The organism is Amazonocrinis nigriterrae CENA67, assembly GCF_016056305.1.
Lineage (GTDB): Bacteria > Cyanobacteriota > Cyanobacteriia > Cyanobacteriales > Nostocaceae > Amazonocrinis > Amazonocrinis nigriterrae.
The window spans coordinates 1-45,273 of sequence record NZ_JAECZC010000043.1 but is presented as its reverse complement, the minus strand read 5'-3'; the positions used below and the strand labels follow the sequence as shown (position 1 = coordinate 45,273).

The following is a 45,273-nucleotide window of genomic DNA, read 5'->3' as shown; positions in this document are numbered from 1 at the left end:
GGTGCGGGGGTGCAGGGGTGCGGGGGTGCAGGGTTGAAGGGGTGCGATCGCACCTTGCCATGATGCTCTGAATTTTCCTCTAAGAAAAAGTGTAGGGTCACTTTACAAAATCTTCACCCTACAATTGGTATTTTCACCATACAATCCGGCAGACTATACGCTCGACAATAAGCTTAATAACTGGCATACAACACGCAGACTATGACAGACAATATGGAAAGCGATAGTGTGAATCTGACAGATAACACACCAGACATAACACTAGAGTTGGCAGACGACAGACAAAATATTGATAATTTTTCAAAAATTTCCATATTAGATTTAATGGAAAAATATAATATTGGACGCGATCCACTATACAAGCGGATGAATTATTTAAGGATTAAAACTTATAAAATATCTGGTAAAGCTCATCTAGATGCCGGACAGGTAGCTGAGATGGACGCACTACATAATCACATCAAAGCTACTGGACGTATGGAAGGCTACCCAGTGCCAGAGCCGTCCGGGCCAAAGGATGAACAGCCAGAAACTACAACTTTGACAGTGGCAGAAACTCAACAGATAGATACTATTCCACCTCAGCAAGTAAATTACACTTCTCAGACGGTGCGACCATCCACACCAATTGATGATGTAGATGGACTTATCACTAATGCACAAGGTAAAGCTACAGCTGTAATTGTTGCCGAAAATACGATTGCTCGGCATTACATTGATAACCCGCACTTATTACCAGAACACTTAAAAGCTAAGATTGCAGAATCCGCTAAGGCTCCAGCCATTGACCCTTTAGGATACGCGAACTCATTAATAGCCGCCGCAATGGGTTCTATAAACGCAGCCTGAAATTTTTGTTAATGGTGGCAACTGGCGCTCTGACTGCGATCGCTGGACTTAACCCCTTTTCAATAGCAGCATTAGGGATTAGTGCAGCGCTCTCACTTATACCTAAATTTTCACGTCACTTGCTACAAGCCGGGAAACCCGTCCAACGCAGTGACTCCTCTAAGAACGAGACTGCAACAACTGAACCAGACATAACCACACCTGGAGACTTCAAAATCTACAGGCAAGCCGAGTTAAGCCGGACGGCAGCATCATTACTAGCTAATGGTGCAATTTTAATTGCTGGTGAAGATGGAAGTGGTAAATCTGTACTAGCCAACGCAGTATTTGAGAAGCTACAAGATGATGGTTTCGCAGTGGCATTTATCGAGCCGGCGACACCAAAACAAATGTTGCTAGAAATAGCACATCAATTTGATGTTGCTACTGAAAATCTAGAGGGTAAATCCCTCACAATAGACAAGCTAAAACGGGCGATCGCAACTTTCTTAGAGGAAAACACAGCCTTTCTCGTCCTCGATGATGCCCATAGCTGTGATGCCAAATTCCGAATGTGGCTAAAACAACTGCGCCGGGTTGGTGTACCAATGCTGTTACTGGCAACAGACCCCCCGCGCACCGACATCTTTATAAATATCCCGCGCATCGAATTAAAACCCCTACCGGAGTACGCGATTAGGGAAATCATGATACAGGCAGCGATAGAACGGGGAATTGAACTCAAACCCTCGGAATTATCCAAGCTTCAAGAACGCGCTGGGGGAAATCCGATGTTGGCAACACGGGCAGTAGACGAGGAATACTTGGGGCTAGAGGTCGAGTCAGGCGACCACCGTCGCTACTTTGACATCACTCCACTAATACTACTAGTGGGTATCGCTTTCGTGATTATGAGATTTATAGGACTTGGAACTAGCGATCAAGCCCTGTACATCTTCGGCGGGATTGCCGCCGCTATCTTCCTTGGACTTTCCCGCTTGCTGTATAATCTGCCACGCGAAAGCCAGAGGATACGGTAATGCTGGGAATATCTCACCTACTGATTAGTGGCACTGCTACCAGCCTATTGCTCGGAACTGCTAGCCCGACGATTATCGCGGTGGGTGCGATCGCAGGCTTGTTACCTGATATAGATGTGTCAACTTCTCCGGCTGGTCGTGTGCTGCCTTGGGTAAGTGCGTTTTTTGAAAGCAGAATGCCACATAGGAGCTGTACACACAGTTTAGTGGCCAGTGGAGTTGTCGCAGCTGTCGGATATGCGGTGGCCTTGTTCAACCCCCAATTAATTAACTTAGTCCACGCCCTCAGCATCGGCTATTTCTTTGGCTGGTTTGCTGACGTGTTTACTCGTGGCGGTGTTGAGATGTTCTGGCCCTCCCCGGTGCGTTGTGTTTGTCCTGGCAACCGGGATTTAAGGTTGAGAACAGGGAGTAATGCTGAGTATTTTGTGTTGATTATTTTAATTGCGATCGCTCTCGCGGTCTTCAACATCAATAACAGTGGTGGCCTGTTTACCCAGTTCAACAGGTTAATCGCTTCCCCGTCCGGCGTACAGCACATTTACAACGAGTCTGGCAGCACGCACTTGATTAAAGCCAACATTAAGGGAGTTCGGACAAGCGATCGCTCTAAGGTGCTTGACCAATACCTTATAATCCAAGCTCAAGGAACTGGCTTTTTAGTACAAGCAGACGACGGCAGAATTTACAAAGCTTCCACTGAGCCGGACGCACAGATTTTCTTAGAGGAAATTACCGCAGATATTGATAGGCCTGCCATTACCAACATCGAAAGTATTTTCTTAGAGGATGAACCAATTGGGGCGGCACTGGAGAAGTTTAATCGCAGCGGGGCAATGTCATTTGTCAGTGGTCAGTTGTCAGTTGACAGCTTGGACGGTGTGACACTGCCGCGTGACCCTTATCAGTTCCCTTACATCAAAGCAACTGACAGTACTGTTACTCTGGAAGCTGCACCGCTTAAAGTCGTGGAAACTAGCCTGGGTGAAGAGTTCGCTACAGGCCAGTTGCAAATAAGAGTTATCAACACCAGTAGTCAGTAACCCAATCCCCAATCCTCACTCCCCTTTTTTTAATCCCCAACTCCTAAATCCCCACTCCCTACTCCCTACTCCCTACTCCTAACCTATGCCCAAACCATTACCACAGCAAACTCTCAAACCTAACCAATCTAAGAAATCTAGTGCAGAATCAGCAACAGACGGTATTTTGCTGGGGGATAAGGTCTGGTGGAATCCTACCAAATTACCTAATGGCCACGTTGCCATAATTGGCGCTAGTGGTTCTGGTAAAACCCAGACAATAAAGGCTTTAGCTTATGAAATAACTCGCTTTATATCCAGTGTACGCTGCATATTGATTGACTTTCATGGCGATCAAGAGCTTCCCGGCGAGGTTTATTATCCCCTCAACATGGAATCGCCATTTGGTATCAATCCCTTAGTAGTTGACCTCGACACCAAAGGCGGAGGGCCGAGTTTGCAGTGTATAGCAGTTGCAGCCATACTTAAAAAAGCCCTCACAATGGGCGTAAACCAAGAAGGCTTGATAATTAACATCCTGACCAGCTGTTACAAGCAGCGTGGCATTATTCAAGATGACCCTGCAACCTGGAGGCGCGAACCTCCCACCTTTGCCGATGTGCGGCAGGAGATAGAAAGCAGGATTGAGAGTGGCTGCAAGGAATCACAGAAACTCGCTCTCAAGCTGGCTGCAATGTTTGAATATGGCATTTTTACCAAGCCGCAGCCGTCGCTAGATGCTGGACAGATTATTAGGTTTGATTTATCGGCATTAGGTAAAGTGCCAGGGTTAGGTGCGATCGCAGCAGAGGCAATTATCAAGCAAGTTATGGATTCTCACAGAATCCTTGGTGAAATTGAGGGGAAAATTCCTAGAAGTTACATATTCATTGATGAATCCAAGGAAGCTAAAGATTCAAAATCATTAAACTTGGTATTTGCTGACGGCAGAAAATATGGATTGTGTGCTGCTGTAGGTTCTCAAAAAAGAAAGGATATGAGTGACGATGTAATTATGAACAGCGCTACAAAAATACTTTTAGCAGTTGACCAAACTGAGGTAAAAAGAACAGCTAAAGACTTTAGGTTTGCCGAAGGCTTGGTTAGTCAATTGCAACCATTAGAAGCTTTAGTGAGAATGGGAACCAACGGGCAACGCTGTAAAATCAAACCTTTTTATGAGCGAGTTGATTAAACCCTAGCACCACTTGTTTTTAAGGTGTAGGGGGTAAAGCCATCTGCCATGCTATTTCAAACTGCTCAACATAAAAGTTAAACCACTCTAAGTCCTGACTGCGTGTGATTTTGATAATAGGCCGCATTGTGTCTGGAACACGTAATGTGGACAGCCGCATAATGATTTGCCCGGACGATAAATGAGGATCAAAAATATACATTACATGAGGTGCTAAATAATCAATAACTTTAATTTCTAATTTGCCTACCTTACTTGAAATTGCAATACTATCAAGTCGTCTAATATTTCTTAATAAATCATTGTTCAGATCACTTTCACTCACATCTTTTGCTCGAAATGCAGCCATTTTTAACGCATTACTTGACGGCTGGACAAGCAGAAACTTAGCTTCTAAACCAGAGGCAAGACCAAATTCTAAATATTGCTGTAGCAGAGGTATATGTGTAGTAAACGTGGTTCCCCAAAAATAAGCTTGTTTTGATTGTCGTAATAATTGAATAATTTCAGATATATCATCACCATTTGTCATTAATTGACTGGCAGATAATGACTGATTAATTTCCAGTTTTGATAAGGCTATTTGTATTTGCTCGTTTTGATTTCGCGTAACTAACAGGTGGCTTAAAAGAAGAGCTAGTACTGTAAGAATAGCAGCAGATACAATACTTTGGTTAGCAATTCCAATGACTCCAAATATTGCAACTACTAAAGAAAGTGGTGCAGTAATATAAATATCCAGATTTTGACCACTTCGGATATCTTGCCATACGTGTCTTAGAAGTCGCATAAGCTTATTATTTATCTCAAGTTGTAACCAATTCTATACGTGTTTTGCCTTCAGCCACTTTAAAAATGATTAATTTTGCTAAATTTTATACTTTATATGCAAAGTCAAATTTTCTAGTGATTGTGGGAACTATAGGAGAACGGATTAAATTAAGCCTTTTTATGAATGCATTTAGTAGAAATAACCTGATTACTTATTGCTGCGTGGGTATAATTGGACTATTAACTTTAGTCAAATACTCCCCTTCCAATCAGGCTGCAAATGCTACTAAAAATACTACAAATACTACTGTAGAAAATTTATCTAATGAAGATGAGGACGGATTAAGTGATAATTCTGCGATCGCTATTCTCCAAGAAAATCGTCCTCTAAGAATGACCTTATCCGTTGATAGTCCGTCATTTCTTAAGGTAAAAGTCGGTCAGGAAATCAAACAGGGTGACATCATTTCTGATAATTCTTTGGAGCGTACACGCCTAGAGAAGCAGAAATCATCGGTTGTACTTCAAATTGACAATCTCAAAAACAAAACTATTCCCGAACCCTTCAAACCCAAGGAATCATTAGGACTCAAGCCGTTACCACCGCCTATTTTCTCAGAGGAAACGGCGGCTATTTCTCAATCTAAACTGCGATTAAATCAAGCTATTGCTTTACTTGAAGCACGTACACCACTACTGCAAAGTGACAATCCAGAGCGACGAGCTGAGGCTGAAAAGGCTGAAGCTGGTTTACAGATTGCCTCTCAGAAGGTCGAAGAACAAGAGCAGATGATTCAGTCGATGAAGGATATGAAATTGCAAAGTGAAATCCTTCAGCATGAAGAGGCTAAACTTAAACAACTCCGGTCTGAGATGGACGGGGCAAGCTCCGCGCTTGACCAAGCAAAAGCCAAACTTAATGCTTCTGCTATTCTTCAACAGCAGGAATTACAACAGCTTCAGGTAAATGTGAGGTTAGCACAGTCTGATTTGGAGGTTGCAGAGTCGCGGTTAACCGCCGCTCAGAACCGCCGTCAACTTACTGATTATGATGCTAATTTGAACGAGGCGAGACAGCAGCAGCAGGAAAATCAGACACAACAAGAATACTCACGCCAACAGCAACAATATGCCCAAGCTGTTAGAGACAGAGATTATCAGTTAGCACAACTTAATATTTCATTAACTACTATTGATGACAAACTCGCACAAATACCGTTGGTGCGTAGCCCTCGTAATGGTTACATTAAGCGGATTAAGCCTTGGGTTGGTGTCAATGGACGTTATACAACGACTGTTACTATTAGTGCTTTTGTTCCTTCCTCTAAGAATGGGGGAAGCGATCGCTCAACAATCTCCAATCCCAGTAGCACCAGCCAAAACTCCAACACTCCCGCCGCAACCACCAACCGGGGAAGATGAACAAACACCGGACGAGACAACCCAGGAAGAGGAGCAGCCACAAGAGGATTTATCGCCTGAAGAAGCGCAGCAGGCAGATCAAGATGCAGACTCGCAGCTACCCAAGCCTGAACAGAATCCCTTCAATAAACCAAGCATTGATGCAATTCTGCAACGGGAATTTAACGATGATATGTGGCGGCTGCTGCGCGGGGGGTTGCCATGCCTCGAAACGTCGGCGGTGTGCCTTTCTCAGCTACAGGAGAAAGCTATTTCTCAAAGTCCTTTACTTAAAGAAATTGATGCCAGAATTGCTGAGGCTAATCAGCGAATTGAAGAAGCAAAAATAAGAAATAAAAAATCGATTAGACTTTCGATTTTTTCACCGGGATTACAATATTTATTAGGCCCTGCACCGACGGCGGGGCAAGCTCAAAAAGGGAATGGATTTCTTAGCAACATAGCTGCTATTTTCCGTGGTGATACTGGTATAATAAACGGATTATTAAATGTAATAGGAGTGCCATTATTTCAAAGCACTCAAGGCGGCAATGCTGACGCACAAAATAGAGCAATTCAAATTTCAGATATTCAAGTAAAAATCGCTGAATTACAGAGAAATAGGGCGGAACTTGCTGATAAAATTAGGGAAAAAGTTGCTCAGTCTCTTATTGCTTTTGATGAAGCAAGAACTGAGTATCAAGTTGCTCAGATTGTAACTAGTAGAGCAGTTGACCAGTTTAAAGTATTTGAATTGCGCTACGTTCGTGGCAATTCAGACACCGAAACTTATCTTTTAAGACAGAGCGCTTTAGACAATCAAAAAGCCCAGGCTTATAGAGCTTGGGCTAAAATGCGAAGGTCACTATTTGAAATTAAGTTATTGGTTTTAACAATAAAAGATGCAGAGCTTTAAATACAATTTGGGATTTTAATTATTCCGTAGGAAATTATATTATTATAATCGTCTTCCCCATTCTCGTAAGCTACCAGCCATACTGATTCACCATCAGTAGAAGACAGTTTTGTTAAGTCTATATTTTCGAGTACTGTTTTTCCTTCAGAATCAGTAGTTTGCTCCCTAAAATTTGTATATTTTGATTTACGATGCTCTTGATCACTAAATTCATACATCGTATTGGGTTTAAGTCCAACTACTAATATATTATTTCCTCCATTTAGTCTACAAGCTTTTCCATATGGAGGCATCGGTTTTGTTGGCGTAGATGGTGGCGCAGGTGGTGTAGGTGTTTGCTGAGATCCCTCGCCATTACCAGAGTATCCTATCCATCTGGTAGACTCATCTATTATTAAAGCTTTTTCATCAAATCCAACAGAATTTTGCTTCTTCCACTCATCAGCCGAAACAGGTGAAATTTCAGGCTGTGGAGGATAAGAGGTATATAGCGTACCTCTTTTGCAAGCTATACCACCACCCCTTGTAGCTCCTGCAATTGGGAAAGCTTGATTATTTAAAATGATTGCTTTTGGCTCTGGATTATTTAATCTAAAAGAAACCATCCCGCATTGATTAGCCCTAATAGTTCTGGTAGGACTTTTAGTTAATAATCTAATAGTTTGAGCGCTACTTGTAGTTAAACCAGATATCCAAATAGTTCCTTTACTGTCTTTCCAAATTTCCCGTTCTGTTTTTACTTGACCAGGAATACATTTAATATCTTTTACCGGGATAGATGAACTATTTTCAAAACCATAAACTTTACCTGCTGCCTCATCTTTAATTTCAATGCGATCGCTTACTTTCACTGCACCAGTAGCAGCAACTCTCAAGATTCCACAACTATTAGAATTACCAGCACTGATTAATGGGTTTCCACCCAAATCGACGCTATAAGATTTACTAGGCTGTAAACCTCTAATACTAAAATATCCATCTGCACCAACATAAGCAGATTGGGCTAGTGCAACTGATGGAATAGCTGCAATAAATAATGTTAGTAGTAAAAGTTTTTTCATAATCTTATTTAATAAAAGCGATCGCTACTTTTTCTTCTAAGAATTGGGGAGCGATCGCATTACAACTAACAATTACCAAGAAGCCGGAACATAACCGTAGTAACTGCCATTAATGCTGCGGCAGTAAGGTGTATTTGTGGCATCAGGTAAAGATGCCAAAGTGTAGTTTGTTGCTCCTACAGAGAATGAGGAGGGCAAAGTACTAGATGATGTGGGCTTTAATAATCCAAAACCACAGCCGTTAATTGTTACAGTTCGAGTTGAGGGTGAAGGCAAGCTTATGGCCACAGCTGAGCCTGGAGTCTTGTTTACAATAACTACTTGTCCTGTGGGGGTTTTAAAATTCGAGCTTCGGGCCTCAGAAAATGAACCGTTTACGCAAGAAGGTAATGTCTGTGTTGAAAGACTCGCAGCATTAACAGCAGTGCCATCTACTTGTAATCCTGTGAAATCACCGCTGGATGGAGGGCTAATTCTTACCTCACCACAAGAGCCAGCTATTCTTGCCGTTGATTTGGAGGATGAGCCAAGATTTACTTGAATCTTGCTCCCAGCACTGCCGCTAAATACTACTACTGTATTGCCATTATCCGTAGCTCTGTATATAGTTGCACCATTGTAAGGAATGGCACTGGCTGGAGCGGAATTGATGATCGCACCTATACCTAAACTTAAAGCGAGAATAGATTTTGCTATTTTCATAACACCACTCAATATTGACAATCGATAACGCTGCACACATCTTAGAAAAAGCCTTGTTGATTTGATAATTGTTGAGAATAAGTAGAGAATTTTATGGAAATTAAATTAATTCACAAAACAAAAATTTATATTGCAATTTTACTAGGTGTAACTACTGGAATTTCAGGATGTGAAAAACTGTCTGCCAACAATTCAATCAACTCTACCGGACAATCAAAGGTGTCTGGTCAGACAACAGCACCGCCAATTGATTGGACTGTTACCAAGCCACCTTATGATGGAGATACTATTAATGTTTCTCGTAATGGTGAAAAGCTAAAAGTTCGCTTTGCCTGTGTTGATTCTCCTGAATTAAGGCAGCCAATGGGGAAAGAATCACGAGATTATTTGCGATCGCTAATCTTGTCTAGTAAAGGGAAAGTAGGGCTAGACATTATTAGCAGCGATCGCTATGGGCGCAAAGTAGCAGAAGTATGGATTGATACGCCAGAACGGGGTATTGAATTAGTTCAAGGTGTAATGGTGGTGACTGGCCATACTTACCCTTATGAACTATACAAAAAAGACTGTCGGCATTGGGAAGCTGTAACTGATGCTCAAAAATATGCACAATCTCAAAGGCTGGGTGTGTGGGGTGGAAATTATCAAAAGCCTTGGGATTACAGAAGAGAGCAGCGCCAGAATCGTTGATAAATCTAACTTTTTTCAGGTCAGCAGCGATCGCAGCCCTAAACACTCAATTTTTCCTCTAAGAAAATTTCTATATGCTGTGTACGCTGCATATAGGGTGATTAGGCGAGCGATCATCGCATCTGGTAAGCAGCTGCAACATGGTGACAGAAAATCTTGCTGTTAAGTGCTTTGTAAAATTGTGGCATTTCCTCACTGATACGGTTATGCCAGCACTTAAATTTCATACAGTTGCAAAACCAGCCTGTAAAACGTGAAAAGTGAACAAAGTACCTTTTATCGCTTTTCATACTCTTCACAAGCCAGCCAAAATCTAATTTTTCTGCTGGTAAAAATTCACCAATAGCCGCAGCAGTTTCACGCCAAAAGTTAGCCAAATCTTTGTAACTGATAATTCCTGCCTGTTTAACCCATATTCCCACTGCCCAGGCTTCACAGTGGAGGTCATGCACATTATATTTTTCCATCCACTTGGTTCTACCAAGCCGGATTAATAATTCTGCTATTAGCTGATTGCTGAAAACTTGGCTTTGTAATTGTCTTGAAACTTTCATAAAAATTACTTAATTAAAACTTAATTAAATAAATTAACCCTGGCTAATTTAGTCAGGGTTTAACTTTCTAATACTTTAAAAATCTTGGTTCTTTAGTGCATTTACTCTTTCTACCCATGCAATTGCCTTTTTACCGTTGTTGGGGGATAATTCATTAAATTCTTCTTGGATAGCGTCTATATCCCAGTCAGGTAACTGTTCAGAAGCCCATGTAATTGCATCCTCTTGTGATTTCCACAATTTCCAAGGTGGTGCAGGTTGAGGTTGTTGGGGTTGTCCAATCCAAGCTTTTAAGGTATCAGCAATTTCCTTGCCTGGGTTGAGAAAAGTTTTATCAGCTAGTTCTGGGCACCTGCTTTTACTAATAGTCAAAATGTGGTTGTAATCAAGTTCTCCAGCAATATCAAACTCATACTCAATCCCACTGCTTTGAATTGGGGCTGTTCCGATTTTCTTGGGTGATTGTTTGGTTTTCCCATCTTTGGCGGTGTACTCTTCCATGATCCACTCTGTCTTACTTCTCATGGTTGCAATGATGTGAGATGAACTGCCTATCATTGCATCAATAAGCTTACGCTCTAGCGGTCTGACGTTTTTCCATCCGTCGAATCGTCCTCCAGCTAGGTCAAGTTCGGAAAACCAAGCGTGAGATAGCGAGTCAATGATGATTACCTGATAACCTGCTGATTCTGCTGCTTTGATGGCCTCAATGTATTTGGCTGGGTGGTGGTCGTTGAGTTCACAGGTGTCAAATGTAAATCGGTCAGCATATCTACTAGCGCTGCCGCGTTCCGAGTCGATGAGGGCGATGTTGTCACCCAAATGTTGAGCAATTGCTAAGGCTGAGAAAGTTTTACCACTGCCTGATGCACCACTGAGGGCAAGGCGGATTTTAATTTGAGATTTAGTTGCTGGCTTAAACATAATTTTCATTGCCCCAGTTGCTATGACTGAGGCGCTAATTAATGAACTACAGCAGGGTGTTTAAATCGGTAGCGTTCAAAGCTTTGTAGTAACTGCGAATTGCTTCGGCATCCTTACCAGTGAAAAAAAGCGAATCTGGTATTGTGCCACAGTTACCACTTGTGTAATCAATGTGATTGGGTGCTAAAAAGTGGATTCTTACGCCGTCGATTTGTCGATAATCAATATCAGTTTTCTTGGCGTTGAGGTTGACGTAAGCAATGGCGTTTTCGTTGATGATGTAATTGCCAATTTTCAACATGATTTTTCATTACCCCAGCTGCAATGGCTGGGGTGCTACTGGTTTTAGAAGTGGTTAAAGCTTGGAGTTTCTGGAGTGAAGCCGATTTCTAGCTGATAGTCGCGGTCATAGTAGCCAAGCAGATACCACTGGTTATCTAGATACTGCGGCGGCAGGTATGCACTTCGGTCAGCTTCACCCATCTCAAACCAGTAAGCAATTGTGCAATCTCGCTGTTCTCGCAGCGCTGCAATTTCGCGGTCAATGTCTGCAATGTTGTTGTACATTAAGTTAGCCTCATGTTGTTTTTGGGGTAACTGCCGCTTGCTCTTGGCCGGGTTGGGCGGCAGTTTTTAGTCTTTAAGTAGTGAGGGTCTAACCACCTACCCACAGGGGCTAAGAAGATTACGAATCAATTAGCCTACGTGCTGTGTTTAGCTGTTGGCCAATGCTGTCAAGTTTGGCTTTAATTTCTGCGTCTGCTTCTGGCGTTGCATTCTCAATGGTCGCCATATATTGAAAGAGTACTTGTAACTCTGCGTTTACTCTTTGTGAATGATGCCAAATCTGAGCATAGTCCCATGCTGGATCAGGTATTGGGTAGTCAGCATTAAGTAAATCGTTGTTGTTCATAAAGTTTCCTATTTGATATGATTAATTAGCCGTTAGGCGTCGGGGAAAATATCTTTGGTCGGATATCTGTCCCCGATTACGTCCTCTCTTATGGCTGTGGGCTGGCGGCCAGATTTTTACCAGTCAATCAACTCTGTGTCACGTTCAGGCTCAGGGTCAGATTGCCATGAGTATTTTTTCTGTTCTCTCATAGCTGCTTCTGCACGTTCCAGCCAACAGTATTCATATTGTTGTAAAGTTGTAGCACCCAAATATTGCCAAGCAGCGAAGATGTGTTTGTCTGGTATCTGCCCTTGAGCTTGGTAATGCAGCATTAAATATTTAGTTGCTACTGGGTCTTGTGCAAAAGCTTTTTCTAATCCTGAGTATGCGTGGCAAGTGCATTCTACTTCATGTTTATAAAGCTTAATTTCATAAAAATCGCCTGTGTTACCTCTTGCGATTAAATCATCCCAGTTATCCCCCGGCTGCAACTTGTAAGGGTCTGCTTTTTGCCAAGAGCGACTGATTAAAACTTCTACAAAATCAGCCTTTGAAATAAATCTAGATATTCCACGAATTTTAATAATTTCGCCACGTTTTGTAATTTTGTTGGGAATGTGAAGATAAACAAAGTTTCTATATACATCAATAGTTGCGTAATCAATCCCGTCTTTAATTTGTTCTGTTGTCCATCCCCAGGCTTGAAGCAAAGCTTTAGTATTCTCCAACGAGTAGATATGGCGAAGTGCATAATCTTCGCTGTTATTCTCGTGTAATAAGGATTTATGGAAAGTGGAATAAGTATAGTTGCTACGGGTGTGAGCTTTGGCTGAGAATTTTTGCGCTGGCATTGGTCGGATACCTTTAAAAATCCATGTTAACATGGTAACACGAAAACATCCATGTTAACAAGGTGTTATTATAAAAATGCAAACTTTTTTAGGAAGATGAAAAAAGACAGACCTTACGAGATTCAACAAGGTGAGGGCGGTTTATTTGTCTCGGCTGGGGATGAGCCGATAGATAGTCCTGTTGTAGGGCTAAGAATGACTAAATCTATGTACAGCAAAGTTGAAGCTTTGGCTGGCAGAAAGAAAGCTGATTGGATTAGACAAGCGATCGCAGAGAAACTAGAGAGAGATGCTGAATAAAAGATGGCCAAAAATGCCACTCTCCCTAAGCCAGCCCGACGACCCAGACACAGCAAAAAAGAAACTGCTGCGGCAACGCGGCGGTTACTCATGCTGGCCTGGGTCGTCGCCTAGTGGCATTTTTGGCCATCTAAGAATTGATTACAGAGAAAGCGATCGCTCTGATTAAAGGTGCGATCGCTAACTAACTAAACACAGTAGTAATTGCTGTATGGCTTGGGTGTATTTTGCGTTGTAAATTCCCAAATCTTTCGCCTGGGTCTGAACGACCAGCTTACATGAATTGGTCTATCTGTGCCGTAGTAGTAGATAGAATCGAAGTTTAGAGTTTTGAGATAACTAATCACTTTTCTGCTGTCAACACCAACAATTGCAAAGTCACAGGCAGCGCCCAGATGTTTGCAGTAATAATTACCTTTGGTGTTGCGCTCATGAGCCATATGCTGGTCAACTTTTACGCAAATACGAGACTTGTTACGGTTGAGAAACTTCAACAAGTCTTTACTACAAAAGCCATAAGTTAGCTTGAAGTTCTCACAGCCAAATTTGTGAATAACTGGTGTAATGATTAATTGTGTTAAGGTTTCCAGCGATCGCAGGCTTTCAGGGTTCTCAGGATATGGATTGATGAGGCCAGAGTATTTAATGTAAGTGTCAGAGCAAGTGCAGAGTTCTTGGATCATGATTTTCTTAGAGGAATGAAGGGAGAAAGCGATCGCCTGCTATGTGCGATCGCAAACAAATTAATCAGCTACCACCAAAAAACTCTATCTTTTCCCTCAAACTGATTTGAGTCAATGGCTTTTTTTATCCATGCCAAAGCTTGAGTCGCATTTGGGAAATGCCGCATCTTTTTTACAGATAAGCCTAGTGAGCGAATTACAATGTAATCTCCTGCGAGCGTCGGTTTGATGATAATTTGCCTATCTTTGTAAGTCGTTTCATATCTCATAGTTGGATGCTTTTTAAGATTCTTAGAGGATGAAGAGAGAGCGATCGCTTGTGTTGCGATCGCGTTACCACAAATTAAAACGGAATATCTTTACAGTCTTCAGCTGTGCTGCAAGCTGGTTTTTTTGTGTAGAAAGATACGCCGTAGCTTTTAATAGTTTTGATAGCTAGTCTCGTACCTTCCAATATCCAATCGTTTGGATCTTCGCTTTCGCCGCTAAATTGAAAGTCGTCTAAGTAAGCGCCCTGACGTTCAATCAAAACAAAACAAGTGTTGTTTTCTTCAGGGTTTGGTAAATCTATTGTAATTAGATGATTGAGGTAGTTTAGTGTGGCTTGCATTTTTTTATAGAGGATGAAGATAGAGCGATCGCAACTAGGGCGATCGCAGATTTAACTAATTAAAACGGAACAGCGTAACGGTTGAAATAAGTTTGTAAATCAGCAGGATTAATTAATAACTCTGCACCTGCTGTAGTCTTACAAACTATTCTCAAAAACTGCTTACCATCAATAACTTGACATCTAGCACCTACGACTTCTACATAGTCGTTAACGCCAGGGATAAAGATTGAAGTTGGAAAAGTTTTGTCAGGTGTCATTGGTCGGATACCTTTTTATCTTTACTCCTTAATTATAACATAAATGTCCATGTTAACATGGTATAATTAAGAGGTAGGATAAAGTTTAATTAAAGATATGAAAATTGCAGATTTACTACAGAATTACAACACAATTGCTTTTACCGGCTCTCGCACAATGGTTGAAGGTCAGGCAGAAAAAATTGATTTTGTGTTGGCCAACTCTGCACCTGAAATATTAGTAGGAGATGCTAGAGGAATCGACCAATATATAAGGGAGAATTGCACCACAGCGACAGTTTTTAAAGTTTCTGACTATTGGAGTGGGAATATACAAAAAGCGGCGTTTGCAGTGCGATCGCAGGCAATGGTTAAGTCACTTTCCTCTAAGAATGGCTTACTAGTGGGTTTTCCGTCGTCACCTTGTCCCGAAGGTTTAAAAATTAGCAAAAATTCATTTAGTGGTTACGGTTCGGGAACGTGGGCCACCCTGGCTTATGCACTAGCTTTAAATGTTGATTGTCTACTCTGGCTGCCCGACAAGATGCAGCCACCGCAGCAGTGGGGATTGGTTGCTGCTGGTGACGGCTGGTGGTCTTCGGTGAGCCAGAGCGATCATGTGTCAAACAAATATCAACAGTTAAGTCTGTTCTAAATTTTTAAAAACTGTTGATTAATGACTGATGGATGATTATGTTTTTGAGTGCCGGCTGTCGCCGGCACGAACCGAGGGGCTAAGGGGCCCAGCACGAGACTGGGCAACCAATGGACACCGACCAAAACCAGGGACTATGTGACCCCTGGCACACCACCAATCTTTCCTTTACTCATACCCCGCCCACCAACTCTTTTTTTTCTTTCTCTCTCTCCTTATGCGAAAAAAATGAAGCCCAAGAAAAAGGTATTGCACACGGAGGAACGGAGTGTGCTAAAATACCTTTTTGCTTCATTTTTTTCGCGCTTTTTGGCTGCTGCTTCCGAGGCTTTTATCTTTTTATGAATTGATTAATGGCAGCAGACAAAAAGAATATAAAACTGCGAAGCATCTTTGTATATTTCAAAGATTAAAAGCGAAGCATCCTTTAGGTCACGAGTGTAACGAGCAGTGATGCAGGATATTGAATTGAATAGAAGCTGAAACCTTTGCTATTCCTTACCCCCAATGAGGTGAACCGACCGGACGGTGACCACTCAGCGATAGATTTTGACCTCATCATTAAGAAAATCTAACTTTTTAAAACCAAGAAATTCTGATAAAAAACTTTGCTCAATGCAGTGGAATTTCATAAGCGCGATCGCATTCCTTCTTTGCATAGCTGCGATCGCCCATTCCATATGCTCTGACCCTACGCCGCCGCGAATGTGCAAGCAGCGAACAGGCCCATTTTTACCAGGAAGACAGGCAGATTTAGCCAGTATGCGATAATATCGGATTCTACCTGGAAACTCGCCGCTGTCTACTTCATCCAGTCCTGCGCGTGGTTTAAAGTCGTTACAGTAGCCTTTGATAATTGCATCCATTGGAGGAACCCAGCCAAGGGATGCGATCGCTGATATTTCCTCTAAGATTTTCTCATGATGCATCGGTTGAAATTGCCGACCATCCCTTTTAACTAAAAATTTATCACTCGCCAGCTTAATAGCTTCAAATCCTAGCGTACACTCGATAAAAGCCTTTAGCTCTATATAACTATAGGACTTGCTAAAAGTTCCTTGTGCGGTATAGTTTCCTGCATCAAGTCCGCCGCCGCGCACATTAGCAGAAACAATTAGGTGCTTTTTTGCCAGGTTCCATGCCTTACGTAGTGATTCCCTTCTTTCTTCTATATCTGCAATGACATTCAGAACATAACCCATTGTTACTACATCAACAGGGGATGGGGGATTGGGGAAGTAGTAGGGGTCATAACCAGCTGAACAATAACCAGCAGCCAATAATTTTTCAACATCGCCACCGCGACCGCAGCCGTAATCCAGGTGTGTTTCACCCTTGTTCAACAACTGATGATTGAGCATGGCTTTCGCTGTGGCAGATAAATGATTTCTATGTGGGGCTGCTAAGTATGATTTATCACTCATTTACTTAGTTTGCCCAAAAAAGCATTATGAGCGATCGCCCCTCATTTTTCCTCTAAGAATTAGCTGTATATGCTGTGTACGCTGCATTCATGCTATTATTTAATAATAGTAATTGGCAAAACTATGGCAAATTATCGCGCTAAAACTGACCATCTGCCAAAGGTGAAGCCGAATTGGCAAAATTTACCAACTAAGCCTTTACGAGTTCCTGAGATATTCTTAGAGGAAATTGAGCGATACGCGCGATCGCTCGATTGTCAAACCAATTCACTTGAGTTTGTTATCTCTGCATTAAATAAACTTAGTCCAGATGAATTAAGCCAGTTAAAACTAGCAGTAACTTCTTTATGTGATGATGACAGCGATGTCTACGGCAACGTCGAAGACGAACATCCAGTTAGATATCCTGTGTACGCTGGAATGGAGTCTGAATTTTGGTCTGGGGAAGATTTCACTTATGATGATGAGCCACCACCAAAACGACAGCTAGAATTTGTCCTTAATTCGGTTAGGTCTTGGCAGCTAGAGGATGTTATTAAGCTTCAGTTAGAGTTACCTGCCATCATTGACGAGAAGAAAGAGGAAACAGCAGATCGCCGTCTTGAAAGGGCAATTTGTTATTTATCATCACAGTGCGATGGTGCTAGTTCTTTGGATAGTCAAGGCTTCAATAAACCTGATTCGGGCTTTGGTCACTGGCTGGCTGATCAGATTCACCAGCAAAGGCCACTGCTTCAAGCACACGCCTTGGCTGCATACAACATGATTAAAAAGTATAGTAAGCAGTTGAGCCGTGCTGGATTGTCGCTGCCTTTATGGGATGCGATCGCTCACCAATACCCTACAAATTCACCAGTAGTTATCATTGCTCAAGACGATGAAACTATCACTCCAGAGCGTAGAGTAGAAATTAAGGGCGATAAAATTGCAGTGTACGCTCCATACGATAGCAAGTTTAATTATAATTGCAAAACTATTGAAGGACATAAATTTGAGGGTGGTGATAAATCCTGGCGTTTTCCTCTAAGAAAAATTGAAGAGGTGATGTCTAAGCTCGTAAATAGTGATTTTCACCTTACACCAGAGGTTGAGGGAGCAGTAGCACTGGCACAGAAAGAGCGTGAGGAGGAAGAAGCAGCTAAGGAGGCTGAAGCACTGGCAGCAGCTGACGGGATAGTGAGATTAATTAAGGCTGCTGATTTAGATCAACCCTTGGCTAATGGCTGGTATCTGCGTGACTACCAAAAGAAGGGTGCCCAATGGCTGCTTGCACATCGTAAAGAGGGAATCTACACCGGGGGCATCCTTGCAGATCATATGGGATTAGGAAAATCTCTCACTGCATTGACGGCGGCGAAGGCTATGCAGCGTACACATGATAACTGTCCAGTTTTCGTAATTGCTCCTGTATCTGTAATGGACAACTGGGTACGCGAGGCAGAACGGGCAGAGGTAAAAATTGAGTGCTTTAGTTGGGCTAAACTCCCCAACCCACTTGATAATAAAAAGTATCTGCTGATTTGTGACGAGGCACATTACGCCCAAAATATTAAAAGTCAGCGTACTAAGAAAATGCTGGAGTTAGCACACCATGAGAATTGTCTAGCTTCATGGTTACTCACTGGTACGCCCATCAAGAACGGTAGGCCAGTTAACCTCTACCCGTTGTTAGTGGCAGTTAACCACCCGCTAGCAGCCGACAAGTGGGCTTACGAACGTCATTACTGCAACGCTGGACACAAATACATTGGGAAAAAAGCAGTTTGGGACAACACCGGGGCGGCTCATCTTGATGAACTGGCTCATAAAACCGAGGATGTGATTTTGCGCCGGACTAAAGACGAATGTTTAACTGAGCTTCCAGCTAAGACAAGACTATTTAAGGAAGCTGAACTAGAACCAAGTGCAGCAAAGCAGTATCAGGAAACAATACGTTCACTCGTGGATGATTACCGCCGCCGTGCAAAGCTGGGGCAGGTAGATGAGGATGCAGAAGCTTTGGTAACGCTCAACTTTTTACGGAAGGTAGGCAGTGAGTTTAAAGTTGAGGCAGCGATCGCTCTAGCCCAAGAACTTTTAGAACAAGGCCAACAAGTAATAATCTTCACTGAATTTGTAGAGTCCGCGAAGGCGATCGCTCTTAAACTTGATGGATTACTCCTGACCGGGGAGACTAAACCGACTGAACGGCAGCTGTTAATTGACCAGTTCCAATCAGGAGATAATAAGGTATTTGTTGGCACTATCAAAGCTGGTGGCGTTGGTTTAACGCTGACAGCTGCTAGTAACGTGATTATGGTTGATAGACCTTGGACTCCTGGCGATGCAGAACAGGCTGAGGACAGATGCCACAGGTTAGGTCAACAAAATGCTGTGTTTGCAACTTGGTTACAGTTAGGTCAAATTGATAAAGCAATTGACGATTTATTACTTCAAAAACAACAGCGAATTGAACTTGTGTTGAAGGGCAAACGCAAGACATTAAAAGGGATTAATTCACCTAAAGATTTAGCTAAAGAATTACTGACTATCCTCTAAGAAAATGTGCAATACTTTGTTTGCGATCGCACCCTACAAGCGATCGCCCCTCACTTTTCCTCTAAGAAGCGACCACCTCATTTTTAATCATTGTTTTTGTAATTTCAGATTGTATTATATTACTCATATTCTATTCCTCAATTTATTCTTTCTAAGCTATCTTCATCAAACTCAAAATCTCCATCCTCATCTACAAATACATAGACAGATAATTCCATATATTCAGGTTTAATAAAATCTAAATCCGCATCCTTTGGATAATCTGATTTAAAAATAGCACGAGCAAAAACTGTAAACTCGTACTCGTACTCATTATTCTCAAGTTTATTAATTGATTTAATTTCGACGTGAGTAACTCCTTGAAAAATGCAATTTAGAATATTATTATAGATATTGGTTACGGATTTTTCTACAAATTCTATAATCTCCTTATTTATATTTTGTTCAGTTGGTAAATTCATATTTTTTAATAATTGAATTTAATAGCTTTATTATTTCAATAATATCAGGTATTTAGTAAAGCTTTGACCTTGCGAACTGTGTTGACCGCCACGTCTGCTTTTTCAGCTGCCTGACGCAGCGATAATCCTTCATGAAGTGCTGCAATTATTCGTTGCGATGAGGGTTTTCCTAAAAACTCCTCTGGCGATTCAGAAACCGAGGGCCGCCCGACGTTTTGACCCCAGTTCTTAGCGCGTTCCATCCCCGTTTTAATTGCCTGCGATCGCCTTTCAGCCCGTTCATTATCTGCAATAAGTTGTTCAATTTGGCTGGGCTTTCCCTCTAGGATATCAACTTCAATTGGTGATAATCCCTTTGCTTGCATACGGCGTAAATCACGTAGTACAGCTTTAGCGTCTTCTGGGGTAAAAAAGTTGTAATATTCGGTCAAATTACCAATAATTGTGACGTTAAAAAATGAATATCGATGTTTAAAGTATTTCTCCACATTGCCACGATGAGGCCAAGTTCCTAATACTTTAATTGAAAAGTTTTCAAAGTGTGAGGCTAAATCATTTTTAATTTCAGCTACTCGTGTTTCAATATCACGGCGAGTTACGCCGATTTTATAGATAGTATTTCCTCCACTAGTATCAATCTGAAGGTAGTAGAGAGTATTAGATAAAATCTTACGAAATTCAGCTTGATAAATTTGTAAGTCTCGTAAGCACTCATTAAACGTAGGAGAATCATTAAGATAAGCAACTTGTACATTTTTCTCAAGTTCTTGCAGCCTTTCTATTAACAGTGGCTCTTGAACTTGGTTGAACAGCATCAGTGATAATGCACCAACTGGTATCTTACCCAGCTTTGTAAATTGATATTCACCACCATAGCGGTAAGGATTATGCTCTAGTAGCTTTTCTCTAATCAAAATACTCGGCACCTCTTTTACAGAAATACCTCTATCATTTACTCCGTAGCGTTCCCAGAGGTCTTTGAGTTGCTTAAGTTCCTTACCAGTCAGCCATATATTGAAATTGTCATACAGGGGCAGCGTAGGAAGTAGGCGATCGCTGCGGCTAACCTCCCGACAAGTTTCGTTAGTATGTGCAAAGTGATGTTCCTTGCGCTTGCCCTTCTTAGCAGTTAGCTCACCGTTACAGTAGGGGCATCTTAGCTGTGTCTTGCCACGCGGTACATCCTCAATTGAGACTAGGGTTTTATCTTGGTCAATCCCATACCGAAGCCACATTCTAGAGCATCCTTTTTTTGATACACCAGTTTAGAAGAATTTAGCCGCTCATGAACCCTCATAAAGATGATTTTACTGTATCAAAAAAAGGTTAGCCTGAAATGAATAATTATTAAGGGTGTAGGGGAGATGAGGGGGATGAGGATGATGGGGAGGAGCAGTAATCCAAAATCTCAAATCTAAAATTACTGACCACTGACTACTTCATCCTGGCACGAATCAGAGCATAGGGCATAAGGTACATGGCCGCCCCTCATCCTCTAAGAACGAGGGGATAGGGAGCAGGGGTGATGACTGACAACTGACAAATAATCTCCAACTCCGCGCCTCAGCACTCAGCACTAACTTAAGGAGCAGGGGAGATAAGGGAGAATAACTCCTACCTACTGACAATTGACAAATGACGAGGTGCGATCGCTCATCAGAGCATAGGGCATAAGGAGATGGGGATGAGACGAGGTGCGATCGCACAATCTAACTCTCAACTTTCCTCTAAGAATCGTCGGAGGAAATTTTTTTAGCTATAGCTTCCAATATTGTTGATATCTGCTCAGGGCTAGTCAGGTTCACTTGGTAGACATTGGTGGCGTGAAACTGACTGCTGCCTATTACCACTTGCAGGCTCGGATCGCCTAACAGATGCTTCAATAGCTTCGCTCTTTCCTCTGCATTCAGGCGATCGCACTTTTCCATTAGCTCTTTTAATAACTCTTCACTCTGGTTAATCACAACATTACATGGTTAAAAATGCTTCTACGAGCAATAATCATACTGCTACCTGCATACTGGCAGTATCAGTATTTCCTACAGGTATAGCCCCTGGTTGTAGTACCCATGCGGCCATTGCTTGTAATATTTCAGCTTTTTCTTTGGGCGATGCTGACTGAACTAGCTGTGTTACGCTAATTTCACCAACTCCCAGCCTAGTGAGGGCGGCAACTCTACAATCGTCCGGTAGTACGTTAAGAATTGAGAAGTAGTCACCGGCCTTGATATCTTGCTTGCCATTTACAAATCTGCTTAACACGCTGTTATCAATTCCAGCAGCAGCAGCTATTTGTTTGGCAGTCATACCCCCTTCAATAGCCTTGTTTACGGCATCTATTAATATTTGCTGGTGGTTTGCCATGTTATTGCAAAAATACAAATTATCAATTATTATTTGTAATATAACAAATTACTCAACTGGCCACAAGAGTAGTTTAACGCCTTAAACGCCTTGTCTGATGCACCAATAAAATAGTTCCCCAATCAGTGCGAATGATTGGGGACGGATTGTATTGTTTTACTTACTTCTATGATACCGAAACCTGAAAAAGATTCCAATGAAAAGCTGACCGGGAAATTTTATCCTTTACAAAATGCTGAGTGGGTAAAGGCTTGCAAGAATCTAACTCATACTCAGTTAAGCGTACTTTATTACCTGAGAAGCGCCGATCCTTACAGTAATGGAATGCGGGTTAAAGCTTCAAAAATAGCTGACGAGCTACAGATATCAAGGCAAGCAGTTTACAAAGCCATTGATGTACTTGAGGAAAAAAAATACATCGAGAAAGAAGACGTTGAATACAGTTTAAAGCTGCGATCGCGTGGTTGCCTATGTGACAGTTTAGAAAACCGTCTACAACTGTCAACTGACGGCGACAGTTGTAAACCTACGGCGACAGATGTAAACGTAGGGCGACAACTGTCAACTGACGGCGACAGTTGTAAACGCAGGGCGACAGTTGTAAACGCAGGGCGACAAACTGAGTCTGAAACGCTTGCACAGCAAGAGTCTCAGGACTCTAAGATTAATAAGACTTATAAAGACTTTACAGACTCTCTCTCAGAAGGGGAGAGAGAGGATTTTTTGAAATTTGGAGAAACAGCAGCCAAGGATTTACCCAAACCGCCGCGCCTCATCAAAAAGTGGATTGCTAAAAATTGGGAGGATTTAGCAGAGCAGTGGTTTAAATCAAAAGGCCAAGCTTCCCCGGTGCAAACTTCCAAATGGGAGAATGACCCGCGCACCCGTGACTGGCTAGCCATCATCGAGGAGACAGCCAACCCTTTAGAATTTGCGGCTGGTGATCGAGAAAAGCTTGATTTTATAAAGTGGGCTAAACAAACTAAACAATTTAGCTGGCTGAGGGAGGAAGAATCATGATAGAAGATTTTCCCCAGTTTGAAGCCCTGCCCGTCAGGCCAGAGGAGATAGGGGATAAGGAGATTTGGCAGCCTTCATGGAAATGTTTCTGTTGCCAGGATACAGGTAAAGTTCAGAATCACTTAGTCAAGCTGGTAATCCCAGATTATGACTATGACCGCGATCGCCTTCCAATTTGCCAATTATGCGGTGAGGGCGACAAACTTTACCACTTAACCGAGTTTGGTGTAATTGATACTCGATTTGAAACTTTACTGTGTAAAAAACTCGATACCTTAGCCCGTAAGGAGTGGAGTAAAGCGACACAAGAACAGTTTGCGATCGCTAAGAAGAAAGTGCAATTAGCAACTGATGAAACAGCTAAATCTCACAGTTTACGTAGGAGCGATCGCACCCACAACGATAACCGCGAAGTGCAGCAGCGTAAAGCAGAAATTGAAGCTATTTCTTCTCATAAATGGGAGCAAATGAGGGAAGAATATTTAGGAGTTGAAAATGATTAAAGAAGGTGATTATACGGCTAATGGGGCATTAGTTAAAAAACTGGCAAAGACCGCCTTTTTTGCAACTTGGGACAGTGGACATTCAGCATGGTATCCAATTGGAGATTTACCTTATGCAAGGATGCCGAAGTTTAGAGAGGGCGATCGCGTAAAAGTTACCAACCACAAGAAAAAATACTATTCAGATTGGGATTGGGGAATTATTAAAAATATTTCCTCGCTAGAAATTGATGTAAAGATGGGCGATCGCTTTATCATTGCTGTTGATATTGATGATATTCAGCAACAGAGTGAAGAAAAGCTGCCAAAAATAGAATTTGAGGTGGGTGAGATTTACTATCATGCGGCAAGCGAAAGAAAGGCAAAAATAATCAAAATCTATAAGTCAGCTAAAAAGGCTGATGTATTTTTTGAACGTGAGATAAAAAAGCAAAAAATATTACTCAGTGAATTAACATTCTTAGAGGAAAAGGAGGCGACAGAATGCAACTCAAACACGCCAGCTTCTTCGCAGGAATCGCTGGGTTTGAACTCGGAATCAAAGCAGCCGGAGTTAGTGACATTATCAAAACAGAACTCTTCATTGAAAATAACCCCGACGCCCAAGCAGTCCTTAAGTACCGTTTCCCAGGTGTCGCAATCCACAGCGACGTTACAAACTATATCCCCAAGCCTGGAGAATTTAGCCTATATACAATTGGCTTCCCCTGCACCGGAACCAGCGGCGCAGGAAACGGAACCGGACTCAGCCACCCAGAATCAAGCTTGTGGTTTGAAGCCCTGCGTTGCACCGCCGATGGTCGCCCCAGTTTTCTCGTCATTGAAAATCCTGAAGGGCTTATCCATAGAGGATTACGAGCAGTTCTTGGGGGACTCCGAATGGCAGGCTACTCTTGGGACGATCCGCAACTCATATCGGCGGCGGAAGTTGGCTCACCGCAAAGACGTAACAGACTCTTCATTGTTGGATACACCAACAACATACTGCAAAGGCTCAACGGGAAGCAGGCCAGCTGGTCAGACCAGGTTGGAACAGAAATTAAAACCATACTTAACCAAGGGGGACAAACTAAACCCAGCCGTACCAGGGTGGATGATGGGGTTCCCCGTTGGCTGGGTGGAAAAAGTATTGATGGATGGTGGCGAAACAATATCGATACAGCTCCCGTTTACCCAGGAGTACGTCACCACCTCGATAAGCGCCGGGAATGTAACGACCTCTACGCCCGTGCAGTCTGCCCCTTGCAAGCCGCAGTTGCAATTAAACGAGTCTGTTACCTCGCAGAACTCGCCGGACTTGTCTGCAAAACAGAAGTTTAAAGTTGTAACAGTGCGTCAGCCCCACGCCTCATTGATTGGGATTCATAAATGGTTTGAAACCAAGAACAAAAAAAACAATTACAGAGGCACAATACTGATTCATGCAGCTGTTCAGCATGAAGACACAGAACTTCATTACAATCAACTAGCTGATTTGTTGCCACCATTTGAAGAACTGGTATTTGGTGCAATAGTTGCAGTGGCAGAATTGACCGACTGCATCTTGATGACTGAAGAATTTATCAGTCAGCAGTCAGAGACAGAAATTAGGTGCGGATTGTGGAAGCCTGGGCGCTATGCCTGGAAGCTCGAAAATGTTCAAATTCTTTCTGAACCCATACCAGCTAGAGGGATGCTTGGGTTGTGGGATATTGAATTGCTAAGTAGTCAGTTGTCAGTTGTTAGTCAAGAGTCTCTAGTCTCGCTTAAGCAGTCAAATATTAAAATAGACCTTTATATCTGCGATCGCTCCTCAAACATTGGCATAATCAAAAGCTGTTGCTCAACCTACTTTGTTGTTGATTGGAAGACTGAAAAAAATAAATGGTACTTCTGGGAAAGAGACGAACTGTACATTGCTGAACTAGGGATCGCACCCCAACACCTAATAGACCAATTCTTAGAGGATAAAGCGGAAAGTGCGGTCTTGGGGTCTCCCCAAGTAGAGCAACTTTCCAAGACATCAGAATCACTTGTACTCTGCCCCAGCTGTGAATCGCAACATATCTATTTAAGTGGCGGCTGCGGTATGTGTGGGCTAGAGCCAGATATGCAGCGTACACAGCAATTACAGGGTGTACAGGTGGGCCAACGAGTCCGCATTCTAAAAACCAGAACCAAAAACCTTGAGGGATGGATAGGTCGTGAGGCCACTGTCACAGGTATTGATGAGAAAACCATCAGCGTAGCAGCTGGCGAGGGTAGGGAGAAAAAGCACCTTACCTTAAAACATGGATGGTATGAGGTAATACCCGAAAATTTCTTAGAGGAAAATCAAGAAGCTGTGGCCCCCACGCAGCAGTCCAAACCCAGTAAGCAAAAGGGCTGTTTGTATCGCTATTTGGAAAATAAAAAACTCAAGGATGGGACAATAGCCAGCTATCCTCGTGTAATTGGAGACAGAAAGTCTGATAATCCCCATCATTGGCGCTGGGGCTTCAACTGGGAGGAGAAGGTAGACGGCGAGTGGAAGGGGAGGAGTCTTGGCAGTATTCCTGTGGGGGCGATTCCTATGATTCAGTCAATGCAGAATGAGGGTGTACCACTTGAAGAAATCATTGGTTTTATTAGGAGGTCAAAAGCTAAGAAATCTTAATATTTTAGGGGTGTATTTATACCCCTAACTCTCATATAATATCCCCTATAAGGGAACGAAACAATGGACAAAGTAACAGCAGATAAACTAACTGAATTAGCACCAGCAATTCAGCAATTTTTAAACCTACATCCTGATGAACAAGCATGGCTCTATCCCTTATTGGGTAGGGCAGAAAAGAGAGCGATCGCAGTTCTCGAAGCCATACAGGGGCATTACATGAGCTATGAGGAGATAGCAGCCCAGACCAATAGTAACATCAGCACAGTTAAGCAAATTCTCAATGCTTTATCTAATGGAGGAATTAATTTTAATGTAAACAAAACTGGTAGATGGACAACCCCGAAAGGGGGACGAAACCGCAGGCTTACAAAAATAGAATGATGCGGAAATATGAAGTACGCAATTTTAATCAAGTTAGGTGGTGAGATAATCGCTGCTGATGAAGCTGATTATGATGATTACAAGGGTTTTTTAAAATGTCCTAATTGCAAAGAGCCAGTATTTTTAAGGAAATCTCACTTGAGAAATGAAATAGAAATTGGCTCATTTTTCGTTCATCACAAAGCTATGCCTGAAGTTTCTGCTTGTGAACTCAGAGTAGGCAGGTATTCAAAGCAGGATGTTGAAATTATTGCTGCAAAGGCGAAGGGGCAAAGGTTAGAGAAACTAAAAATATCTTTGTGGAAGTTTTTAAAAAACAACCTAACAATCAATCTAAAATCTTGGTCTACATCTGCATCAGATGTAAAAAGGATAAAATTTCTTGGTGAAGTTGTTGATTATGGAATGGAGATATTAGAAAATAATGTAAATTTTATCATTGACAACACTTTGCCTAGAGTTGAAACTTTATTTATAGAAAAAGACCCCAAAATAGCAATAATTCCTGAAATGCAGCCATTCTTTGATGCATTTTTGAAACAAAACAAAAGTAATTGGAGACTGCATTGTAAAATTACAAGGGAAGCTTTAGAGCTATTTTTATCTAGCCATTCTATGAAAGAAATCAGGTATAGGCTGTTATGTTGTCTATGCCACCCTAAAGCTCTAGAATCTGTACCAGAGTTGCTAGATTTAGATGCTGAAACTGTAGAGTGGCGGGAGAAATTTACAGCTTATTTAACATTGCAGGTAACTTTTGTATTTTTAACTGTTGATTGGATAAATATTTTTGAATAAAGTTAAATTAAAAGTGTTGTAATGCCGCCTATTTTTATGTTATTTATTAGTGAATAGGATAATAATATTAATTAATATTGAATGTATCCTGATAACTGGACAGAAATTGCTACTGAAATTAAACAGCAGGCGCAATGGTGCTGTGAAAAATGCGGTTTGCAGTGCGCTAAACCAGGAGAAAAATTAAAAAGCCGGGTCTATATGCTGCAAGTCCATCATTGGAATAGAAACCCTGCTGATAATCGGCGTGAGAATTTAATTGCTCTTTGTGGTGCGTGTCATCTTAATTATCACAGGGGCGGTAAATCTAATATTTCTCCTGGGCAATTATCTTTATTTGATTCTTAGAGGATAGGATGCGATCGCTTGAAAGTGGGGAGTTTTGCAAGAGCGATCGCCCTAATTCTTAGAGGAAAAGATAGCGATCGCCTGTAAATGATGGGCGATCGCAATTAAGTTTTATCTAAGTTTCATCATCTAACTCATCTAAAATCTTGTCGAGTCTGTCGTTAGTATCCTTGGCAAGCTGAACACATTGGACACTTGCAGCCATTCCACCAGCAGCCGTGACAGTTCCTTCTGTAACTTTTCCTGAAAGCAGAAGCCCAGCACCTACAAGACCAATGCAGGCAGACAATGCAGTTGCAATTAGTGCAAGGTTAAAGCTACGACGGGCCTGTCTCAAGCGTTCTTGAACAATGGTTAATTTCATTTTGGGTTTCCTCATAGGTTTTGCAAATAATTTAAATTTCATACTTTTAATGTGGAGCAAAACCCTTGAAATCCTGACTGCACAATGATTTTGTTGTAACCAATTTGTGATTGTTCTATGATTGTTCTATGCTCTAGTTGTGACTGTGTAAATAATCGCTTAAAAAAACTCTAGCCAACCTATGATAGACCCAAGCCTTGGCAGAAAAAAAAGGAAAATTACCATCATCGCCTCTTCAACAGGTGTTGAAATAGCAGAAAAAGCTTTGGTAAGGCTAGGATTTGATTCAATAAGCAACTTTGCAAAGTCTCAACTTTTAGCTCGCACTACAGTTACAAAATTTTTTAATTGTGAGCCTATTCAGCTTGATTCCTTTAAAAAGATATGTAAAGAACTAAAATTAAATTGGAGAGAAATTGCGGGAATACCAGAAAAAGAACAATCAGAGCAGTTACAAATAAATGATTGTAATAGTTCAGAGACTAATAAGGAGGTGGAGCCTGTGCAGACACTTCGCCGTCAAGTGACTGTAATAGATGAACAAAGTCAAACAATTATAGTTGCTATCGTATTAGAAGGTGATATAAATTCAGTTCCAAATCATAAAGTTCTTGAATCGATTTTACGAGAATATTCAGGAAAAACTATCAAAATTATTGATGTTAAAAAAGGCAGTATTAAATTATTTGTAGAGGGTTCTCAGGAGGATATCGAACGGCTTATATTTCTCATCGACTCAGGAGAACTAACAACAATTAGCGGTTTCCCTGTTCAAAATATTCAAGTTTTGAGCGAAAGTTTAGAAGATGATGAAAGTAACAAACTTGATGATAAATGGCGTTTAGTAAAGGAGATTGTTAGTCAGCCAGTTAAAGGTCGAAAGTTGAGCAGTGCCGACCTGAGCAATGCCGACCTGAGCAATGCCGACCTGAGCGGTGCTGACCTGAGCGATGCCGACCTGAGCGATGCCGACCTGAGCGATGCCAACCTGAGCGATGCCGACCTGAGCGATGCCAACCTGCGCGGTGCTGACCTGCGCGGTGCTGACCTGCGAGATGCCGACCTGCGCGGTGCATATATTAGTGAGGGGACACAGATAGATAGCAAATGGCGTTTAGTTTGGCAGATTGACCTGAGCGATGCTGACCTGAGCGGTGCTGACCTGAGCGGTGCTGACCTGAGCGGTGCTGACCTGAGTGGTGCTGACCTGAGCGGTGCTGACCTGAGCGGTGCTGACCTGAGTGGTGCTGACCTGCGCGATGCCGACCTGCGCGGTGCCAACCTGCGCGGTGCTGACCTGAGAGGTGCCGACCTGAGCGATGCCGACCTGAGTGGTGCTGACCTGAGTGGTGCCATCCTGATTGATGCCAACCTGAACCGTACCTACCTGATTTATACCAACCTGAGAGGTGCCGACCTGAGAGGTGCCGACCTGAGAGGTGCCGACCTGAGAGGTGCTGACCTGAGAGGTGCCGACCTGAGCGATGCCAAGCTGAGCAATGCCAAGCTGAGCAGTGCCAAGCTGAGCAGTGCCAAGCTGAGGTATGCCAACCTGATTGATGCCAACCTGATTGATGTCAACCTGAGCGATGCCGACCTGAGCAATGCCAACCTGAGCGATGCCGACCTGATTGATGCCGACCTGAGCAATGCCAACCTGAGCAATGCCACCCTGATTGATGCCGACCTGAGCAATGCCACCCTGATTGATGCCGACCTGAGCAATGCCAACCTGAGCCGTGCTATTGTTGCGAATGCCTTGTTTGGAGGAAGTATAGGTCTTACAAAGGATATGAGGCGTGACCTAGAGAGTCGAGGGGCAATTTTTGGCGATCGCCCCCCAGTTCCAGTTTCTTAGAGGAAAACATACCAAATCTTTACTTATAGTTCAGTGTCTTTTCTGCTACAACACTATGCATTGAAGCCTTAGAAAAGAAACAGAAACGTTACAAAGTTTTTGGTATGCCTTGTAAACCTCTAGTTCTTGGTGCTGCTTCGATTGTTATATTTGCCGGTTCTGCTGTTGCACAAACGAGTGGCAGCTTTGAACAAGCACTCTATCAAAGTCTTTATCCTGTAGCATCAAATGACAGTTTAATTTGCTATGCCGAAACAAATACCCCCAACACTTTTGATTTAACTCGTTTGTGTGGTTCTGTTTCCACACCACCCTCAAGTAATAGCAACTATGGCGGCGGTGCTAGCTACAACACATTTTCTGGCGGAAGTACCTCAACCGGAAGATGCAATACACCCAACGATATCGCTAGTGATGGTAGTCGTTGTGGTGGTCGGGCAGCTAGCGAAAGACCAGGGGGAAGAAAGTAATTGCTGCGATCGCTTCCTCTAAGAATGGACGAGGGGCGATCGCAAATATTGACTCGGCGGCTAACCTAGTGCTGTATGTTGTACAGTGACTTTTTATTTGTCGCTGTGCCAAATTACTGTTATTCAATAAGTTAAGCTAATCATTACTATTGACTCTACAAAATTCTTAGCACTTGATTAACTTTTGTAAAGCAGTGTAAATTACTATCACAGGCGAAAACAAACACGTCTGATACATACATAAATTAAACCGCAATCATAAAACCATGACCGCAACCATTCAACAGCGCCAAAGCGCCAACGTATGGGAGCAGTTCTGCAACTGGATCACCAGCACCAACAACCGCCTATACATCGGCTGGTTCGGCGTACTAATGATCCCCACCTTGCTAGCTGCAACCACCTGCTTCATCATCGCCTTCATCGCCGCACCTCCCGTAGACATCGACGGCATCCGCGAACCAGTAGCAGGTTCCTTACTGTACGGAAACAACATCATCTCCGGAGCAGTAGTACCTTCTTCCAACGCAATTGGCTTACACTTCTATCCAATTTGGGAAGCAGCCTCTTTGGATGAATGGCTGTACAACGGTGGCCCTTACCAACTGGTAATCTTCCACTTCTTGATCGGCGTATTCTGCTACCTAGGTCGTGAATGGGAACTATCTTACCGCTTAGGTATGCGTCCTTGGATCTGCCTAGCATTCTCAGCACCCGTAGCAGCAGCAACCGCAGTATTCTTGATTTACCCAATCGGACAAGGTTCCTTCTCTGATGGTATGCCCTTGGGTATCTCCGGAACCTTCAACTTCATGATCGTCTTCCAAGCAGAACACAACATATTGATGCACCCCTTCCACATGTTAGGAGTGGCTGGTGTATTCGGTGGAAGCTTGTTTTCTGCAATGCACGGTAGCTTGGTAACTTCTTCCTTAGTTCGTGAAACAACCGAAAACGAATCACAGAACTACGGTTACAAATTCGGTCAAGAAGAAGAAACCTACAACATCGTCGCAGCACACGGTTACTTCGGTCGCTTGATTTTCCAATACGCTTCCTTCAACAACAGCCGCAGCTTGCACTTCTTCTTAGCAGCTTGGCCTGTAATCGGCATCTGGTTCACCGCACTGGGTGTAAGCACAATGGCGTTCAACTTGAACGGCTTCAACTTCAACCAGTCTGTGATTGATTCTCAAGGTCGCGTCATCAACACCTGGGCTGATATCATCAACCGCGCTAACTTGGGTATGGAAGTAATGCACGAGCGTAACGCTCACAACTTCCCCTTAGACTTGGCTGCTGGTGATGTTGCTCCTGTTGCTCTAACTGCACCTGCTATCAACGGTTAATCTCTAAGTCACGTCGAATAAAACGAAAAGCGCTCTCTCAACGGGGGGCGCTTTTTAGTGTCGATGATTGGGGGTGCAGAGGCGATAGGAGGGAGGCGGTAAACTACTACTCTGCCAAGGGAACTTTGCGTTGTGGTCAGCAGAGGTGCAGAGGGGCAGAGGGGCAGAGGGGCAGAGGGGAAAGAACTTGTATAACCCTCTCCTCTGCTCCCCTGCTCCCCTGCTCCTCTGCCTGCCTCCACGTAGCATTTTTGGGTTGGTGAACTACTACGCCCCCCAGTTCCAGTTTCTTAGAGGAAACAAGCGATCGCAACTTTGATATATCAGGGGAGGGTGCGATCGCAATACCTCATGAACACTACCACTACACAGCAACTTGAATTAAGCTGGTATCGTCCTCAAGAATATCTATTTCAACTTGAGACAGTATTTTAGGCTGCATTTGTTGCAAGTCGTTCAACACAATCTCAGCATCATCAGTATTAAACTTATAGTACTCAGTTAAACTGCCAATGGGATAATTAAATTCTTGATAGCGGTGCTTAAAGTACTTCTCTACATTCCCTCGATGTACCCAGCTTCCAAGTACCTTAATTGCAACAGTTTGATAATGTACAAGTAAATCTCTTTCTACTTCTGCTACTCGCATAGTAACAGGTCTGGTGGTTACTCCTATTTTATACAAAATGCCTTTGCTGGTTTGGATTTCTAAAAAATATAATGTGCAAGATAAAATACGCTTGAGTTGAGCGCAGTAGAGTTTGAAATCAGCGCGCCTGTATGCTAAATCAGGAGCGTTTTTGTGATTAGCGTGTTGGAAAGCTAGCTCTAACTTTACCAGCTTTTTAAGTAATAGCGGCTCCTGTACATCGTTGAATTGCGACAAATCCAGCGCTCCTACAGGAATTTTACCCAAACTACTAAATTCATATTCTGGTGGGGTTAAGTATACGTTTTTTCTTAATACTCCTGCTTTTATCAACTCTGGAGTAACCAAGTAGGAACTGATAGGATAATTTTTGGCTCCGTACTCCTGCCAAAGAAGTTTTAATTGCTCCAAATCCTTGCCAGATAGCTGAATGTTGAAATTGTCGTAGAGTGGCAGAGTTGGAAATTCTCGGTTAGCTATGGGGCGGCAAGTTTCCTCATTATGAGAAAAATGATGTTCTTTAATTTTGCCTTTCTTGGCAGTTAGCTCACCATGACAATAAGGACACTTAAGTAAAGTTTTACCTCTAGGGATATCTTCAATACATATTAATATTCCATATTCATTTACACCATATTTCAGCCACATTGCCACACCCTTATTGAATAGTTAAAGTTGCTCCTACAAGTGTGCTTCAACTTTTCAAAAATGTATCTGTCTTCTGGACTAATGTACTAATGATTTGAAGAATTTAGGGGCAATGGGGTCAAGCGTAGGCATCGCTTGAAGATGAATATAGTTTGTGTGAATGGATACCCGAAAATTTCTTAGAGGAAAAAGTGAAGGCGTTGGCGTTGGCGATCGCCTTACTGTAAAGCGATTGCTCCCCCTTTAACAGCTTGACTTGATTCAGTTCTGGGGGATAATCAGCTAGTCGGCATCCTCTTTATAAGACTCTTGGAACCCAATCAGCTAAACTTATTTCCAGACGTGAAAGCTACACCACCAGCTAGAACAGAGGGGTTGGTGATGAGCGAGGCGGCGCTCCTGCGCTGGAAATCCCAGATTTTTGATTATCAGCAACGGGTGAGAGAAACTAAGCCAGTGCAGCAGGTGACACTGTTTGACCTTGCCCCCAAACACTGCGACCCAGACCGGATAGACCCGTTGTTTCTGCGGCTGGTGCCAATGTCGTTTTATAGGATGCCAGCTGATAGCCCCGGCGATGCGTGTTTGTACTTTGTTGTTGACTCAGCGGCTGGGCTACTGCTGTATGTGGGGGAAACTTGCAAAAGTAACCAGCGATGGAAGGGCATACACGGCTGTAAAGACTATATTGCCAGCTACCAAGATTTACATTATCGCTATGGGTTGCAAACAGCAGTCAATGCAGCCTTTTGGTGGGATGCACCCACAGACCGACGCGCACGGCAGGAGTTAGAGTTAAGTCTGATTTTGAAGTGGCGCTCCCCTTTTAACAAGGAGAATTGGCAACTATGGGGGCAACCGTTTGGGTAGACTGTGCAAGCGATCGCAAAGGCTGATAAAAATGTCTGAAAATTTTCCTTTTCAAAATTCTGACCAACTACAGCAATGGCATCAAGGTATTTTAGATGCAAACCGCAATAATATTTTTTGTCACTGTCGTACTTGCGGTTATGAATGGATGGATTCAACATTTGATGCTACTTGTATTAAATGTAGCAGCCAAGATGTAGAGCATATCTCATCTTGGCAGTTTCCAGATGATTAAATCAGAATGCTCGTTGAATAGTGCGATCGCTCTTTTTTCCTCTAAGAACCGGAGGGGGCGATCGCTCAAAAGTTATCCTCACTTGAAAAAGTTGAAGTTACAGCGCCACGTTTAAAGATTCTGGCAATTTGGCATCACAACTCTGTATTTTGCAGTTTAAATGAGATATCAACAGAACAAAACAGCCACAAATCGCCAGTTGTTGACCCAACGCTGTAGAATAACTTCTCAGGCAACTTACAGCGCTCGGTCATCGCTTCGCTACAACTGGCTAGTAATGTACTAGAAAACACATAGTAAATGTGCGATCGCATACCTGCCCAAACTAGGCGATCGCTGTTGATTTTCCTCGCTTGAATGGGGCGATGGGACAGTGGGGCGATCGCTCCTGTTTCCTCGCTTGAATGGGTGCGATCGCAGTTGCCCATGTCAAAAACTATTCAAAGTCGCCAAGACCCATCATATGATAAGCAACAACAGCAGTATCAAACGATTTGAGGTAATTAATATTTGTGGAATGGTTAGTTAAATTAATTGATGTATCACTCTTGCTAGAAGTAGCTGGTTGATTTTTAGGTAAGAAAATAGAACCAACAATATGTGTAAAGTTGAGCGGGGTAGCAATTTTCATAAGTTCCACCGTGTTGGTTTGTTGGTTATGGATATATATTTAACTGAGATAATCCAATAATTTATGCATAGTGGGGTGCGATCGCTTGGGTTTTCCTCTAAGAATCGGGGGGCGATCGCTTTCTCCCAGTACTGAAAGCTGTTGTACTATTGATTAAATGTTGATGACAAATTAGTGCCGTTCCCTATGAAACAAGTTTGGATTCTTTACCAAAATGAACCAGGAATGCCAGGGCGCGTAATAGGAACTTTTAGCACTCCTGAAAAAGCGATGGCCTGCAAAGCTATTAGAGGTCTAATTGGGTTTAGTCAATGGGATAAGAAGGAAGAATATTGGATTTGCAAGCCGTTCGATAAACAACACTATTTCTCAGTTGAACCATCAACGATTGATAGGTTAGTTGAGGATTAGTTGCTAGTTATTTCTCTAAGAACGAGGGGCGACGCTTTCCCTAATCCCCCCACACTGCCATAAATTCTTCCCACTCCTCCTCAGTCTGGGGTGCTTTGTCTTTGGTCAGCCCCACTACTCGCGCCAGCTTTCTGGCTTCGGCTGCGCTTTCACCAAGCTCTATAAACTGGTGTTCTAGGTTGGGGTCGTAGTCTAGGATTAGTAACTGGGCGTATTCAGTGTCAGTTATATCCAGGTTGTGGATGTTGGTCATGGTGGGGGGTGGGGTGCGATCGCTTCTGTTTTATTCTGTAAAGGACGTATAGTTCGCACAAATTAATTTTTAAATTGATAAAAACTCACTTAAATCAAATTCTCCATTCGGAGTTTGAGAATTATTTCTTTCTGAAATAAGTAATAGTAAAATTTGCTCTAAATAATTTACTGAACCTCGTAGCTGATCCTCCAATATTTCAAGACCACCATTAGCATATTCTTCAAAAATTCTGATGCGCTCATTTTCTGATTCTTCATCAAAAGCCAAAATTTTAGTATCTTTAGTATGTGATATTGCCAATAAATTTATTACAGGTTCATATCCCCTATTAGCAAAAACAGATTGCTTAATAGGCTCTGGTTTTTTAGCAATTTCTTTCAAAGGTACGATTTTTTTTCTTCTAGTACCTAATGACGCTGCAAAAACCATAACATCTGCATAAGTTTCAAAAGGGCCATTCTTATCTTCTCCTAAAGCTTCTACTAAATAAGCTTTATCTTTCGCAATTTTAACCCTTCTATCTGCCATAATCATGCTCTACTTTTTAAAAAATTAACTTTGTTATACTACTTCAAGGATTTCTGTGTACTCTAGTTCGTTTAAACTACGTTGAACTAAAGGATAACTTTGACCGTTTATATGAATATATTCTTCTTGACAATTAGCCTTGGGCGAATGATAAGTTAGTATGTAATGTTTACCTACATAATTACTGATTTCTTGCTCAACATTCATCCATTGGCTCTTGTTCAGGAGTAAAACAAGTTGATCTGCTAACCTAGGAAGTCTTTTAGCGATTTGACTTTTATACTCGTTATCAAGAACCGCAAAAGGTGAATCCATAACAACAGGAAAAATACTACTACCTAAGTCTATCAAGTTTTGTTTTTTACTCCATTCTCGAACTTTGTTGATAATACTCGCTATAAATGATAAGCTCAAAATTATGCTTTCTCCACTTGATGCAGCAACGATATCTTCCTTTCCAGATGTGTTTTCTACCAGTGTTAATTCATATTTATCATTCAACTTTGGTACATAAGGTTTAAAAGCAATCTGTTGAAAAATAGTTTGCACTGAATTTTCTAGTTCTAACCTAAAATGCTTATCTATTAGTTCTCTAACTTGTGTCAAACGAGAGATAGATTCATTAGTTAAATTGATTCGTTCCAGCGCAACTTTCTGCTTTTTTTGATTTGCTTTTTGCTGAATATATAAATTTTCTTTATGTTTAATTTTTACCTGTAAATCAGCTATATTTTTATTGTTTTCTCCCTCTTCTAGTGTCAATTCTCTAGTGCGCTTTTTGATATTTTGGCGATGAGTTTCTAAATCACGAATGTTTTCTAGAGGACTGTTTCTCAGTTCATCATGAATATCATCAAGCTGAGTTTCAATTACAGACAATTTTCTTATTAGTTCTTCTTGATTCTTTTGTTCATCATCAATTTCTTTCCAAAATTCGGTAATTTGTTTATCAATCGACTCAACTTGAGCGCCCATTCGGATAGCAGTTTCTTCAACATCTCCCCTTCCGGCTCGATTCATCCATGCTTCGACAAGACTATAAGGCTGTGTAGCGTGTTTGAGTTCAGTACCGCAGATACAGCGTTGTTGTTGAAGCAAGTCTTTTACAAACTGCTGCTTGATGCCAGCAGGTAACTCACCACGTTCGCGCAAACCATCTAAAATAGCTCGAAATTCAGCAGTTGCTTCGGATAGAAAAACAGTATAAGCTTTTGTGCTGGTAATTTTTCTTAATTTGTTTTTTCCTTGATTAATTTTAGTTTGGGTTGAATCAGCTTCTATTTGGAGTTCATCTCTTTGCATTTGTAATTGTTGAACGTCTTCTAAAGCCCGAAGTTGCTCATCAATTTTTTGTTCAATTATTTGCTGGTTTTCTAATTCATATTTGATTTCTAATTGACGTTCTTGTAGTGTTATACATTCATCTTCTAGTGCTTTTTTATCTTGTATTAGTTTTGTTATTTCAGGTGGAGCAATATCTTGATACTCTTTTTCAAGTTCTCTCTTAGCTTCGTTTAAATGGCGAATTGCACGGTCTAAAATTTCTACACCAAGCAGTACTTTGGTTGCAGCCGCCATCTCAAATTTTTTGTCTGATTGGACAATTTTTTCTATTCGCTCACCATCAAAAAAGAAATATGTGTGTAAGCTTTCAGGCAGAACTCGATTGATAACTTCTTTGGAAGGTTGAAAAGGTGTCATCCAGCGTCCATTTTTCTCAGCCACCTGTAAACTTAAGTTACTTTTATCATAATAAACACCATCTTTGCTTTTAAATGCCCGACAAATGCGCTTTGCTAAATATTTTTTACCAGTATGTTCAAACTCTACTTGAACCCAAAAATCTACAGATTGACCTATATTTACTTCTGCAACAGCACGTTTGTTCACTAGTTGTTCCGAAGAAGCGAAAGCTGGGGTAAATTTCTCGTAAAGTACCCAGGTGAAGGCGTTTAAAATGGTAGTTTTTCCACCACCATTGTTACCGTAAAAAACTGTAGTATTTTGCTCTTCTCTACTTGCTAATATAAGTTCTGGAGTTCTTCCATAGAACGGACGAAAGTTACATAGCTGAATCGATAGTAGCTTCATTAACGACTTCCTTTATAATCTTAATAATATCTGATTTGACTTGTGGTTTTTCTTGAGAAAGTTTATCTTTTTCTGCTTGTAGAACTAGCTCAATAATTTTTTTAACTTGGTGAGGGGCGCTCTGAATAGGCTCCATCAGGTCATTTACATTAAATTCTTTAGTCATTGATTTTACCTGCTTTACATATCTAGTAATCCATATCGGCTTTGTATATCTAAAAGCTTGACCCTGGCTTCTCCAGCGTTGTCTGCTAAATCCGCAAACTCTACAAATCGCCTCAATTCTTTACGCAGTAGGTTGTGTTCTACCTCTAATGTTTCCCGTTCGAGTTTGGGAGGTAACACGATCATGTCAAATAAAGTTGCTCGTTGCTTGTTAGGATGAGGTCGCAAAATTCGCCCACGACGTTGAATAAACTGTCGTGGATTACCACTACTAGCCAAAATCACCGCCGTCTGAGTTGCAGGAATATCCACCCCCTCGTCTAAACAACGAATAGCCACTAAACCTTGCAATTCTCCGGTTTCAAATTGATGCCGTAAATCCTCCCGTTCCTCCAAAGATACCTCAGCAGTATAAATATTTACTTTATAACCCATTTCAGAACCCAGAATTTTAACTACTGCTTCTAACTGTCTGTAACTTTCCTCAGTAACTTCATTTTCTACAGAGCCATCACCGCAGTAAAATAACGTGTGCTGAGTCTCTAAACGCTTTTGCATCAGGTCTCGCAAAGCTTGCAACTTGTTAGCTGCTGCTCCAATTAGTCTTGAACGCTGCATTAATAGTTTTGTCAGGGTTTCGTTATCCTCACTATTTCCACTCATTGCAATTGCTTTTCCAATTTTTGCAGTCAAGTCTGCATATACTTGCGCTTCTACTTCTGTTAAATCCACCAAGATAGGATAGTACAAATAATGTACAAGTGCCCCTTGCTGAATAGCGTCAGCTAGAGTGAACTCTGGTTGTAAAACTGAACCAAAATAATTAAATAATGCTTCAGTACCTGTGTCATCAAAATATCGTTCTGGTGTGGCTGACAAGGCTAAACGCAGTCCTATATTTCGCGGTAAACTTTTTTCTAGCTGTCGCGCCCCCAAGTTATGAGCCTCATCTCCCACAATCAGTGTTTTTGTGGGGAAATGCGGTAACTGAGATTGCAACGCGTGACTCATTAAAGTTGCATTGGTAGTAATCACTGTAAGGAATTGCTTTCGGTTAGAATGTAGGTTATACAGTTGGGTAGACAATTCAGCCTGCCACTTTCGTGCATTTTCAAAAGCTAAAATTGGTTCTAAGCCAAACTTCTGGCATTCTCTTGCCCATTGAGTCACTAAATGTCGGTAAGGGCAAACAACCAGCAATGCCTGTAAGCTAATTTGTTTATACAATTCGCAAGTAATCACTAATGAGGTAATTGTTTTACCACTCCCTGTTGCCATCTTCAAAGTGCCGCGACCTTTATTAGCAAACCAATTATTTACTGCTTGCTGCTGATATGGTCGTACTTGAATATAGGAAGGTATCCTGGGACATCCCAGTAGATGCTGATTTACCTGTGATATATGCGTCTGTGATAGCCGATACGAATTTTCTAAATCTGAAAGTGGTTGTGTTGCTGGCAGTCTAGGCTCCCATTCAGGTGGGTATTCCGGGCGCAGTCTTAATAATGAACGAGCAGCCGCTTCTGGAAAGCTTATGATTTCTAAATTTGGGGTACGGTTATTCCAAAGCTGCTGAAAATTTTCTGCTTTTCGCAAAGCTCGTTCTTTCACACCTGGATGCCAAGAGCAAAAAACATCAATACACTCAAAATTATCTATCAAGGCAGTGGAACTTTCGTTAGCAGAGCCAGTAAAAGCAACAATATTTCCCTCCTTATCGCTAAAAATGCCTAATTTCTCATGATAAACACCATGCTGGCGGATGTTTTTAGCCACCGCTAACTTTATTTCTAAAACTCCTTGTGCTAACAGCCAAGCTAGGCAAGCCAATCGGTCTTTAACTATTTGCTCAAATTCTCTATCTAGCTCTTGCAATAAAGCTTTAGAAATTACTTCTTCTCGCTGTCTTAATCCTTGAGCAATAGCTTCTGCATCCTCATGAGAAAGACAAGGAGAAGCGACTAATTGCATTTTTCCACCAGCATGAATTAAAGCTGTTAATCCTTTAGCAGCAGCAGCCATTGATGAACTTGAAAAAAAGCCTACTGCTCGACTGTAGACTGTAGATTTTTCTAAGCAGGGGATATAAAAGTCTTGGATAAGGTTAAAACAATCACTTCGATATTCATCATGTATTATCAAATTTTTTAAGCTCAAGCCACCTGCTCCATAATACACTTGCTCTAAGGCTCTAATTAGTTGAGTTTGCTACTCTATAAGTAAAATCATTTTAATCTATTGGATTACAGTATACTACATTTGATTGAATGCATATAACCTTTAAACAGTGATCTCCGATGACAAGGTGATCACTTGGGGTTTCCTTTAAGAATCAAAGGGTGAAAAGCGATCGCTACTCATCCTCTTTGAACTTTACGTCTCTTATCCCTCTTGTTCTCCTTCCTCTAAGAAAAAAGGGCGGCACATTTTGATGCTTGGCTTGAACGAAGGGCTGAAGTGGGGGTAATTACACACTGCACATTGCCTTTATTGATGAATTGATTCCCACACTTTCTTGATTGCTTTCTTAGTAAAAACAGAAAAATCACCCTTCATCATCCAATCATAATAACCAGGATCATCTTTTGAAAAAACTTGTAATAATGTTTTGCCTTTATGTTTACCAAAATTAAATATCTCCCTTTGTTCGTCATCATAGATTACTCTATTAGTTGGATCGAGTAAGTTAATAGGTGTGAAACTGCTTAGGCTCTCTAAGTTATTTTGTATTGGATAAGATATGCTACCGTCGTTGTCTTCATACGGTACATTCTCATATTGTTGAAGCTGTGCTTTGAAAACTTCATAGGTAGCGCGAATATCATTTTCTGCATCATGAGCGCCAACTAAATCTTTATTGCAGTAGAACTTGTAAGCAGCTTTTAAATTACGAGGTTCCATTTTGTGGAATATGGTTTGTACGTCAATTATGCTTCTTCCTTCAAGGCTAAAATCTATTCCAGCACGGAAGAATTCTGCTATCAGCAGAGGAATGTCAAACTTGTTAGAGTTATATCCTGCAATATCGCTGTCATCAATATATTTTGCAAAATATAAAGCTATTTGAGAAAAAGTTGGTGAATCTATCACATCTTCATCATAGATACCATGTACTTTAGACGCTGAAAGAGGAATAGGAATAGTGGGATTAATCTTAACTTGCTTCACGTCTTCCGTGCCATCAGGAAATGCTTTCAATACTGCTATTTGCACAATCCGGTCTTGAACTACATCTGTTCCTGTTGTCTCTAAATCAATAAATGCTAATGGACGTTTTAGGTTTATATTCATGTGATTTTCCTTTAGGAATACAATTTTTCCTCAACTTAAATATGGCTCTAAAATTAACTGACAGACATCCTTAATTCCACACATTGCATAATGCAAGCGCTCGTACTTGATCGCTACTTTACCTCTACTGTTGCACTGGCATCATTGCCGAAGACATCAACTAGACGAACTGCGATCGCTCATGCCAAAACTGAGCAAGCAACTAATTCAGCAAATACTTAGCCAACAAATCCTGACCTTCGTCGCCCATCTCGTGAAGTTGTGCTTCAATCTTCTCCATTGCCAAAGGCGATGGCTTAGAGCGCCCATTCTCCCAACGGTTAATCGTGGGATAAGTGACACCTAAATGTGCTGCAAACTTTTCCTGAGTTAATCCAGTTAACAAGCGAAACTCCCGAATTAGCCCCCCAATTTCGGGCTGTTTGACTACTAAGGGCTGTTTGATGGTCATACCTAGCTTAATGCTTGATGTAGCAAATGATATATGACATGAAATAATAATTCCTTTAAAACCTAATGGCAATGGGTACTACATCTAAATTTATCTACTGCCTTAATGGTTATTATCTATATCAGCTATGGACTTTAACTAAGTAATTCTTACAGAATACTGTTTAAACTATACTATTAATCTTGTTTAAATACGTGTATAAACGTCTAGACTGATTTAGACTCAAAGCTGTTGTTTTAAAGTAAAGGAGCGATCGCACATAAGCAAGGGGCTACGCATCGCACCCCATTAACTAAGTATCAAACATAACCAAGATAAAATTCTTAGAGGAAAATTAGGGTAATAGATGCGATCGCTCCTCTTGTTCAAGCGAGGAAAATCGCCCCCTACAGCTGCTCCATCTTCACCCCTGGCACTTCCAGCATCACTGTAGTAATCGGCACAAGCCGCCCCACAGTGGTGTAGTAACTGCCTCCCACGGGTGTTGTAGTCGAACGCTCCCGAAACCGCTTCATGGTAATCAAAAACCACTCCCGCGTTTTGGGCATGGGTAAGCGGTACAGTTGGCGAGTATTGACAAAGTAGTAAAATAGCCAATCCGCCTCAGTGTACATAAAACAGCCGGGGGTGTTACGTTCTAAATTGCTGTGAGTTTCAAAAAACAAGTTACGAGTTTTATTCCACCTGTCGCCTTTAATCTCAATCAAGATTTCGTCACTGTGCGTTGTCCAGATGAGGTCAATATCGCGGCGCTGATAATCTGGGTCATCCTCAACATTACGGACGGTTACTGTTTCTGGCTTTGCCCACAACCACGCTTCAATATCAGCAGTAGCAAACTTTGCTACCTCTTGAGCGTCCTGCATGGTGTAGGTCATGGCGTGTATCTCCGTTGCAAGGCTATTAGTTTATTATTTCACTTTTTGTAAGAGCAAAGTAGCAATATTATTACCAGAAATAACAGTATCTAAATTAGAAATGCTAATCTTAATCCTCAAAAAACCTCAGTTTGATTCTTCAAGTAGAGGCGTAAAGATAATTAGAAATGCATATACTGCAATTACAAGCAATGAATTTAGAGGCTCCTAGTTTTAGACCTACTAGGAGCTTTTTCTTAATTTATTATCCATTTAATTAAGAGGTATATCACAAGAAGTAACAGCATTCATCCTCAAGGCTATTAAGAATTTATTCTATTGGTAGATTGAATGTCAATTTGGGAATTGCTATTGTGTATTTGTCAGTAAAAAACGTTTACCAAATTAAAACAATGAATATTCTTGCTTGGATTGTTTTAGGTCTAATTGCTGGTGCTATTGCGAAGGCTATCTACCCCGGTTATCAAGGCGGCGGAATCTTAGGAACAATCTTATTAGGAATCATTGGTGCTTTTGTTGGTGGTAGTTTGGGTGTATTCTTCAGTACAGGAAACTTTGCACTAGCGGCTCCCACACTCAGCATTCCCGGTATTGCAGTAGCAGTTCTAGGTGCAATTGTCGCCATTTTCTTGTGGAACTTGCTAAATCGCAGCAGTGCTGTGTAATCAATTAAATTGTTAAATTGGAATTAATTAATAGTAAACATCAGGGAACTTTTTTCACTATATTTTCTCCCTGAATTTAAATAAAACAGTAGCGCTTGCCTAGATTTAGGTGGGCGCTAATATTATTTTGTTGGGGTGCAATGCTGTCCTCACCCCATAAAATTCTTAGAGGAAAGTTGCACCCCAAACAGCGATCGCTCTTTAGTCGCAGTACACTGGTACTATGCCAAAATTACCAGAGTGCGATCGCTTAAACCTTATTATGTCTGCGAAAGGATTTGGACAATCTCCTCAAAATCCCAAAATTGACAAGCTAGTTAAGTTGGCAGTGCGCCATTGCCGCCAACGTTCTCCAGAAGGACTAGACAGCATTTTTGATAATCTGCCTGTGAATCTCAACAAACAGGTGGTAGCGGCTACTTTGGCAGCGCTTCAACAGGATATTGACACACTGAGTTGGTATTGTGGTTACTTTGCTGGAGAAATTAACCGTGCTGAGGATAACCAAAAGCCCAATTCCATAACGAAACTTAGCAAAATTTTGATTACAACAGGGATGGAACCATTTGCTGATTTTGTTCCCTACCCTGGTTGCCGAATTGTTATATTAAACTCTGAGAAATTTGAATCTTTACCAGAGGAAGTTAAAGCCATAGTGCAGCAGGCTTTTGTTGTAATGGAAAATTCTTCAGAGGAAGTGCAGCGGGTGAATGATGCACTGCTACAAGAGTTGGTAGTAGAGTAGTGCTGTATGCCCAAAATCCACGACTGCGATCGCTGCCTCCTCAATCCCCGTAACCCTCACCTCGTCTGTGCCGTTCACCCATCAGGCCCAGACGGTGATAGCTGCCTAGATTTCCGTGAAGACCCCAACGTTGAGCCAGAGGAGTTATGGCAGCCGGAAGGGGCAAGTTATTACAATGGCGAACTAATCTTGCAACCACAGCAGCGGCGGACGCAACAGCAACAGCTAGAGCTACTAGATACCCATCCTTTATTTACTGGCAAATGTCCTCAATGCGGGTACGAATTTGACCGGGATTACACAGCGAGGGTACATTGGGATTGCCCTGAGTGCGGTTGGATGGATGATAGCGTGTAGGGCGCGCTCTACTTAATCTGCTGGACTTTTACTTTTGATTAAACAGGGCGGATTCTACCAAATTTGCACCCAGCGAGTCCCTTCTCACCCCTATGGGTACTGCACATACTTGTAAAAAAAGTTACTATTAAATAGAAATCCATTTCAATTCAAAATGTATGGAAAAAAGTATGCGTCGTTTCTTACCAGTTTGTTTAGTTTTTGTCGGATTAATACCAGCATTTCCAGCATCGGCTGGGGAAGTAGTACTAGGCTCGGATGGGAATCCTACAAATAGAATAGAAACTCCCACCCAAATTTTCACCTGTGATAGCTACTGTGTTATAGAAGATTGGGATTCGGCAGGATATCCCAGTCAAGTCCGAGATGGAGAAGTAGGCGGACGGGTTGTAGTTACACCGAAGCAGATACGTCAGCGTACAAATCAAGCGCAGTAGTTAAGCACAAAAAAATAAATGTTTTAGTACATAGAGTTTTATCTATGTACTAACAGTGACAGTTAATTAGTCACTGTACGTCTATCTCCCCTGCTCCCCATTGCCCCCCAAC

61 protein-coding genes and 3 pseudogenes are annotated in these 45,273 nt (G+C 41.8%); 32 read left to right on the top strand and 32 right to left on the bottom strand.

The annotated features are described in order from the left end of the window. The first annotated feature begins 201 nt into the window (after positions 1–201). The 4 genes from I8748_RS20030 to I8748_RS20015 all read left to right on the top strand — a co-directional run bounded on the left by I8748_RS20030 (position 202) and on the right by I8748_RS20015 (position 4,085). Positions 202–849: a hypothetical protein gene (locus tag I8748_RS20030; protein WP_198126313.1), complete on the top strand. Its 648-nt coding sequence runs from the start codon at positions 202–204 to the stop codon at positions 847–849. 11 nt (positions 850–860) lie between these two features. Further along, positions 861–1,868 (top strand): ATP-binding protein, encoded by a 1,008-nt coding sequence (locus I8748_RS20025; protein WP_198126312.1) that lies wholly within the window; start codon positions 861–863, stop codon positions 1,866–1,868. After that, positions 1,868–2,911: a metal-dependent hydrolase gene (locus I8748_RS20020; protein WP_198126311.1), complete on the top strand. Its 1,044-nt coding sequence runs from the start codon at positions 1,868–1,870 to the stop codon at positions 2,909–2,911. Before I8748_RS20025 ends, I8748_RS20020 begins: the two co-directional genes overlap by 1 nt. Before the next feature lie 85 nt (positions 2,912–2,996). After that, positions 2,997–4,085, top strand: a complete 1,089-nt coding sequence (locus tag I8748_RS20015) for an ATP-binding protein (protein ID WP_198126310.1) — start codon at positions 2,997–2,999, stop codon at positions 4,083–4,085. Positions 4,086–4,104: 19 nt separating this feature from the next. Here the strand turns inward: I8748_RS20015 and I8748_RS20010 are convergent, their stop codons facing one another. Beyond that, complete coding sequence (locus tag I8748_RS20010) at positions 4,105–4,875, bottom strand: hypothetical protein (RefSeq protein WP_198126309.1); 771 nt, start codon at positions 4,873–4,875, stop codon at positions 4,105–4,107. Between the two features lie 161 nt (positions 4,876–5,036). On the opposite strand from I8748_RS20010, the gene I8748_RS20005 reads away from it, so the two are divergent. Both I8748_RS20005 and I8748_RS20000 read left to right on the top strand, forming a co-directional pair. Then, entirely contained in the window at positions 5,037–6,278 is a 1,242-nt protein-coding gene (locus I8748_RS20005; RefSeq protein ID WP_198126308.1) for an HlyD family secretion protein, read from the top strand. Next, positions 6,187–7,173, top strand: a complete 987-nt coding sequence (locus tag I8748_RS20000) for a TolC family protein (protein ID WP_198126318.1) — start codon at positions 6,187–6,189, stop codon at positions 7,171–7,173. The genes I8748_RS20005 and I8748_RS20000 overlap by 92 nt, the downstream gene beginning before the upstream one ends. On the opposite strand, the gene I8748_RS19995 is transcribed toward I8748_RS20000, so the two are convergent. Then, the gene (locus I8748_RS19995; RefSeq protein ID WP_198126307.1) at positions 7,170–8,234 is read right to left on the bottom strand and encodes a hypothetical protein; all 1,065 of its coding nucleotides are present in this window, start codon (positions 8,232–8,234) and stop codon (positions 7,170–7,172) included. The two genes, I8748_RS20000 and I8748_RS19995, sit on opposite strands and share 4 nt — an antisense overlap. 72 nt (positions 8,235–8,306) lie before the next feature. Then, on the bottom strand, positions 8,307–8,936 hold the full coding sequence (locus I8748_RS19990; RefSeq protein WP_198126306.1) for a hypothetical protein: 630 nt from the start codon (positions 8,934–8,936) through the stop codon (positions 8,307–8,309). 93 nt (positions 8,937–9,029) lie between these two features. On the opposite strand from I8748_RS19990, the gene I8748_RS19985 reads away from it, so the two are divergent. Next, the gene (locus I8748_RS19985; protein ID WP_198126305.1) at positions 9,030–9,626 is read left to right on the top strand and encodes a thermonuclease family protein; all 597 of its coding nucleotides are present in this window, start codon (positions 9,030–9,032) and stop codon (positions 9,624–9,626) included. Positions 9,627–9,739: 113 nt separating this feature from the next. Here I8748_RS19985 and I8748_RS19980 read toward each other — a convergent pair whose 3' ends face one another. From I8748_RS19980 to I8748_RS19955, 6 genes are all read right to left on the bottom strand, one after another. Further along, positions 9,740–10,180 carry a hypothetical protein gene (locus I8748_RS19980; RefSeq protein ID WP_198126304.1) on the bottom strand — a complete coding sequence of 147 codons (441 nt, stop codon included), beginning with the start codon at positions 10,178–10,180 and terminating at the stop codon, positions 9,740–9,742. A gap of 75 nt (positions 10,181–10,255) precedes the next feature. Further along, positions 10,256–11,104, bottom strand: a complete 849-nt coding sequence (locus I8748_RS19975; protein ID WP_198126303.1) for an ATP-binding protein — start codon at positions 11,102–11,104, stop codon at positions 10,256–10,258. A gap of 46 nt (positions 11,105–11,150) precedes the next feature. Then, entirely contained in the window at positions 11,151–11,405 is a 255-nt protein-coding gene (locus I8748_RS19970; RefSeq protein ID WP_198126302.1) for a hypothetical protein, read from the bottom strand. Positions 11,406–11,449: 44 nt separating this feature from the next. Then, positions 11,450–11,671: a hypothetical protein gene (locus I8748_RS19965; RefSeq protein WP_198126301.1), complete on the bottom strand. Its 222-nt coding sequence runs from the start codon at positions 11,669–11,671 to the stop codon at positions 11,450–11,452. Positions 11,672–11,789: 118 nt separating this feature from the next. After that, positions 11,790–12,017 carry a hypothetical protein gene (locus tag I8748_RS19960; RefSeq protein ID WP_198126300.1) on the bottom strand — a complete coding sequence of 76 codons (228 nt, stop codon included), beginning with the start codon at positions 12,015–12,017 and terminating at the stop codon, positions 11,790–11,792. Between the two features lie 116 nt (positions 12,018–12,133). Continuing rightward, positions 12,134–12,850: a hypothetical protein gene (locus I8748_RS19955; protein ID WP_198126299.1), complete on the bottom strand. Its 717-nt coding sequence runs from the start codon at positions 12,848–12,850 to the stop codon at positions 12,134–12,136. A 96-nt stretch (positions 12,851–12,946) separates the two neighbouring features. Here I8748_RS19955 and I8748_RS19950 point away from each other — a divergent pair, with 96 nt between their 5' ends. Both I8748_RS19950 and I8748_RS19945 read left to right on the top strand, forming a co-directional pair. Next, positions 12,947–13,150, top strand: a complete 204-nt coding sequence (locus tag I8748_RS19950; protein ID WP_198126298.1) for a hypothetical protein — start codon at positions 12,947–12,949, stop codon at positions 13,148–13,150. A 13-nt stretch (positions 13,151–13,163) separates the two neighbouring features. Next, positions 13,164–13,319: a hypothetical protein gene (locus tag I8748_RS19945; RefSeq protein ID WP_198126297.1), complete on the top strand. Its 156-nt coding sequence runs from the start codon at positions 13,164–13,166 to the stop codon at positions 13,317–13,319. Positions 13,320–13,338: 19 nt separating this feature from the next. Here I8748_RS19945 and I8748_RS19940 read toward each other — a convergent pair whose 3' ends face one another. The 4 genes from I8748_RS19940 to I8748_RS19925 form a co-directional block, all read right to left on the bottom strand. Then, entirely contained in the window at positions 13,339–13,833 is a 495-nt protein-coding gene (locus tag I8748_RS19940; RefSeq protein ID WP_198126296.1) for a hypothetical protein, read from the bottom strand. Between the two features lie 68 nt (positions 13,834–13,901). Next, on the bottom strand, positions 13,902–14,102 hold the full coding sequence (locus tag I8748_RS19935; protein WP_198126295.1) for a hypothetical protein: 201 nt from the start codon (positions 14,100–14,102) through the stop codon (positions 13,902–13,904). A 74-nt stretch (positions 14,103–14,176) separates the two neighbouring features. Continuing rightward, positions 14,177–14,443, bottom strand: a complete 267-nt coding sequence (locus I8748_RS19930; RefSeq protein ID WP_198126294.1) for a hypothetical protein — start codon at positions 14,441–14,443, stop codon at positions 14,177–14,179. A 59-nt stretch (positions 14,444–14,502) separates the two neighbouring features. After that, positions 14,503–14,703, bottom strand: a complete 201-nt coding sequence (locus I8748_RS19925; RefSeq protein ID WP_198126293.1) for a hypothetical protein — start codon at positions 14,701–14,703, stop codon at positions 14,503–14,505. 97 nt (positions 14,704–14,800) lie between these two features. Between I8748_RS19925 and I8748_RS19920 the strand changes: the two genes are divergently transcribed. Continuing rightward, entirely contained in the window at positions 14,801–15,337 is a 537-nt protein-coding gene (locus tag I8748_RS19920) for a hypothetical protein (RefSeq protein ID WP_198126292.1), read from the top strand. A 536-nt stretch (positions 15,338–15,873) separates the two neighbouring features. Here I8748_RS19920 and I8748_RS19915 read toward each other — a convergent pair. Further along, complete coding sequence (locus I8748_RS19915) at positions 15,874–16,761, bottom strand: class I SAM-dependent methyltransferase (protein WP_198126291.1); 888 nt, start codon at positions 16,759–16,761, stop codon at positions 15,874–15,876. A 123-nt stretch (positions 16,762–16,884) separates the two neighbouring features. Between I8748_RS19915 and I8748_RS19910 the strand changes: the two genes are divergently transcribed. Beyond that, positions 16,885–19,299, top strand: coding sequence for a DEAD/DEAH box helicase (locus I8748_RS19910; RefSeq protein WP_225896481.1), 2,415 nt, complete (start codon positions 16,885–16,887; stop codon positions 19,297–19,299). A gap of 137 nt (positions 19,300–19,436) precedes the next feature. On the opposite strand, the gene I8748_RS19905 is transcribed toward I8748_RS19910, so the two are convergent. From I8748_RS19905 to I8748_RS19890, 4 genes are all read right to left on the bottom strand, one after another. Beyond that, positions 19,437–19,760, bottom strand: coding sequence for a hypothetical protein (locus I8748_RS19905; RefSeq protein ID WP_198126290.1), 324 nt, complete (start codon positions 19,758–19,760; stop codon positions 19,437–19,439). 44 nt (positions 19,761–19,804) lie between these two features. Further along, on the bottom strand, positions 19,805–20,995 hold the full coding sequence (locus I8748_RS19900; RefSeq protein WP_198126289.1) for a GIY-YIG nuclease family protein: 1,191 nt from the start codon (positions 20,993–20,995) through the stop codon (positions 19,805–19,807). Positions 20,996–21,487: 492 nt separating this feature from the next. Then, the gene (locus tag I8748_RS19895; RefSeq protein ID WP_198126288.1) at positions 21,488–21,724 is read right to left on the bottom strand and encodes a hypothetical protein; all 237 of its coding nucleotides are present in this window, start codon (positions 21,722–21,724) and stop codon (positions 21,488–21,490) included. A gap of 37 nt (positions 21,725–21,761) precedes the next feature. Then, the gene (locus I8748_RS19890; protein WP_198126287.1) at positions 21,762–22,124 is read right to left on the bottom strand and encodes a helix-turn-helix domain-containing protein; all 363 of its coding nucleotides are present in this window, start codon (positions 22,122–22,124) and stop codon (positions 21,762–21,764) included. Positions 22,125–22,292: 168 nt separating this feature from the next. Between I8748_RS19890 and I8748_RS19885 the strand changes: the two genes are divergently transcribed. From I8748_RS19885 to I8748_RS19855, 7 genes are all read left to right on the top strand, one after another. Beyond that, positions 22,293–23,144 carry a MarR family transcriptional regulator gene (locus I8748_RS19885; protein WP_198126286.1) on the top strand — a complete coding sequence of 284 codons (852 nt, stop codon included), beginning with the start codon at positions 22,293–22,295 and terminating at the stop codon, positions 23,142–23,144. Continuing rightward, positions 23,141–23,647, top strand: a complete 507-nt coding sequence (locus I8748_RS19880; RefSeq protein WP_198126285.1) for a hypothetical protein — start codon at positions 23,141–23,143, stop codon at positions 23,645–23,647. The genes I8748_RS19885 and I8748_RS19880 overlap by 4 nt, the downstream gene beginning before the upstream one ends. 483 nt (positions 23,648–24,130) lie before the next feature. Then, entirely contained in the window at positions 24,131–24,967 is an 837-nt protein-coding gene (locus I8748_RS36295) for a DNA cytosine methyltransferase (RefSeq protein WP_198126284.1), read from the top strand. A 10-nt stretch (positions 24,968–24,977) separates the two neighbouring features. Then, positions 24,978–26,282, top strand: coding sequence for an ASCH domain-containing protein (locus tag I8748_RS36290; RefSeq protein ID WP_225896480.1), 1,305 nt, complete (start codon positions 24,978–24,980; stop codon positions 26,280–26,282). Between the two features lie 63 nt (positions 26,283–26,345). Then, the gene (locus tag I8748_RS19865; protein ID WP_198126283.1) at positions 26,346–26,666 is read left to right on the top strand and encodes an RNA polymerase sigma factor; all 321 of its coding nucleotides are present in this window, start codon (positions 26,346–26,348) and stop codon (positions 26,664–26,666) included. A 9-nt stretch (positions 26,667–26,675) separates the two neighbouring features. Then, entirely contained in the window at positions 26,676–27,464 is a 789-nt protein-coding gene (locus I8748_RS19860; protein WP_198126282.1) for a hypothetical protein, read from the top strand. Between the two features lie 81 nt (positions 27,465–27,545). Then, positions 27,546–27,812, top strand: coding sequence for an HNH endonuclease (locus I8748_RS19855; RefSeq protein ID WP_198126281.1), 267 nt, complete (start codon positions 27,546–27,548; stop codon positions 27,810–27,812). Positions 27,813–27,927: 115 nt separating this feature from the next. Here I8748_RS19855 and I8748_RS19850 read toward each other — a convergent pair whose 3' ends face one another. Next, the gene (locus tag I8748_RS19850) at positions 27,928–28,176 is read right to left on the bottom strand and encodes a TRADD-N-associated membrane domain-containing protein (RefSeq protein ID WP_225896479.1); all 249 of its coding nucleotides are present in this window, start codon (positions 28,174–28,176) and stop codon (positions 27,928–27,930) included. Between the two features lie 181 nt (positions 28,177–28,357). Here I8748_RS19850 and I8748_RS36475 point away from each other — a divergent pair. Beyond that, a pseudogene (locus I8748_RS36475) lies at positions 28,358–29,161 on the top strand (pentapeptide repeat-containing protein); the annotation flags it as partial. Here the strand turns inward: I8748_RS36475 and I8748_RS36470 are convergent. Further along, positions 29,137–29,193, bottom strand: a pseudogene (locus tag I8748_RS36470) (hypothetical protein); the annotation flags it as partial. The pseudogenes I8748_RS36475 and I8748_RS36470 sit on opposite strands and share 25 nt — an antisense overlap. Here I8748_RS36470 and I8748_RS36465 point away from each other — a divergent pair. From I8748_RS36465 to I8748_RS19840, 3 genes and pseudogenes are all read left to right on the top strand, one after another. Beyond that, a pseudogene (locus I8748_RS36465) lies at positions 29,171–29,245 on the top strand (pentapeptide repeat-containing protein); the annotation flags it as partial. The pseudogenes I8748_RS36470 and I8748_RS36465 sit on opposite strands and share 23 nt — an antisense overlap. Beyond that, on the top strand, positions 29,225–30,034 hold the full coding sequence (locus tag I8748_RS36460) for a pentapeptide repeat-containing protein (RefSeq protein WP_449658031.1): 810 nt from the start codon (positions 29,225–29,227) through the stop codon (positions 30,032–30,034). The pseudogene I8748_RS36465 and the gene I8748_RS36460, both read left to right, overlap by 21 nt. Positions 30,035–30,138: 104 nt before the next feature. After that, positions 30,139–30,504, top strand: coding sequence for a hypothetical protein (locus tag I8748_RS19840; protein ID WP_198126278.1), 366 nt, complete (start codon positions 30,139–30,141; stop codon positions 30,502–30,504). Here I8748_RS19840 and I8748_RS19835 read toward each other — a convergent pair. Continuing rightward, entirely contained in the window at positions 30,476–30,631 is a 156-nt protein-coding gene (locus tag I8748_RS19835) for a hypothetical protein (RefSeq protein WP_198126277.1), read from the bottom strand. The two genes, I8748_RS19840 and I8748_RS19835, sit on opposite strands and share 29 nt — an antisense overlap. Positions 30,632–30,770: 139 nt before the next feature. Between I8748_RS19835 and psbA the strand changes: the two genes are divergently transcribed. Further along, positions 30,771–31,853: a photosystem II q(b) protein gene (gene psbA, locus I8748_RS19830; RefSeq protein ID WP_198126276.1), complete on the top strand. Its 1,083-nt coding sequence runs from the start codon at positions 30,771–30,773 to the stop codon at positions 31,851–31,853. 364 nt (positions 31,854–32,217) lie between these two features. On the opposite strand, the gene I8748_RS19825 is transcribed toward psbA, so the two are convergent. Further along, entirely contained in the window at positions 32,218–33,150 is a 933-nt protein-coding gene (locus I8748_RS19825; protein WP_198126275.1) for a GIY-YIG nuclease family protein, read from the bottom strand. 381 nt (positions 33,151–33,531) lie between these two features. Between I8748_RS19825 and I8748_RS19820 the strand changes: the two genes are divergently transcribed. The 3 genes from I8748_RS19820 to I8748_RS35755 are packed head-to-tail and all read left to right on the top strand — an operon-like array spanning position 33,532 to position 34,370. Continuing rightward, on the top strand, positions 33,532–34,020 hold the full coding sequence (locus tag I8748_RS19820) for a GIY-YIG nuclease family protein (protein WP_214662671.1): 489 nt from the start codon (positions 33,532–33,534) through the stop codon (positions 34,018–34,020). A 31-nt stretch (positions 34,021–34,051) separates the two neighbouring features. Beyond that, entirely contained in the window at positions 34,052–34,255 is a 204-nt protein-coding gene (locus I8748_RS19815) for a hypothetical protein (RefSeq protein WP_198126274.1), read from the top strand. Further along, positions 34,248–34,370, top strand: coding sequence for a hypothetical protein (locus tag I8748_RS35755; RefSeq protein WP_263976107.1), 123 nt, complete (start codon positions 34,248–34,250; stop codon positions 34,368–34,370). The genes I8748_RS19815 and I8748_RS35755 overlap by 8 nt, the downstream gene beginning before the upstream one ends. A 19-nt stretch (positions 34,371–34,389) precedes the next feature. On the opposite strand, the gene I8748_RS19810 is transcribed toward I8748_RS35755, so the two are convergent. Both I8748_RS19810 and I8748_RS19805 read right to left on the bottom strand, forming a co-directional pair. Then, entirely contained in the window at positions 34,390–34,683 is a 294-nt protein-coding gene (locus I8748_RS19810; RefSeq protein WP_198126273.1) for a hypothetical protein, read from the bottom strand. Between the two features lie 8 nt (positions 34,684–34,691). Continuing rightward, entirely contained in the window at positions 34,692–34,886 is a 195-nt protein-coding gene (locus tag I8748_RS19805; protein ID WP_198126272.1) for a hypothetical protein, read from the bottom strand. Between the two features lie 186 nt (positions 34,887–35,072). Here I8748_RS19805 and I8748_RS19800 point away from each other — a divergent pair, with 186 nt between their 5' ends. Further along, positions 35,073–35,297, top strand: coding sequence for a hypothetical protein (locus I8748_RS19800; RefSeq protein WP_198126271.1), 225 nt, complete (start codon positions 35,073–35,075; stop codon positions 35,295–35,297). Positions 35,298–35,337: 40 nt separating this feature from the next. Here I8748_RS19800 and I8748_RS19795 read toward each other — a convergent pair whose 3' ends face one another. From I8748_RS19795 to I8748_RS19770, 6 genes are all read right to left on the bottom strand, one after another. Next, positions 35,338–35,550: a hypothetical protein gene (locus I8748_RS19795; protein WP_198126270.1), complete on the bottom strand. Its 213-nt coding sequence runs from the start codon at positions 35,548–35,550 to the stop codon at positions 35,338–35,340. 69 nt (positions 35,551–35,619) lie between these two features. After that, positions 35,620–36,081, bottom strand: coding sequence for a DNA phosphorothioation-associated protein 4 (locus I8748_RS19790; RefSeq protein WP_198126269.1), 462 nt, complete (start codon positions 36,079–36,081; stop codon positions 35,620–35,622). Between the two features lie 33 nt (positions 36,082–36,114). Next, positions 36,115–38,172: an AAA family ATPase gene (locus I8748_RS19785; protein ID WP_198126268.1), complete on the bottom strand. Its 2,058-nt coding sequence runs from the start codon at positions 38,170–38,172 to the stop codon at positions 36,115–36,117. Further along, positions 38,144–38,338 carry a hypothetical protein gene (locus tag I8748_RS19780; RefSeq protein WP_198126267.1) on the bottom strand — a complete coding sequence of 65 codons (195 nt, stop codon included), beginning with the start codon at positions 38,336–38,338 and terminating at the stop codon, positions 38,144–38,146. The genes I8748_RS19785 and I8748_RS19780 overlap by 29 nt, the downstream gene beginning before the upstream one ends. A gap of 14 nt (positions 38,339–38,352) precedes the next feature. Further along, a complete protein-coding gene (locus I8748_RS19775; RefSeq protein ID WP_404800335.1) occupies positions 38,353–39,738 on the bottom strand; it encodes a DNA phosphorothioation system restriction enzyme in 1,386 nt (461 codons plus the stop codon). A 1,086-nt stretch (positions 39,739–40,824) separates the two neighbouring features. Beyond that, positions 40,825–41,628: a 3'-5' exonuclease gene (locus tag I8748_RS19770; RefSeq protein WP_198126266.1), complete on the bottom strand. Its 804-nt coding sequence runs from the start codon at positions 41,626–41,628 to the stop codon at positions 40,825–40,827. Positions 41,629–41,718: 90 nt separating this feature from the next. On the opposite strand from I8748_RS19770, the gene I8748_RS35750 reads away from it, so the two are divergent. Next, entirely contained in the window at positions 41,719–41,850 is a 132-nt protein-coding gene (locus I8748_RS35750; protein WP_263976102.1) for a hypothetical protein, read from the top strand. On the opposite strand, the gene I8748_RS19765 is transcribed toward I8748_RS35750, so the two are convergent. Then, positions 41,831–42,079, bottom strand: coding sequence for a helix-turn-helix domain-containing protein (locus I8748_RS19765; protein WP_198126265.1), 249 nt, complete (start codon positions 42,077–42,079; stop codon positions 41,831–41,833). The two genes, I8748_RS35750 and I8748_RS19765, sit on opposite strands and share 20 nt — an antisense overlap. Positions 42,080–42,465: 386 nt before the next feature. Further along, on the bottom strand, positions 42,466–42,957 hold the full coding sequence (locus tag I8748_RS19760) for a hypothetical protein (RefSeq protein WP_198126264.1): 492 nt from the start codon (positions 42,955–42,957) through the stop codon (positions 42,466–42,468). Positions 42,958–43,349: 392 nt separating this feature from the next. Between I8748_RS19760 and I8748_RS19755 the strand changes: the two genes are divergently transcribed. The 4 genes from I8748_RS19755 (at position 43,350) to I8748_RS19740 (ending at position 45,161) form a co-directional block, all read left to right on the top strand. Beyond that, entirely contained in the window at positions 43,350–43,622 is a 273-nt protein-coding gene (locus I8748_RS19755) for a GlsB/YeaQ/YmgE family stress response membrane protein (RefSeq protein ID WP_198126263.1), read from the top strand. Between the two features lie 223 nt (positions 43,623–43,845). Then, on the top strand, positions 43,846–44,367 hold the full coding sequence (locus I8748_RS19750) for a hypothetical protein (RefSeq protein ID WP_225896478.1): 522 nt from the start codon (positions 43,846–43,848) through the stop codon (positions 44,365–44,367). Between the two features lie 6 nt (positions 44,368–44,373). Further along, positions 44,374–44,724: a hypothetical protein gene (locus I8748_RS19745; RefSeq protein WP_198126262.1), complete on the top strand. Its 351-nt coding sequence runs from the start codon at positions 44,374–44,376 to the stop codon at positions 44,722–44,724. A 158-nt stretch (positions 44,725–44,882) separates the two neighbouring features. Next, on the top strand, positions 44,883–45,161 hold the full coding sequence (locus I8748_RS19740) for a hypothetical protein (protein WP_214662670.1): 279 nt from the start codon (positions 44,883–44,885) through the stop codon (positions 45,159–45,161). Positions 45,162–45,273: the final 112 nt, after the last annotated feature.

Coding starts and splice junctions, on each gene's coding strand:
- I8748_RS19925 (WP_198126293.1), bottom strand. CDS start 14,703: ATGACACCTGACAAAACTTTTCCAACTTCAATCTTTATCCCTGGCGTT.
- I8748_RS19770 (WP_198126266.1), bottom strand. CDS start 41,628: ATGAATATAAACCTAAAACGTCCATTAGCATTTATTGATTTAGAGACA.
- I8748_RS36295 (WP_198126284.1), top strand. CDS start 24,131: ATGCAACTCAAACACGCCAGCTTCTTCGCAGGAATCGCTGGGTTTGAA.
- I8748_RS19820 (WP_214662671.1), top strand. CDS start 33,532: ATGAGCGAGGCGGCGCTCCTGCGCTGGAAATCCCAGATTTTTGATTAT.
- I8748_RS19815 (WP_198126274.1), top strand. CDS start 34,052: ATGTCTGAAAATTTTCCTTTTCAAAATTCTGACCAACTACAGCAATGG.
- I8748_RS20010 (WP_198126309.1), bottom strand. CDS start 4,875: ATGCGACTTCTAAGACACGTATGGCAAGATATCCGAAGTGGTCAAAAT.
- I8748_RS19880 (WP_198126285.1), top strand. CDS start 23,141: ATGATAGAAGATTTTCCCCAGTTTGAAGCCCTGCCCGTCAGGCCAGAG.
- I8748_RS19790 (WP_198126269.1), bottom strand. CDS start 36,081: ATGGCAGATAGAAGGGTTAAAATTGCGAAAGATAAAGCTTATTTAGTA.
- I8748_RS19885 (WP_198126286.1), top strand. CDS start 22,293: ATGATACCGAAACCTGAAAAAGATTCCAATGAAAAGCTGACCGGGAAA.
- I8748_RS19760 (WP_198126264.1), bottom strand. CDS start 42,957: ATGACCTACACCATGCAGGACGCTCAAGAGGTAGCAAAGTTTGCTACT.
- I8748_RS19930 (WP_198126294.1), bottom strand. CDS start 14,443: ATGCAAGCCACACTAAACTACCTCAATCATCTAATTACAATAGATTTA.
- I8748_RS35750 (WP_263976102.1), top strand. CDS start 41,719: ATGCAAGCGCTCGTACTTGATCGCTACTTTACCTCTACTGTTGCACTG.
- psbA (WP_198126276.1), top strand. CDS start 30,771: ATGACCGCAACCATTCAACAGCGCCAAAGCGCCAACGTATGGGAGCAG.
- I8748_RS20030 (WP_198126313.1), top strand. CDS start 202: ATGACAGACAATATGGAAAGCGATAGTGTGAATCTGACAGATAACACA.
- I8748_RS19975 (WP_198126303.1), bottom strand. CDS start 11,104: ATGTTTAAGCCAGCAACTAAATCTCAAATTAAAATCCGCCTTGCCCTC.
- I8748_RS20025 (WP_198126312.1), top strand. CDS start 861: ATGGTGGCAACTGGCGCTCTGACTGCGATCGCTGGACTTAACCCCTTT.
- I8748_RS19950 (WP_198126298.1), top strand. CDS start 12,947: ATGAAAAAAGACAGACCTTACGAGATTCAACAAGGTGAGGGCGGTTTA.
- I8748_RS35755 (WP_263976107.1), top strand. CDS start 34,248: ATGATTAAATCAGAATGCTCGTTGAATAGTGCGATCGCTCTTTTTTCC.
- I8748_RS19740 (WP_214662670.1), top strand. CDS start 44,883: ATGGAAAAAAGTATGCGTCGTTTCTTACCAGTTTGTTTAGTTTTTGTC.
- I8748_RS19935 (WP_198126295.1), bottom strand. CDS start 14,102: ATGAGATATGAAACGACTTACAAAGATAGGCAAATTATCATCAAACCG.
- I8748_RS19745 (WP_198126262.1), top strand. CDS start 44,374: ATGCCCAAAATCCACGACTGCGATCGCTGCCTCCTCAATCCCCGTAAC.
- I8748_RS19780 (WP_198126267.1), bottom strand. CDS start 38,338: ATGACTAAAGAATTTAATGTAAATGACCTGATGGAGCCTATTCAGAGC.
- I8748_RS19940 (WP_198126296.1), bottom strand. CDS start 13,833: ATGATCCAAGAACTCTGCACTTGCTCTGACACTTACATTAAATACTCT.
- I8748_RS19810 (WP_198126273.1), bottom strand. CDS start 34,683: ATGGGCAACTGCGATCGCACCCATTCAAGCGAGGAAACAGGAGCGATC.
- I8748_RS19750 (WP_225896478.1), top strand. CDS start 43,846: ATGCCAAAATTACCAGAGTGCGATCGCTTAAACCTTATTATGTCTGCG.
- I8748_RS20015 (WP_198126310.1), top strand. CDS start 2,997: ATGCCCAAACCATTACCACAGCAAACTCTCAAACCTAACCAATCTAAG.
- I8748_RS19920 (WP_198126292.1), top strand. CDS start 14,801: ATGAAAATTGCAGATTTACTACAGAATTACAACACAATTGCTTTTACC.
- I8748_RS19970 (WP_198126302.1), bottom strand. CDS start 11,405: ATGTTGAAAATTGGCAATTACATCATCAACGAAAACGCCATTGCTTAC.
- I8748_RS19900 (WP_198126289.1), bottom strand. CDS start 20,995: ATGTGGCTTCGGTATGGGATTGACCAAGATAAAACCCTAGTCTCAATT.
- I8748_RS19850 (WP_225896479.1), bottom strand. CDS start 28,176: ATGAAATTAACCATTGTTCAAGAACGCTTGAGACAGGCCCGTCGTAGC.
- I8748_RS19990 (WP_198126306.1), bottom strand. CDS start 8,936: ATGAAAATAGCAAAATCTATTCTCGCTTTAAGTTTAGGTATAGGTGCG.
- I8748_RS19985 (WP_198126305.1), top strand. CDS start 9,030: ATGGAAATTAAATTAATTCACAAAACAAAAATTTATATTGCAATTTTA.
- I8748_RS19960 (WP_198126300.1), bottom strand. CDS start 12,017: ATGAACAACAACGATTTACTTAATGCTGACTACCCAATACCTGATCCA.
- I8748_RS19965 (WP_198126301.1), bottom strand. CDS start 11,671: ATGTACAACAACATTGCAGACATTGACCGCGAAATTGCAGCGCTGCGA.
- I8748_RS19825 (WP_198126275.1), bottom strand. CDS start 33,150: ATGTGGCTGAAATATGGTGTAAATGAATATGGAATATTAATATGTATT.
- I8748_RS19765 (WP_198126265.1), bottom strand. CDS start 42,079: ATGACCATCAAACAGCCCTTAGTAGTCAAACAGCCCGAAATTGGGGGG.
- I8748_RS19855 (WP_198126281.1), top strand. CDS start 27,546: ATGTATCCTGATAACTGGACAGAAATTGCTACTGAAATTAAACAGCAG.
- I8748_RS19800 (WP_198126271.1), top strand. CDS start 35,073: ATGAAACAAGTTTGGATTCTTTACCAAAATGAACCAGGAATGCCAGGG.
- I8748_RS19755 (WP_198126263.1), top strand. CDS start 43,350: ATGAATATTCTTGCTTGGATTGTTTTAGGTCTAATTGCTGGTGCTATT.
- I8748_RS19945 (WP_198126297.1), top strand. CDS start 13,164: ATGCCACTCTCCCTAAGCCAGCCCGACGACCCAGACACAGCAAAAAAG.
- I8748_RS19980 (WP_198126304.1), bottom strand. CDS start 10,180: ATGAAAGTTTCAAGACAATTACAAAGCCAAGTTTTCAGCAATCAGCTA.
- I8748_RS19915 (WP_198126291.1), bottom strand. CDS start 16,761: ATGAGTGATAAATCATACTTAGCAGCCCCACATAGAAATCATTTATCT.
- I8748_RS19805 (WP_198126272.1), bottom strand. CDS start 34,886: ATGAAAATTGCTACCCCGCTCAACTTTACACATATTGTTGGTTCTATT.
- I8748_RS19795 (WP_198126270.1), bottom strand. CDS start 35,550: ATGACCAACATCCACAACCTGGATATAACTGACACTGAATACGCCCAG.
- I8748_RS19890 (WP_198126287.1), bottom strand. CDS start 22,124: ATGGCAAACCACCAGCAAATATTAATAGATGCCGTAAACAAGGCTATT.
- I8748_RS19995 (WP_198126307.1), bottom strand. CDS start 8,234: ATGAAAAAACTTTTACTACTAACATTATTTATTGCAGCTATTCCATCA.
- I8748_RS19955 (WP_198126299.1), bottom strand. CDS start 12,850: ATGCCAGCGCAAAAATTCTCAGCCAAAGCTCACACCCGTAGCAACTAT.
- I8748_RS19910 (WP_225896481.1), top strand. CDS start 16,885: ATGGCAAATTATCGCGCTAAAACTGACCATCTGCCAAAGGTGAAGCCG.
- I8748_RS19860 (WP_198126282.1), top strand. CDS start 26,676: ATGAAGTACGCAATTTTAATCAAGTTAGGTGGTGAGATAATCGCTGCT.
- I8748_RS19865 (WP_198126283.1), top strand. CDS start 26,346: ATGGACAAAGTAACAGCAGATAAACTAACTGAATTAGCACCAGCAATT.
- I8748_RS20020 (WP_198126311.1), top strand. CDS start 1,868: ATGCTGGGAATATCTCACCTACTGATTAGTGGCACTGCTACCAGCCTA.
- I8748_RS19905 (WP_198126290.1), bottom strand. CDS start 19,760: ATGAATTTACCAACTGAACAAAATATAAATAAGGAGATTATAGAATTT.
- I8748_RS20000 (WP_198126318.1), top strand. CDS start 6,187: ATGGGGGAAGCGATCGCTCAACAATCTCCAATCCCAGTAGCACCAGCC.
- I8748_RS19785 (WP_198126268.1), bottom strand. CDS start 38,172: ATGAAGCTACTATCGATTCAGCTATGTAACTTTCGTCCGTTCTATGGA.
- I8748_RS20005 (WP_198126308.1), top strand. CDS start 5,037: ATGAATGCATTTAGTAGAAATAACCTGATTACTTATTGCTGCGTGGGT.
- I8748_RS19840 (WP_198126278.1), top strand. CDS start 30,139: ATGCCTTGTAAACCTCTAGTTCTTGGTGCTGCTTCGATTGTTATATTT.